Consider the following 44724-nt stretch of genomic DNA (forward strand, 5'->3'; position numbering starts at 1 on the left):
GGGTGGTCAGGCGGCGAAAAGCCGAAGGCAATCCTGTGCGCCTCGTCAGAGCAGATGTGCGGCCACATCAATCGGACTAGAAAACGCACTCTCACGAATAGGACGGGCTAGATGTCGCGGCCTTCGACCTTCTCGGTCAGCGCCTTGACCTGCTCGGGGATCTTCTCGAGGTGCGGATTGACGGCCAGCGCCTTGCGGTAGGCCTCAAGCGCACGTTTCTCGTCACCGACCTCCTGCATGATCATGCCGAGGCCTGCGAGCGCGCCGAAATGGCGAGGCTCCCGGATCAGCACCTCGCGGATGTCGGCAAGCGAGCGGCTGTAGTCATTCTGCATGTAGTAGAGCGTGGCGCGCCGGTTCCAGGCCTCGATGTAGTCGGGCCTGAGCTTGATGACCGAATCCAGCAGCTTGATCGCGATGTCGATCTTCTGCGCGTCGACCGCGGTCTTGGCCCGCGCCATCAACAGCGATGCGGTGTCGCTCGGGGTCTGGATCCAGATCGCCCAGATCCGCGCCTCGACATGCTTGGCGCTGGCCTCGTCGGGCGCGGCCTTCAGCGCGCCGAACAGGAAATCGAGATTCTTGCTGCGGTCGACCTTCGGCAGCTTGGCCGGCGCCTCCGGCAGCTTCTTCTGTTCCTTGCCGGGAGGGGCAGGCAGCTCTTTCTGCGCCAGGGCTGGCGTAAGGCCAGTGGCGCCCAGCACAAGGGCCAGACACAGGGTGCGCGCGAAAGGGAAGCTCACTGCCAGGAATCTCACTGCCATGGCCAAAGTCTAGACGCGCAAAGCCGCCCTTGCAAAGCAAAGGCGGCGTCAAACTCGTGTGAGCTGTGGTCTTGCGGGGCGCGCGTGAGGCGACCGCGAGGGCAATATCAGCCCTGGCGAGCCTTGAAGCGGCGCTGCACCTTGTTGATCACATAGACCCGGCCCTTGCGGCGGACCAGGCGGTTGGCGCGATGGCGACCACGCAGCGATTTCAGCGAGTTACGGACCTTCATGGCAGAATCCTGAACGTTCGAAAGGCCGTGTTCGGCACTACCGTTTCGGCACGCGCGAATGTGGCAAAATGAGATCTTTCCCGCTGGCGGACCGACCGCCCGGGACGGGGCGGTTCTTAAGGCATGGGAGGACCGGATGTCAATGTTAACTGCCCGGTTCCGGGCCAGCAAATTCTGGAAAACAACCCCATGCAAAGTAGAAAGCAAGTAGAAATGGCCGGATCGGCCCGATCTACGCATTGGTCGACTTGGGGCTTTGCTTCGACAACGCGCCTTGCCAAATTCGTTATATCATATAATCAATTCGGCAACCCGTCGGGAGGAAACCAATGCCAAAGCTGAAGCTGCCCAACATCGACGATGTCGTCGCCATCGACATCCACACCCACGCCGAGGAGCCCTGCGGCACCCATCCCGACGACGGCTATGACGATTTCCAGGCGCAGATGGCGGACTACTTCAAGTCGCCGCACAAGCATCCGCCGACCGTGCCGGAGACCGCGGCCTACTACCGCTCCAAGAACATCGCCGCGGTGATCTTCCCGGTCGACGCCGAGCGCGAGACCGGCTTCCGCCGCTACAAAAATGAGGAGATGCTGGAGATCGCCTCCGACCATCTCGACGTCCTCATCCCGTTCGTCTCGATTGACCCGCACAAGGGCAAGCTCGGCGTGCGCGAGGCGCGCAAGCTGATCGAGGAATACGGCGTACGCGGCTTCAAATTCCATCCGACCATGCAGGGCTTCTACGCCAACGACCGCATGGCCTATCCGCTCTATGAAGAGATCAACAATGGCGGCGCGATCGCGCTGTTCCACACCGGCCAGACCGGTGTCGGCTCGGGCATGCCCGGCGGCATGGGCATGCGGCTGAAATATTCCAACCCGATGTACATGGACGACGTGGCCGCGGATTTCCCCGACCTCAAGATCATCCTCGCCCATCCCTCCTTCCCCTGGCAGGAGGAAGCGCTGTCGGTCGCGACCCACAAGCCGAACGTCTATATCGACCTCTCGGGCTGGTCGCCAAAGTATTTCCCGCCGATCCTGGTGCGCTACATCAACTCGATCCTTCAGGACAAGATGCTGTTCGGCTCGGACTGGCCGGTGATCACGCCGGACCGCTGGCTGTCGGACTTCGCCAAGATCGAGATCCGCGACGAGATCCGGCCGAAGGTGCTGAAGGCCAACGCGCGTAGGCTGCTCGGGATCTAGCCGCGGACTCGTCGCCACGGCGCATTGAGGGCTTCGACCGGTTGCCGAAGCCCTCACGCTCAGGCGCTCAAGGCCTCGCTGAGGCGGGCAAGGCGGCCCTAAAACTCCAGCTTGTCGCGTATGGCGTCGATTCCGGCCCTGGCGCAGGCTTCGTCAGCATCACCGCCGGGCGCCCCAGACACACCGACGGCTCCGACCAGCGAACCGCCCGCTTCGACAATCAATCCGCCACCTATAATGACCGTGCCTGGGAGATTGCGGATACCGGCCTGCATCATGCCAGGTTGGCTGACGGCATTTAGTTCGGTGGTGCTGGTACGGAATGTTGCTGCGGTCCACGCCTTGCCCGAGGCCGTCGAAACGGTGTGAGCACCTGCGAACCTGTCACGAAGGATCACCTGTGTCCCCCCGAAGCGATCGACGACGGCGACGGCGACCTGGTACCCGCGTGATCGGCAATCGCCAAGCGATGCCCGGGCCAGATCAAGCGCCAGCTCGGGACTCAGGGATTTGTAGGTCGCGAGCGGCTCCTGCGCCATTGCCGGGTGCGCGAGCATCAACAGGACGGCGGCCGCAGCAGGGTTCGAGCGAGCATGGTTTCTCCGACGCGAGCGGGTCGACGCCGACTTTAACCTAGTTCAGCGCACCGTATGCCAGGTCGTCGAATACGGTGACACTGTCGGCCTTGGTCCACAAGCCGATCATGCCGGCGTCCCTGATCGATTCGTCCTCGACCTCGAACATCGGCTTGCCGTCATACGTTACCTTGAACAGCTTTCCCGCGAATTCGCAACGCAGGGAATGCCATTGACCTGATGGCACCGATACCTTGGCGCCATAGCCGCCTTTGCGGCCGACGATATCGAGCGCGCTGCGAACACCCTTGATCGTCTTGTAGAGCACAACATTGTCTTCAAGCGCGTTGGCCCGCACGACATAGTAATTGTCGGCATCCTTTGCGCGCCAGACAATTCCGGCCGCACGATCCTCGGAGCCTGCGATTGCTTTGAACTTGACCTCGACGAACCCGTCCAGGATGCTCGTGCCGTTCCTGAGCGCCACTGGAAACGTCGCCTGACCGGATTGTTTCAGGACGTTCGGCTTGCTTGGCGCCGTCGACTCCACCTCGACCGTCCATTTGGGCTGGCCACGACCCGTCATCGTCAGAGTCCAGCCTTCGGGCGCTGCGCCGGTTGCTGCGTTGTCAAAATTTACAGTTTCTGCCATCGCGTTTCCTCCCACCAACAATAGGAACAACGCCGCTCCCAAGCGCGCTACGCTCATTTTTTTTGCACAACGCCTAAGCTTCCCGCCTGTATTGATCGTACAGTGTTGCAGCGTTGTCCCATTTGATCGCTTCCATGTAGATGTCGACATACTTCGCGGCCGCGGCGCCATAATCCATGTGATAGGCGTGCTCATACATGTCGAGCACCAGCACGGGGCGTCCGCCGGCCAGCGTCGTCGTGTGGTCGGCGGCCCACTGATTGACCAGCCGCTTGTCGCGCGGCGAGTAGGAAAGAATCACCCAGCCGGAGCCGCCGCCTTCGGCCTTGCCCATGGCGGAGAACTCCGCGCGCCACCGCTCCATGCTGCCGAAATCTCGCGCGATCGCGTCGGCAAGTGGTGTGCTCGGCTTGCCGGCACCGCCGAGCCCGTCGAAATAGATTTCGTGGAGGATCATCGAGTTTGACGCGACGAGTTCCTCGCGCTTCAGGCCGTTGATGACGAAGTTCGGAGCTTTCGCGAAGTCGAGCTCGGCGAGTTGCGTTCCGATCGCGTTGAGTCGCTTTACGGCACCGACATAGTTGTTCTCGTAGTGGCTGACGAGCACCTTCTCCGAGATGCCGGCAATGGATTTCGGATCGAACGGCATCGGCTTGGGCTGGTATGTCATTGGCCTGGCTCCTGTTGGCTGATTGGCTTGCGCAAGGGCTTGCGTCCCCGCGAGTAATGCGGTCGATGCCGCGGCGGCCCCCACGCCCCTGATGAAGTCTCGGCGGTCGGTATTCGTCGTCATGGAGTCCTCCACTTCATCGTCGTCCCCAACGTGCCCCGTGTGCTCGCTAGCTCTTGGTGCTCGCCGTCTTGTCGCGTGCCCAAATAGACCGCGCGATCCCTGTCGATACGGACGTCGACGAGGGTCGGCGCGCTGGCGGCACCAATTGACCGGACAATTTCTCTGATGAGATCGAGATGAAAGAAGACATGCGGCGTCCTTGATGACCAGGACGCGATACTTGGGCATGTCGCCTCGCGGGGAGATCGCAAATCCCCGTGCCCTGAATTAAACGCCTGCCGGCGGCAGTGTCAATCTGCTGCGCGAGGTCGATGAGGTGACGATTGTTTGAAGAAGGTTCCGGCCTTGTCGAGTACCGGGCCGTTTCGGTATGGTCCGCGCCACCGCAAAGTCCCAAGGGAGCGAGCCATGAGCATCAAGGCCGTCGTCTTCGACGCTTACGGAACGCTGTACGACATCCAGTCGGTGGCGGAGATCACCGAGGATGCGTTTCCGGGCTATGGCGAGATCATCACGCAGGTCTGGCGGATCAAGCAGCTTGAATACACCTGGTTGCGCTCGCTGATGCGGCGCTACCAGGATTTTGCCGCCGTCACGCGCGACTCGCTCGCCTATACCCTGCGCCTGCTCGGCCTCGCCTATGAAGGCGAAGCGTTCGAGCGGGTGATCGAGAAATATCTGCATCTCGATCTCTATCCGGATGCAGCCGCCGCGCTTGCGGCGCTCAAGCCGCGCAAACTCGCCATCCTCTCGAATGGCAGTCCGGACATGCTGAATGCGCTCGTGCGCAATTCCGGGCTCGACAGTCTGCTCGATGCCACCATCAGCGTGGACGCGAAGAAGGTCTTCAAGCCATCTCCAGAGGCCTACACGCTGATCGGCGAGGTGTTCGGCACCAGGCCGGATGAGGTTCTGTTCGTCTCGTCCAACCCCTGGGATGTCGCGGGCGCGAAGTCGTTCGGGCTGAACGTCGCCTGGATCGAACGCGTGACGCCGGAGGCGATGGCGCTGGCTTGCGTCGAGAACGAACTCGTGGCACCGCTGACGATGTATAAGGCGATCCGGACCCAGATGGACGAGCTTGGGTTCGCGCCGGATCATCGTGTCCGCGCGCTCTCGGAACTGCCAACGATCGCTTAAGCATCGCCGTCCGCCCATAAGTCTGGAATGAGCTGTTTGGAATGAGCCTTCAATCCGTTCGCGCCTTCTTCGCCGAGAAAGCCCCCGACATCTCCGTCATCGAATCCCCGATCAGCTCGGCCACGGTGCCGCTGGCCGCCAAAGCCTATGGCGTCGAGCCCGGCCGGATCGCCAAGACCCTGTCGTTGCGCATCGGCGAGCGCGTGATCCTGATCGTCGCCGCCGGCACCTCGCGCATGGACAACAAGAAGGTCAAGGCTGCGTTCGGCGGCAAGCCGAAGATGCTGGGGCTGGAAGAGGTCGCCGAGATCACCGGCCACGAGGTCGGCGGCGTCTGCCCGTTCGGACTGAAGTCGCCGCTGCCGATTTATTGCGATGTGTCGCTGAAGGCGTTCGACGTGGTGGTGCCGGCCGCAGGCTCGACCCACAGCGCCGTGCGCATCACGCCCGAGCGGATGGCGGAGCTCACCGCGGCCGAATGGGTCGATGTCTGCGAGCACAGGCCTTAAGGCGGCTCCGGCCTGTCCTCGTGAACCGCGGCGCGAAGGGCGACCTCACGCCAGGTCGGTTTTGGCACCTGGCTGGCCGCAATTCGTTGCACGGTTATGACGGTTTCGGGACTGGACAACCGGTCGTTGAGCCGCGATGGGGCCAGATGCGATGCCTGATGCAATTGCCGGTCAGGAAGGCTAGCATATGGACCATGACCGACGACAAGGTGAAACGACGATTGACCACCGTCCTGTGCGCTGACGTGCAGGGCTATTCTCGCCTCATGGAAGCAGACGAGACCGGAACGTTGGAGACGCTGCGCCGCTACCGCACTGCCTTTGCGGGACTGGTGGAGCGCCATGACGGCCGGATCGTGAACACTTGGGGCGATGCTGTGATCGCCGAGTTCGCCAGCGTCGTCGAGGCCGTGCAATGCGCGGTCGAAATTCAGCAGGAAATTTCCAACCAGGATTCGGACCCGCCGCACGCGCACCCGATGCGGTTTCGTATCGGCATCAATCTCGGCGACGTGATGGTGGACGGGTCCGACATCTATGGCGACGGGGTCAATATCGCGTCGCGGCTGCAAGAGCTCGCCGAACCCGGCGGCGTCGTGATCTCAAGTTCAGTCTACGATCAGGTGCACAACAAATTGTCTGTTGGCTTCGACTGTCTCGGCCAGCGACCAATGAAGAACGTTGCTCCCATGACCAGCTATCGCGTGGCCATGAGCGGCCAAAGCGCTGGCGACGGAGCTTCCCGGTTGACGAAAGCTTCCCTCCCCAGGGGCGGGCAGTTGCAGATTCGGAAACTGGCGCTCGATGGATTGACAGCAGGCACGAGCCGTCCAATTGGATGGGCTTCGTCTCGGATTGGCTGGCGAAGCTGCCCCGCCCGGTTGCAGTGGCCCTCACGGTTTCGGGCTTTCTGATTCTAATCAACGTTTTCACCGGCATGCACAAGATCTGGTTCCATTGGCCGGTCGCAGCATTGCTCTTCGGTGCCCTGCTGCGGACAGCGCTCCGGCAGCGACCTGAGTCGAACAGTAAGCGCGAGCGCCAGACGAGTCGGGAGTGAGGCGGTTGCGACCGCATCGTCGCGCCCAAGGTGCGAAGAGGCCGCGATGAATCGTCATCGCGCTTCAGGTCATGACCTGAGCATGATCTTTTCGGAAAATCGCATCACACTTTTCCGGATCATGCTCTAGTCGTTGTCATCATCATAGGGACGTGGTGGCGCGACGACAGGCGGCGGCGCATTGTTGTAGCGCGGCGGCGGCATAGCCCGGCCGCGCGGGACCGGCTGCTGCGGCTGAGCCTGGTTGTTCGACTGGAACACCGCCCGGCATGCGCTCGAAAGCTGCGGCGTGTTCTGCTGCAGGCAGGCCACGATGCGGTTCGTATCCGGAATCTGGTCGCTGCAAAGGCGCCAGACATCCGGCGTGCACGCCATCTGCTGTTCCATTGTGCCGCGATATTCCTGGGCTGACGCCGCGCCCTGCGCGACGATGCCGCTGACTGCAAGCGCCAGACCCAGCGCAATTCGCTCTGTTCGCATGTCCCGATCCTTCTCGATTCCCTTGATTTGTCTTCAATCAATGAGACGCGGTCAGGTTCTGAACCAACAAAAAAATGTGAAAATGCGACGGGAACCTATTCCACCCGGCCGATCTTCTTCACCGCCGCGATCAGCCGCGCGCTGTCCGTCGCCACGAATTGCGAGAATGCCGGCGCGTCCTGATAGGCGACCAGACTGCCCGAGGCCTCGAAGCTCCTGAGCACATCCGGGCTCGTCATCACCTGCGCCATCGCTTCGCGCAGGCGGCTCGCGACCGGCGCAGGAAGAGCACTCTGTGCAAAGAGCCCGGCCCAGATGTACATCTCGACGTCCTTGTAGCCGAGCTCCTGGAAGGTCGGAACGTCGGGGAAGCTCGCGATGCGCTGCGCGCCGCAATTGCCGAGCACGCGCAGCTTGCCGTCGTCGACCAGCGGCTTCAGCGTGCCGGGCGCGGCTGCTATCGCCTGCACGGTGCCGCTGAGCAGCGCGGTCAGCGCCGGGCCCGCGCCGCGGAACGGAACATGCAGCAATTTGATGTCAGCGCTGCTCGCGAACATCTCCATCGCGACATGCAGCGTCCCGTAAGGACCGGACGAGCCGTAGGTGATCTGGCCCGGCCGCCTCTTCGCATCCTCGACGAAATCCTGAGCCGTCTTCCACGGCGCCGAAGCCGGCACCGCGAGCAGCGTGGGATCGGCCAGCACGCGCGCGATCGGCATGAACTGCGAGACCTCGTAGGCGACGGGTCGGTCGAACAGACGGTCGGCCTCGGGGAGCACCGCGAGCGAGGACAGCGTCATCAGCAGCGTGTAGCCGTCGGGCTCTGCACGCGCCGCCGCGGCATTGCCGACCGATCCGCCGCCGCCACCGGCGCGGTTGTCGACGATGACGGGCTTGCCGAGGATCCGCTCCAGCGCCATCGCTACCGGACGCGCGGCAAGGTCGGCCTGACCGCCCGCCGGAAACGGCACGATCATGGTAATGTTGCGCACCGGATAGGCTTGCGCGAAGGCCTTGTCAGGTAAAGCAGCCCGCAACAACGGCAATGCCGCAGCGGCACGCAAAAGATCGCGTCGATCCATCATGGTCCCCTACCCCCCGATTTTCTTTTGTTTCGCCAGCCTAGCGTGCCACGCGGCAAGAACAAGGCATTAACGAAGCATTGACCATGTCCGGCCCCGTCAGGAACGCATCCGTGAACCCGCTGTTGCCCTCTTGAGGGAGTGAATGATGCGGAATCTTGCGACCATCGACGTCGCCCTGGACGAGATGCTGGTGAATCTCGCAGCGATCGTCATACGGCTTTCAAAGCCCGAATTGACGCGAACACCGGAAGCGCGGCGCGCGCTGGCGCAATCCGTCCATCAATACGCCGCCTGCGCGGCACGCTCGAACGACCCGCGTGTTCATGAACTGAAGTCGCAGCTGGAGGAGACGCTGAAGCCAGCCTTGCGCATTGTCGCGATCGACGGCGTGAAGGTGTCATAGCGAGAAGTCGCGGGCAGGCTTCGCTTTGCCCACCCTACGATAGTCGCTTGCAGGATAGACTAGCGAGATCACGTAGGGTGGGCAAAGGCGCAACGCGCCGTGCCCACCAAGGGATCTACCCCGCTTTGTTGACACCTTTCTTCGGCCGCCGCTTGCATGTGCCCGGCAGCTTCGCCGCGAGAAAATCGCCGAGCGCCTCGACGCGTGCGGGGCGCGGGCCGCCGGGTGGCGTCACCAGATGCACGGCGCCTTCAGCCTGCTTCCAGTCTTTCAGGATCACCTCGACCTCGCCGGACGAAATCGCCTCGCCGACGATGAACTCGGGCAGCTCGGCGATGCCGAGGCCGGCGATCAGCGCCGGCATCACCGCTTCACCGTTGTTGACGCGAAGCTGTCCGCCCGGACGGACGCTGGCCTGCTCGCCCGCCGAATTGGTGTAGTTCCAGACATTGGGCGTGGAGAGATAGGCGTAGCTGAAGCATTTGTGTTCGGCGAGATGCATCGGATGCGTCGGCCGGCCATGTTTCTTGAGGTAGGACGGCGCGGCCACCGTGAAGCGCGGCATGGTGAAGAGCCGTCGCGCGATCAGCGAAGAGTCCGGCAGCCGCGCGATCCGCACCGCCATGTCAAAGCCCTCGCCGATCAGATCGATGGTCGCATCGCTCAGATGCAGATCGACCGAGACCTCCGGATAGGTCTCGAAAAACTCCGGCAGCAGCGGCGCCACCGCCTTGATCCCGAACGTCATGGGCACGGCGAGCCGGACCAGGCCGCGCGGCGCCACCGACTGCGCCAGTGCCTCGTTCTCGGCCGCCTCGCCGTCGACGAGCAGACGCGTGGCCCGTTCGGCGAGCTTGTGCCCGGCGTCGGTCAGCGCCAGCCGCCGCGAGGTGCGGTTGAACAGCCGGGCACCGAGCCGCTCCTCCAGCCGCGTGACCGCCTTGGACACCGTTGCCTTGGACATCGCGAGCTCGCTCGCGGCCCCTGCAAACGACCGTAATTCCACGACTTTTGCGAAAATCGCGAGCGCCTCGAAATCAGGGAGTTTTGCCATGTGCGCCGGTCCAATCGGTGTATTTCAGGAAACAATGCGTTTCAACAGTTTCTATTTCTATACCACAGGCGGAGGCTTATCCAAGGGTCATCAGACATTCAGGACCGGAGAAATCCAATGACCAAGAAGCTCTCAGGCAAGGTTGCCCTCGTCACCGGCCGCTCGCGCGGCATCGGCGCGGCCTCGGCCCGCGCTCTCGCCGATGAAGGCGCGGATGTCGCCATCAGCTATGTCGCCTCGCCCGAAAAGGCCGAGGCGGTCGTCACCGAACTGAAGGCCCGCGGCGTCAAGGCCCGCGCTTTCAAGGCCGATCAGGCCTCGGCCAAGGACGTGACGCAGCTCGTCAACGACGTCGCCAGGGAATTCGGCCATCTCGACATCCTCGTCAACAATGCCGGCGTTGCCGCGGGCGGCGCGATCGACGATGCGAAGGCTGACACGGCCGCGCTTGAGCGGCAGGATTCCATCAACGTGCACGGTGTGATCGCGGCGATCCGCGCCGCCTCGCAATTGATGGGCGAAGGCGGCCGCATCGTCACCGTCGGCTCCATGCTCGCCGACCGCGCCTCGTTCCCGGGGCTTGCCGACTACGTCGCCACCAAGGCGGCCGTCGTCGGCTACACCAAGGGCGCGGCGCGCGACCTCGGCCCGCGCGGCATCACCGTGAACGTGGTGCAGCCCGGCTCGATCGACACCGACATGAACCCGAAGGACGGCGGCGAGTTCGCCGAGACGCAGCGCAAGCAGCACGCGCTGCAGCGCTTCGGCCGCCCCGAGGAAGTCGCCGCCGGCGTCGTTTTCCTCGCAAGCCCGGAAGCCTCCTTCGTCACCGGCACGGTGCTCAATGTCGACGGCGGGTTCGGCGCCTGATCCAGGCGCCACCCGCTCAACCCAAGGGATTACACAAGGGAATTACGCAGATGATCGAACTCAGACCTTTCGCAAAGCTCGGCGGCGCCGATCACGGCTGGCTCAAGGCCAAGCACCATTTCTCCTTCGCGAGTCACTACGACCCGAACAACATGGGTCACGGCGCCTTGCGGGTGTGGAACGACGACGAGATCGCGCCGAACACCGGCTTTCCCGCCCATCCTCACGCCAACATGGAAATCATCACCTATGTGCGCGAGGGCGCGATCACCCATCAGGACAGCCTCGGCAACGAGGGCCGCACCGAAGCGGGCGACGTGCAGGTGATGAGCGCCGGCAGCGGCGTCCGCCACTCCGAATACAATCTGGAGCCGACCAAGACCCGCATCTTCCAGATCTGGATCGAGCCTGTGGCGCGCGGGGGCCAGCCGACCTGGGGCTCGAAGCCGTTTCCGAAGGCGGACCGCTCCGGCAAGCTCGTCACCATCGCGAGCGGCGACGAGAACGACAAGGACGCCTTGCCGATCCGCGCCGATGCGCGGGTGCTGGCGACCACACTGAAGGCCGGCGAAACGGCTGAGTATTCAGCTCAGAAGTCGCGCCACCTTTATCTCGTGCCGGCGGCAGGCGCGGTCGAAATCAACGGCGTGCGCGTCAACGCCCGCGACGGCGCCGCGATCCGCGACGAGGACAGGCTGAAGATCACGGCACTCGAAGACTCCGAGCTCGTGCTCGTCGACGCGGCTTAAGCGCTATCCGTCATGGCCGGGCTTGTCCCGGCCATCCACGCCTCTCCACGAAAAACAAACACGTGGATGCCCGGGACATCTAGCGCGAAGACGCGCTTCGCGCTTCTGCCCGGGCATGACGTCCCCAACCACTACTGCATCAAATCTGCATTCAACGGAGACCACCATGACCAAAGTTCTCGTCCTCTATTATTCCGCCTATGGCCACATCGAAGCGATGGCCAACGCCATCGCCGACGGTGCGCGCGAGGCCGGCGCCACCGTCGACATCAAGCGCGTGCCCGAGCTGGTGCCGGCCGAAGTCGCCAAGGCGTCTTATTACAAGGTCGATCAGGCAGCGCCCGTCGCCAAGATCGAGGACCTCGCCAATTACGACGCAATCATCGTCGGCACCGGCACCCGTTTCGGCCGCATGGCTTCGCAGATGGCGAACTTTTTGGACCAGGCCGGCGGGCTCTGGGCCAAGGGCGCGCTGCACGGCAAGGTCGGCGGCGCCTTCACCGCGAGCGCGACCCAGCATGGCGGCCAGGAGACGACGCTGTTCTCGATCATCACCAATTTGCTGCATTTCGGCATGGTCGTGGTCGGTCTGAACTATGGCTTCGCCGGCCAGATGAAGCTCGACGAGGTCACCGGCGGCGCCCCCTACGGCGCCACCACGATCACCGGCGGTGACGGCAGCCGCCAGCCCAGCGCCAACGAGCTCGCCGGCGCACGCTACCAGGGCCGCCAGATCGCGGAGACCGCCAAGAAACTTCATGGCTGAGCTTCATGGCTGAGCGCAGTTAGGCTTTACGTACGAACGACTGCATGGCTGATGCGACGGGGGCGGCGTTCTCATTCGGGAACGCCGCCCCATTTACGTGGTCAGGATATTTGACCAAAGCGATACGAATGGCTTTCGAACTCTTGTTGATCGCGCAGATGATCCGCAGGCCCGCGCAAGCATTGGCGCGGCGCTGGTATTGCCGCAGCCTGTTCCGCGCCTCACGCGGCCGGCTGCATTGCGCCGAGTGCACGAAATCGTAAGGCGTGAGCGATCCGTCACGCCTGCGTGAGGTCGGCGTGGGGCTTGATTGAATCGGTCTGGACGGGTGCCCCAGCCGTCGAAAGCCACCAGCCCTCACCAGCAAACCAGCACGTCTCGTCCGGAGCACCCTCTCGGCGCAACGACTGCACGCTCTCCCATCCTTTCGCGAACGCCTCGGCCAATCGCCGGCCGACATCCGCGTCCTGCAGTCCCGCGCAGCCGATGAATTGGGCTCGACTGAGGAATTTCGCCGGCCAGACCGCGCCCTCGTCCGGGCGCGTGATCATCAACATGCCACCGAGCATGCCCTCCGGCGCCAACGGAAACACCAGCCGGCCGCCGGGCCGCAGTGCATCGAGCCATTGCGTGGCCGGCTGCGCCGCGCCCGCACAGACATAGATCACATCCGCGCCCGGTAAATCGGACGCGATGCCCGAGCGATCTTCCAGCTCGACATGCGGGATGTCCTTCAGATTTTCGCGCGCCAGTGCCGCCAGGCGTTCGTCGATCTCATAGGCATGGACACGGCCCGAAGGTCCCGTGAGCTCGGCGAGAATGGCCGTGTAGTAGCCGCTGCCCGCACCGATCTGGATCACCGTCTCGCCTTCCCTCACGCCACAGCCGCTGAGCCAATAGGCGTGCGCGCCGGGCATCCCGATATTGAGCCCGCGCGCAGGGTCCAGCGCCAGAAGCGTGTTCTGATAGAGGAAGGCGGGATCATCGTCGGGCGTCACGACATAGGGATGGCCACCGACGGAGATCGACCATGGTCCGGGTCCGACGAAGGGTTCGCGCCTGACCGTGCGAAAGGCCTGTTCGATACGGGGATCCGTCGTCTTGGCTGCAGCGCAGATCAACTGCGCATAGAATGCGCGATATTTTGCCGAACGATCTTCCATGTCGCCTCCGGAAAGCGGAGACGACGATAGCACAACGCGCGCGATCATCGAAGCTCGGCGCAATCGAAGGCTTTGTGACAGCCCGGTGACGTGTCGATCGCGCGGGCCACGCCTCAACCGCGTTCGGTCTTCTTCCTGATGAGGTCTTTACCGATCGGTCGCGCCGGCTCGCTCCGCAGCACGAGCGAGGTCGTCACAGCGCCGAAGCCGGCGATACGATCCACGATCGTCTCCAGATCTTCCGGCGCCGGAACCAGCACCTTGAGCACGAAGCAGTCATCGCCGGTCACGCGATGGACTTCGACGATGTGCGGAATCTCGCTGAACCGTTTGAGGCAGGTCTTGATGTGCTCATGCGAGGTGCGCAGGCGGACCAGCGCCATCAGGCCGAGCCCTAGCGCGCGCGGATTGATGCGGGCGCCGTAGCCTTCGATAATCCCGGCTTCCTCGAGCCGCTTCACGCGCTCGGAGATGGCCGGCTGAGACAGCCCGACGGAACGGCCGAGCTCGGACAGCGGCACGCGCGCATTGGCCTGCAATGCCTCCAGGATCTTCAGATCCTTGGTGTCAATGCTTCCGAAGCGATCCAAGACAATTCTCCATTCCACCTTGAGATCATCGGCAGATGATCTCTTTCGCCGATGACTTGCCATGTGACGCAGCACCAAGACCGGCCACACTGCACGTGCATCTCAGATATCACGGGACGATCATGCACGACATCATCACCTTGCCCGGCCTCGGCGGCTCCGCAGAGACTCATTGGCAGACACTCTGGGAGCGCAACGATACACGTTTCACGCGGTTTCAGCCGGCGAGCTGGGACCGACCGGAGCTCGCCGATTGGGAGCAATCCCTGGAGCAGGCGGTCGGCCGCTGCGCGAAGCCACCGGTGCTGGTCGCACACAGCCTCGCTTGCCTGCTGGTGGCGCACTGGGCCACGCGCTTCCCATCCACGATCGCGGGTGCTTTTCTGGTCGCGGTGCCCGATCCCGATGGCGCCAATTTTCCCGCGGAGGCGGCTGCGTTCAAGCCGGTGCCGGACCGCACGTTGCGCTTCCCCTCGCTCATCATCGCCAGCACCGACGATCCCTATGGCAGGCTCGATAAGACGCAGCAGCGGGCGCGTGCCTGGAAGTCCAGTCTGATCGTGCTGGGCGCCCTTGGCCACATCAATGCGTCGAGCGGGCTCGGCGACTGGCCGCAGGGTCGCGCGCTGCTGGACGCCTTCAGTGCCGGCCTTTCGAGATGACGCGGGTACGGACGGCCTCCGTCACCGCATCTTGCGTATCGCCCGGCTGGCGAAGGCGGCGAGCCTGGGATAGCGACGCAGGTTCTGCGCGGCATGGTCGCGCCATGCATAGGGAGCGCCGCGCCAGGACAGCGCGATGCTGACATCGGTCAACGCGACCTTCTCGGCGCCGAAGCGGCGCTTGTAGTCCTGGTTGCCGATGCTGAGATCGAAACGGCGCACGCCCTCTGCATGCAGCGCCGCCATGGTCCGTTCGGTGACGAGCAGCCCCGGCGAGCAGCTCGACCATGAATCGCCGGCGTGGCTGATGCGCAGAAGGAAATAGCTCGCACCAAACCTGACGCCGAACGTGGTGGCGACGACGGCCTCGTCGCAGACCAGCGCCGAGATGACGGCATAGCCTTCCGCGATACCCTGGCGGGCGACCTCGCGATAGAATCGGGCATGAGCGTCGTCGTTGAGGACGAAGCGCGAGCCGAGCTTTCGCATGCGGGCCTGTTGCTGGACATCCATCACGTCCAGCAGCTCGCGCGCACGCGCGACATCCGTGGCGATCTCGAACCGCGCGCCGGCATGACGGCTGAAGACGCGCCAGCAGCGCGGCATCTGCATGCGCTTGATCGAGGCCCGATAGGCTTCATAGTCGTCGCCCGTCAGCACGAGGTTGCCGTTGAGCGAGCAGGATCCGATCCGTCCGAGCGACACCAGCGGGTTCGGCTTGCCACCGACATGGGCCGGCATCTTCTTCAGCCGCAGCAGATCGAAGCGGTCGGGCAAGGCGCGCACGGCGTCGACCAGCGCCTTGCCGATCGCATCCGTCGCTGCCGCGTCCAACGCGGCATCGAGCGCCAGGATCGGCGCGTTGTTGTCGGAGACGCCGAGATCGGCGAATTCGACGATGCGGATGCCGCGCCTGATGTGGCTGATCATCGGCACCACCGCGATGTCCTTGCCGGTCGCGGCATCGGAGATCAATGCGATCAGCGGTGCAAAGTCGTGAAACGCCTCGTACCATGCGCCAAGCCAGTAACCGTGCTGGAATGCGGTGCGATGCCCCGCGCTCAGGCGCGATGCGGCCTGCCGCCAGTCACGCACGAAATCGACAGCGATTCCCGACGTGCTGGACACAAAACCATTTGATTGCTCGACGCTGAGAAACGTCATCCGCGGGACATGCGATTACTGAATGTTTCCAGATAGATTATGTTTGTCGCAGGCCACAAGTGACGTAACGGCTTATCGTTAAGCCAACATCACTATCGCTCCGGCTGCGACAAGCTGTCAGCGCTCCGGTTCCGTCTGTTCGACGCATTGGAACCTGGCGAGGAAATGCAGGCCAGCCACTGCGAGCGCGAACATGAACCAGATCGGGTTCTGCCGTTCGAGCAGGAAGGTCTCGGTGGCGCCGTAATACAGGCCAAACAGCCATATGGTGAGGAACAGTTTTGCCAGCGCGCGGCTACGGTTGTGAGCCTGGGCCGACTGGAAATTGCCGAGCGGTGCGAACACGAAGACGAGGATCACCAGCACCAGCCCCGGCAAGCCGATAGTGACCGCGAGGTCGAGATAGCTGTTGTGGCTATGCGCCGCGGACGTCGCCCATTCGGATCCCTGAGCGGTCTGCCGCGCGGTCACGTCGTCCCAGAAGGCCGCATAGCCGTGACCGATGATCGGCTTCTCGGCGACGGCCGCGAGCGCAAACTCCCAGATGGCGGAACGGCCGGTGAAGGTGGGATCGAGCGGAAGCAGCCGCGTCAGCGCCCCGAGCGCCGGGCTCAAGACGCTGCCGACCGTCAGCAGGTTCATCACGATCAGCGGCACGAAGCAGATGAGCCGCTTCAGCCACAGGCCTGGCGTGACATAGACCAGCGAGGCGAGCGCGTAGATCGCAAGGCACAGCACCGTCGAGGTCTTGCCGCCGGTGAAGATCAGGAAGATGCCGGCCAGCGCGGCGATCGCGGGACCCATCACGAACGAGCCGACGCCGCAGAGGTAAATGCCGACATAGACCAGGATGGTCATCACGGGCGAAGCGATGTTCTTGTGGCCGAAGCTGCCGCGCCAGTCGCCGGCAAGCTGCGGCTCGGTGAGATCGAGCGCGGTGTGCATCGAATATTGCGGCGCGAGGAAGACGCCGAGATAGCACAGCACCAGCAGCGCGAGCGCGGCGCCGCCAAGGCACAGGTTGAAAGTCCGCTGTGTCGGCGGCAGCAATGGCAACAGCATGGCGAGCGACGTCACGCTGACCGCCAGCACGAAGCGCTGGATCGAAACGCCGCGGCTCTCGGAGAAGACGATGTTGATCAACAGCCAGCCGACCAGGCAAAGATGCAGCGGCGTCACCAGGCTCTTCAGCGCGGGCGCATCGGTGGCGGCGACGAACAGCATCGCGACCGCCGCCAGCAGACCCCAGGAGATATAGGTGAGCGCCATGCGCCCGCCGACGACCGTGGTCACATCCTCGTTGCGAAGGTCAGGAAACGGATCGAGCGTGATCAGCACCAGCAGCAGCGCCGCAACCGCGACGAGGCAGCGCGCCGCCTGCGCGGCATTCAGCCCCGCGAGCCCATCGTGCAGCATGTGGCCCAGCGTTCGGGTCTCGACGTCGGTCATGTCAGCGGCGCTACGATCCATGCTTCGATCCATGGCTCAAGGCAGGTGGTGAAGCCGGGAAAGCTTTGGGTCTACCCCATCCTTGTTAAGCATCCGTCAACCAATGGGACCGAGGCCCGCGTCGCCGCCTGCGGGCGTACGATGCTGCGCGCGATTTCGTAATATTGCAGTGCGCGCTGCTCCAGCGTGAGATTGTCGAGCACGAAGCCGCGCGGATCGAACGCATCAGCGGTGCACCCGGCCCAGAAACTGTCCCAGCCCACCTCGAACCCCGCGATGTCGATGAACTTGGCACCGCAGCGGTCGTCCCAATACGGCACCGACGACACCGGTGCGAACTGGACGCGATGCGGATAATAATCCGGGTCGCGCCACGGGCCGCCGGGATCCCAGGCGAACACCGGCACGCCGCAGGACAGAGCCTGCTGATAGGCGATGCCCTGGCTCTCGTTCTGGCACAGGAAGATCATCGCGCGCGAGCGCGCCAGCGCGGCCTGATAGTCTTCTTCCTTGTAGCTGCCGTAGCGCAATTCCGTGAACGAGCGGCCCTCCTTCAGAAGCCGGGCGCGGACGGGCTCGATCAGCTCCGGCGCATAGCGCTCGCGGTCCCAATGGACCTTGTCGTAGATCAGGACGTCGACGGTCCTTTGCGACGGCGCCGATGGCGCCCACAGATCCGTATCGATACCGATCGGCCAGGCCTCCGTGTCGGGCCAGTACGGCCGGTACATGTCGACGTACCAAGGGCCGGGCACCACGACCTTCTTCACCGGCAGGCGCTTGAACAGATCGGGGTCGTCGAGCGGATGATTGTGGGCGGCTACTCCAAGCAGGATCGGATTCTTCCACGCGAACTTGTCGAGCAGGAAGGTGCGGCCGATGATGCAGGCGAGTTCGTTGGGATGCTGCGCGATGTAGCCGTAGTCGTTGACGCGGTAGCGGATGCCGAGCCGGTCGAGCCCTGCGCAGAGATTGAGGAACACGCGAAGCTGCCCGCTCATGCGCGGCTCGCCGAGCAGCATCCGGCGGGCCATGCGCCGCAGATGCCGGTCGCCGGGAAACCAGCGATCGTCCTTGTCCTCGTAGAAGAGGTTGAGGACGATGGCATCGGGGTCGTGTTCGAACGTCTTTGCGGGCACTAGATCCATCCGCGGCAAACAGGTCGGCATTCTCGCATGGGACCGGCTGTCGCACTCTTCCAAATTTGCGACAGGCTTAATGCCCGCGGCTTAACGCTAATTGACGAAACCAACGGCACGCAGGCCTTCGCGACAACGATTTGGCCGTAATGCGAGTATCATTCGCGCCGGGCCAATGTTGCGATTGATCGCAATGCCAGTCGGCAGATGCGCCCTGGTTAACAGATCCTTAAAGGCGAGCCGTGGCTCTGATCACCGCCGAAGATGTTCTCGATTTACCGGCTACCTCGCGCGTCGTTCCGGCGCCGCGTCTCCCGCTGCCGGCCGGCTCAACCACATCGGTGTCCGTCGTCATTCCCGCCAAGAACGTTGCGGCCTATATCGGCGAAACCCTCGCCAGCGCACTGGCGCAAGGCGAGATCACCGAAGTGATCGTCGTCGACGACGGCTCGAGCGACACCACCACGGCCATCGTCCGCGCCATTCGTGACCCGCGGCTGCGCCTGATGACCAACGACTCCGCCGGCGTATCCGCCGCGCGCAATCTCGGCGCACGATATGCGAGCGGCGAATGGCTGCTCTTCCTCGATGCCGACGACCGCCTGCGCCCTGGCGCGGTGGCGGCACTGCTGGCGGCGGCGCGCGGTGCTCCGCGCGCGGTTCTCGTCTACGGCGACTACAACACGATCGACAGCGAGGGACGGCAGATTGGCCGGCGGGGCCTGCTGAAGGGACGCCGCAAGCCGTCCGGCGACGTACTGGCGCGGCTCGCGGCCGGCAATTTCATCGTCAATGGCGGCATCGCGCTCGCACGTGCGGAGGCCTTCCGCGCCATCGGCGGCTTCGACACTTCCCTCAGATATTGCGAGGACTGGCATTGCTGGTGCCGCCTCGCCGCTATCGGCGAGTTCGAGTTCGCGCCCAAGCTTCTGCTGGACTATCGCCTGCACACGGCCAACACCATGAATGCGGCGGTGCGGACGCCGAAGGACTTCTTCCCTGCGATCGCGCGGGTGTTCGACGATGGGCTGATCCTGGCGAGACTGCCCGAGGGCACGGCGGCCGGGCTGCGCCAGGCCGCCGAGGTACATCTCGTCACCTATTCGGCGATGCAGGCCGTCCGCTTCGGCAGATATCGCGACGCCTTGGCTTATCTCGGGATGGTCGGCCGGCGCTCGCTCAAATCGCTGCCCCGCGCCGCGGTCAGGGTCGCCCTCGCCCGTTTGGGCATCTGACCCGCGTCAAGATACGATTTTCGAGGCTTCATAAGGCTTCGGTGCGAAGCCGAACGCCGCGAGCATGGAGCCAAGCGCGACCAGCGCGGGATGCATGGCGACGACGGCCTTCGATGTCGCGAGCAAACGGGCGGAACGCACCAGCGACAGCGGCAGCCGTCCGAGCATCTGCGCGAACACTCGCGCCCGCGCGGGCGCGCTTGGTGCGGCCTTGTACTGCACGCGATAATTGATAGCGCCAATACGCAGGCTGCGCTTGGCGATCCAGCCTAGGCTGGTGCGGCTTTGCGGCACGGTCTCGGTGATGACCGCCTCTGCCGTCCAGTGGAAGATCATGCCGGCGTCGCGGCACCGCACGAAGAAATCGCAGTCGCCGCCGCCGAGGAAATTGAAGCGCAGGTCGAAGGCGGGACGATCGAACCGCTCGAACGCCGCACGCGTGATCAGGCAGTTGCCACAGCCATAGATCAGTGGCACCGCGCCGCTGTAATGATAGGCAGGGCAGAAGGCGGGATGACGTGCCAGCCAGGGCTTGCTGTCGTCGTCGAAGACCGGCAGCACCGGCCCGCCGACCACGTCGGCGCCGGTCGCCTCCGCGGTGCGAACCATCAGCTCGAGCCAGTCGGGCGAGGCGATCTCGTCGTCGTCGATCATCAGGAAGCGGGTCGCGGCCGGAAACAGCGCCTGCGCCGTCTCGAAGGCGGCGTTGATCGCCTGGCAATTGCCCTGCCGCTTTTCGACCAGGCAAACGCCCTGGAGCCGGCCGTCGGCCAGATACTCCGCGGCAACCGGCGTGCTTTCGCGCCCCACCGCGTCGTTCTCGACCATGACCACCGCGAAGGAGCGCGGCGTGCGCTGGTTCACGAGCGAGTCCAGCGTCAGCCGCAGATGGTGCGGGCGGCGGAAGCAGGGAATGCAGACGACGATGCCGACCGACAGGTCGATGACGCGCGAGCTCGCCGCGATCTCGCGGTTGGGATCGCGCACGGCATCCGAGATCCGGCTGGCGGAAAGGTCTGTCGGGATCAGCGTCATGGCATCCTAGATGTCCGATATGTATTGAAAAAGCCCTGCGTCAATCGTGCAGGAATCGGCGCTGTCCTGCGACGGCACATCGCCGCGGGGCAGATCAGTCCCAAAATGAACGGCGGGCCCGAGGCTCGCGACGGCGCAACACCGCCGATCTCCCGCCCTCCATACGCTTAACTGCTTTTGCGCGTTTCTCCCGCAAGTCCCTGCATACGTGATAGTGCAAGTCGCAGTCCATCACGCGGACAACAGCGCAACATGGACAATGCCGTAGTTAACACCTGCCAGCATTAACCCGCCCGTAAGCACCGCGACCGGTGAAGCAGCGCGGCACCAGATTTGCTCTTCGGTCATGCGAGATTTTTCCTGTAAATTTGAGTCGAACAAGCGCGGTCAGAAAAAATGAACAAGCCAGCCTCGATCGATTTCGCGACAGCCACCGCGATCCAAATCCCAGCGGCCGGTGCACGCACCCAGGCGCTGCACGATCTGGTCCCCGGCGAAGCCCGCGACAGCCTGCTCGCCGTCCACGATTTGTTGCGCCGCGAACTGCCGCAGGGCCAGCTCGCCACCTATGAGGCCGGCGGCGGCTCGTGCAGTGTTCTGCCACCGGAGTTGCTCAACCGCAGCAAGGTCACCGTCGTCGACATCGACGAGGACCAGGTCCGCAACAACACTTACGCCGACGAGGCGATCCTCGGCGACGTGCAGACTTACAGCTTTGGACGCGAAACCTTCGATCTGGTGATCTGTTACAACGTGATCGAGCATCTGCCCCATGTCGATGCCGCGCTACTGAATTTCCGCAACGCGCTCAAGCCCGGCGGAATGATCCTGATCGGCGCACCCAATCCGCGCTCGCTGTCGGGCGTCGTCACCAAATACTCGCCGCACTGGTTTCACGTCTGGTTCTACCGGAATATCCGCGGCATCAAGGATGCCGGCCTGCCCGGTGAGCCGCCGTTTCCGACCTTCTTCCATCCGCTGGTGACGCTGCCGCGGCTCGAAGCATTCGCCGCGTCCAACGGCCTCGAGATGATCTACCGCCGCGAGGTCGAGAGTCCGCGCTATCCCGAGATGCGCCGGCGCAAGCCGCTGTTCGCCGCTCTGGTCGATGCCGCCGCCGCCGTGATGAACGCCGTGCTGCCGGGCGGGATCGACGTTCGCCGCGGTGATTACCACGTCATTCTGCGGAAGAGCTGACGATCATGACACGCGCGCGGTCCATCGCAGGACGAGTGAAGCCTTGCGGCCTCGCTGCGCGCGGTAACGAACCGTTAATCCTTTGGGGACCTCAACGTCACCGCGACGCGTCGAAGAGTGGCATGCGCTTAAACGCTTTGTTTGCCATTTCGGTGAATAGTCCCTCAATGAGTATGGTTAATTTTCCCTGTTGCGTTGATTGGGCACCTATATCCCGGGTGCGTGGCGTAAAGCGAAGAGTAACCCCTCAGCCCGCGGTCGTTGGAATGAAAGCTGGGGACTATGCTTGACTACAACCAGCCGATAGATCGGGCCGGACCGGAGGCACCGCAGCAGAGGCCTCAGACCGGTTTCAACGTGCTGGAGCTCGTCAATCTGCTCTGGCGGCGGAAGATCGCGATTGCCGCTGCCGCGCTCCTCGGTGCGACGCTTGCCGTCACCGCGGGCAAGAGCGTGACACCCCGCTACACCGCCACCGCCCAGCTCTATGTCGACCCGCGCGAGCTACAGCTCGTCGATCGCGAGCTCACGCCGCGCGCGCAGGACGTCTCCGGCATGGCCATGGTGGTGGAGAGCCAGGCGCGCCTGATTACCTCGAACAGCGTGCTGCTCCAGGTGATCCAGCAGGCCAATCTGGACAAGGATCCCGAATTCGGCGGCGGCGGTGACGCCAGGAGCCTGATGTCGTCGCTGCTCGGCCTGATCGGCCTTCAGCCCCGCGCGCCCTCCGCCGCGGAGACGAAGGAAGTTCAGCTCGCAGCGCTCGATGCGCTGAACAGGCACATCACGGTCCGCAAGACCGAGAAGAGCTTCATCGTCGACATCGAGGTCTGGTCGACCGATCCGGCGAAGGCGGCGATGCTCGCCAACACGCTGACCAGCGCCTACCTCGCCGAATCCCGCAACTCGCAGGCCTCGGCTGCGCGACGCGCCACCAACGATCTCTCCGGCCGCCTCAAGGAGCTGCGCGAGCGGCTGCGCAGCGCCGAGACCGCGCTCGCCACCTACAAGGCCCAGAACAATTTCGTCGGCACCCAGGACGCGCTGATCAGCGACCAGCAGCTCTCCGCCAGCAACCAGCGGCTTTCCGCGGCCCGCGCGGCGACGATGGACGCACAGGCGCGGCTCGACCAGATCGAGGCGAGCCGGCGCACCGCTGCCGATGCCGGCGCGAATTCCGAAGCGCTGCAATCGCCGACCATCGCAAACCTGCGCGCCCAATATGCCGACGCCCGCAAGAAATATGCTGAGCAGGCCGGCGAGCTCGGCCCGCGGCATCCGGCGCTGCGCCAGACCGAGAAGCAGGTCGAGGATCTCAAGCGCACCATCAACGAAGAGATCGATCGCTTCGCGCAGTCCGCCAAGAACGATCTGACGCGCGCCCGCGACTTTGAAGCCTCGCTCAACCGGGCGCTCGAAGCGCAAAAGCGGCAGAGCGTCCAGCTCAGCCAGGCCGCCGTGCGCCTGCGCGAGCTCGAACGCGAGGCCGATGCCAGCCGCGACGTCTATCAATCCTTCCTCAAGCGCTCGCGCGAGACCGAGGAGCAGGAGACCCTGAACACCTCGGCGGCCCGCGTCATCGGCGAAGCCACCGTGCCGCAGCGGCGCTCGTTCCCACCGGCGATGAGCATGTTCGCCATGATCGGCTTCATCTTCGGCGCGCTCGCTGCCGCAAGCTGGTTCGTCGCGGCCGAGCTGCTGTCCGCCGGTGCGACCGCGCCGGCAGCGCCCACACCGGCCCGTCGTGAGCGCACGCCGGCACCGCGGGCTCCGCGAGCGCCGGAGGTTTCGCGGACACCGGAGGTAGCCCAGCCGCAGCCGGCTCCGCGAGCTCCGGAGATTGCGCAATCTCTACCGGAGCTGGCTGCGCCATCGCTGCAGCCTGAGATGGACGAAAACACGCTGATCGGAAAGCCGCTGATCGCGCGCCTCCAGGAGGCCGACGTCATTCACACGCTCGGTGCCATCCTCGCCACCGGCGGCGGCGTCGATCTGACCCGGCTGGGCTGGCCGACGCTCCGCCCCGGCTTTCCGCTGACGACGCTGCTCAACGCCTGGCGCGACATGCGCACTGCTGTGGCCCGGCGTGCCGGCGGCAAGACCATGCCGGTCATCGCGCTCGTCGGCGCGGGCGAGACCACCGGGCGCAGCGTGACCGCGCTGAATTTCGCGCTCGCGGCCGCGCGCGACGGCGCCCGCGTGCTGATGATCGATGCCGACCATCAGGCACACTCGCTCTCCAACAAGGTGAGCCGCCCCGGCAAGAGCGAGCCGAGCCGGCTCGGCTGGCTCTCGATCGGCAGCAAGACCTCGCGCGAGATCAAGACGGTCAACGGCATCTCGGTGCTGCCGGCCGCCGACGGCGATGCCGGCAAGGCGACTGAAGCCATGCGCAAGGCCATCGAGCAGGCGCGCGCCGCCGGCGGCTACGATCTCGTCATCCTTGACGGCCCCGTGACGCCGCTTGGTGCAGCCAGCCGCAAGCTGCTCGACGACACCGACGCGCTGGTGGCGGTGCTGCCGACCAGCCTCGACATCAACGACGGCCTGGAAGAAATCCTGAACACGCTCGGCCGCGCCGAGCGCAAGCTCGTCGGCGTCGTGCTCGACGAGCTCACCCCCGCAACTCAAGCGCGCCAGCGAGGCAGACAATATGCTTGAGCGCCGCGTCAATCTGGACGGCCGGGCCGCAACCGCCGACGTGCCACGGATCACTATCGGCGGCCTTCGCATGGCCGCGCTCGACCTGGAAGCAACTGCCGATTTCATGATCGAGGCGACCGATCCTGACAATCGCATCGGCCGTCCGCTGCACCTGACCTCGGCCAATGGCGAGGTGCTGGCGCGCTGCTCGACCGAACCGGAGACCGAACGCCTGTTCCGCGGCGCCGACCTCATCAACGCCGATGGCCAGCCCCTGGTCGCAGCGTCAAAGCTGCAATCCTGGTTTCCGCTGCCGGAGCGCGTCGCCACCACCGATTTGTTCCACGTGGTCGCGCGCAAGGCCGAAGCCGTCGGCCGCACCTTCTACATGTTCGGTGCCAGCGAGGAAGAGAACGCCGCGGCGGTCGCGAATGTCCTGCAGCAGTATCCAAACCTCAAGATCGTCGGGTACAGCCACGGCTATCTGCGCGGCGACGCCCTGCGCGCGAAAGTCGAGGAGATCAACGCGCTCGCGCCGGATTACCTCTGGGTCGCGCTTGGCGTGCCCAACGAGCAGGCATTCGTCGAGCAATACACGCCGCTGCTGACCAATGTTGGCGTTATCAAGACATCCGGCGGATTGTTCAACTTTTTATCGGGCAGCCGGTCCCGCGCGCCGCAATGGATGCAGAAGATCGGACTCGAATGGGCCTGGCGCACATGGCTCGAGCCGCGCCGCCTGCTCTGGCGCTATTTGACCACCAACCCTCGCGCGCTCTATCTTCTCTTCAGCCGCAAACGGCCTTCCAATCGTTGAGAGAAGAGTAGAAGACGACATGACCGACCGACCGACCGTCCTCGTCACCGGGGGCGCGGGCTATATTGGCTCGCATGCCTGCCGCGCACTGTCTGCCGCCGGCTATCAGCCCGTCGTTTATGACAATCTCTCGACAGGTCATCGCAGCTTCGTCGCCGGCCCGCTGGTGACAGGCGACCTGCTCGACGGCGCCGCGCTGGCGCGCGCCTTCGCCGACCACAAGGTCACGGCGGTGATGCATTTCGCGGCGGCAAGCCTCGTCGGCGAGTCCATGACCGACCCGCAGAAATACTACATCAACAACGTCCAGGGCACGCTGTCGCTGCTGCAGGCGATGCGCAACGCAGGCTGCCAGCGCATCGTGTTCTCCTCGACAGGCGCCGTCTACGGCAACGCCGATTCCAAGGAGCTGCCGGAGGACTTCCCCTGCGCACCGATCAATCCCTACGGCGCGTCGAAATGGATGATCGAGCGCATGCTCGCCGATTATCGCGCTGCCTATGGCTTCGGCGCGTTCTGCCTGCGCTATTTCAACGCCAGCGGCGCCGACCCGGCCGGCGGCATCGGCGAATTGCGTGACAACGAAACCCATCTCATTCCGCGCGCCATGATGGCGCTCCAGGGCCATGTCGACTTCGCCGTGTTCGGCGACGATTACGACACGCCCGACGGCACCGCGATCCGCGACTACATCCACGTCACCGACCTCGCTGCGGCGCATGTCGCTGCACTGAAGCTCCTGGAAACGGGACATGCCGGCGGCAGCTTCAATCTGGGCACCGGCTCCGGCTTTTCGGTCCGCGAGATCCTGAACGCCATCAGGCAGGAGACCGGGCGCGAGGTGCCGCGCACCATGAAGCCGCGTCGCGCCGGCGATCCCACTTATCTGGTCGCCGATGCCTCTGCCGCGCGAAAAGTGCTGAACTTCGTGCCGCGCCATTCCGACCTGCCGACGGTGATCCGGACTGCCTGGGCCTGGCACCAGACAGCGCACCCGCTCAGGACGCGCTAGACACCCGTATTACGGCTTGCCGGTCGGGCCCCCGAGCGGCTAAAGAGATGATCACAGCCGGCGGCGGCGCATGTCCCGACCGCCGCATGTTGCTCTTATGGCCGCCAATGGAAGCGGCATGTGAGGCTCCGCCAATAGCGCGAGCCTGTTCTTCACAGCGAAGGCCACGATCGAGTCCGGGCATCGGCCTGCTTTCAGGCGCGACCCAGGGAGCACGGAGCGAATGCATCAGGCCGCAAGCCTGCAATTCGAGCGCGTGATGGACGAGCTCGTCCTATGGCACGCCGTGCCGGAGGACGAACGCTCGCCGGCACCGGCCTGGTGGTGGGGACCGGCGATGGCGGTGGTCGACGCGCACGAGCCGATGCGACAGGTGTGGTGTTGTGAGCTGGGCCTCGGCGACGGCTCAAGCTTTGCCGAAGGGGCGCATGCCCTCCTTGAGCTGTTCGCCGACCAAACCTCGCAGCCCTGGCCGGATGATTTTCCGCGCAAAGCGGACATCAAGCAAGACAACGTCCGCGAGCTGCACCCGCAGCCGTCAGATGACAGCGCGTTTCAGCCGTAACGCCGCGGCCTCGGTCGCAGCGAGGTCCTGCTCCGGCTGGAGCGGCGGTGCGACAGGCAGCTCCATCGGCCGCAGCAGCTCGGCCATCTGCCGTGCCGGCACCGGCTTGGAGATGAGGAAGCCCTGCATCTCGTCGCAGCCATGGGCGCGCAGGAACGCCTCCTGCTCGGCGTTCTCAACACCTTCGGCGACCACGGTCATGCCGAGCGCCTTGCCCATGCTGATGATCGCCTGCGCGATCGCCTGGTCCTCCGAATCCTGCGGCAGGTCGCGCACGAAGGAGCGGTCGATCTTGATGGTGTCGATCGGAAAATGCTTCATCAGCGACATCGACGAATAGCCGGTGCCGAAATCGTCGATGGCGAGGCGGATGCCGCGGCTCTGGATGGCGTCGAGCACCTTCAGCGCGCGACCGACATTGCGCATCATCATGCTCTCGGTGACCTCGAGCTGGAGCAGCACCGGCGACATGCCGGAGGCCGCCAGCGCCTCGTCGACGTCCTGCAACAGATGTTCGTCGACAAACTGCCGCGGCGACAGGTTGACCGCCATCGACACCGGCAACAGGCCACGACGCTGCCAGGCCATGGCCTGCGCGCAGGCCTCTTTCACCACCCAGCGGCCGATCGGCACGATCAGCCCGGTCTCTTCCGCAAGCGGAATGAATTGGGCCGGCGAGATGCTGCCGAGATCCGGGTGCGTCCAGCGCAGCAGCGCTTCCACGCCGGTGATCTGGCCGGTCTCCATGTCCACCTTGGGCTGGTAGTTCAGCGAGAACTGCTCGCGCTCCAGCGCCCGGCGCAGCGCGCTCTCGAGCGACAGCCGCTCGATCGACTGCGTCTTCACCTCCTTGGAGAAGAAGCGATAGCCGTTCTTGCCGTCTTCCTTGGCGAGATACATCGCCATGTCGGCGTTCTTGGTCAGCGTCTGAACGTCGGAGCCGTTGGCCGGATACATCGCGATGCCGATCGAGGCCGTGGTGTGGCACTCGTGGCCGGCCAGCTCCATGGGCTCGGCGAGCGCCACGAGCAGCCCAGTCGTGATGCGCTGGACATCGTCGATCTCACCGCACTGGTCGAGGATCACCACGAACTCGTCGCCGCCGAGGCGTGCGACAACGTCGGTTTCCCGCAGCGCACCGCGCAGCCGGCTCCCAACTTCGAGCAGGAGCAGATCGCCAGCCTCATGGCCGAGCGAATCGTTGATGACCTTGAAGCGGTCGAGATCGATGAACAACACCGCGAAACGGTGATCGTGGCGCTGAGCTTCGTCGATCGCCTCCCGCAACAGCCCGTTGAAGGTCTCGCGGTTCGGCAGGTCGGTCAGGCTGTCATGCGAGGCGAGGTATTCGATCCGCTCGTCGGCCTCGTTCTTCTCGTCGGCGCGATCGAAATTCTCCATCGCGAAGGAGACGTTGTCGGCGAGGCGCTGCAACAGCTCGACGAACTCGGCCGTGAAGGTCTCCTGCTCGGTCGACATGTAGATCATGACGCCGACGGGCTGGTCGTGCGTGATCAGCGGGAACGCCGCGCCGGAGCGCGCGCCGTCGCCTTGCAGGACGGCATGGAAGGCGCTCACACGGCTGTCATTGACATAGTCGTTGCTGACACAGGGCTGCCGGGTGCGGAACGCGGTGCCGCTCATGCCGCGCCCCTCGGGCCGGTCGGCGTCGATGGAAAGACGAACGTTCCTCGTGGTCTCGGCGGACGGCCCTGCGGCCGCGACGATCGCGAGCTGGTCGCTGTCAGCCTTGGCGAGCGCAATGGTCGTCGAGGTAAACTTGCCGCCGGTGGACGCGGCCTGACACACCAGCTCGAACAGCTCGGTGCGCGACTTGGCCCGCACGATCGCCTCATTGGTGGCGCTCAGCGCGGCGAACATGCGCGTCAGGCGCTCCTTCTGCGCCTCGGCCCGTGACCGCTCCTCGGCCCGGGCGAAATTGTCGAGCGCAAAAGAGACGTTCTCCGCGAGGCGCCCCAGCAACTGGATGAGGTCAGGCGTGAAGGTGCCTTCGTCCGGCGAAAGGAACAGAAGGACGCCGACGGCATCGATGCCGTTCTTCAGCAACGGGAAGCAGCCGCCGGATTTCGTCCCTTGATCCCGCGCGATTCGACGCCAATGCGTTGCACGAACGTCCGTGAGGAGCTCGTTCGCGACGCAAGGGGCCTTGGTGCGAAATGCGGTGCCGGCGAGCCCCCGTCCTTCGGGCTCATCGGCGGACGTCGCGAAACGCCAGTTCTCGACGTGACTGCGGCACTCGCCCTTGGTGACGGCGATATCGAGATAGCGCGCCGTCGGATCGACCAAGGCGATGGTGGCAGATGAGAACGTTCCGCCGAGCACGGCGGCCTCGCACACGGCTTCGAACAACTCGGCGCGGGATTTCACGCGCATGATCGCTTCGTTGGTCGCGCTCAGCGCCTCCAACATGCCCCGAAGACGGTTGCGCTGCATCTCGGCCTTCGCCTTCTCGTCGGCGCGGTCGAAGTTCTCGAGCGCGAAGGCGACATTGGCCTGGAGCCGTTGCAGCAGCTCGACGAATTCGGGCGAGAACGTGCCGCGTTCCGGCGAGTTGAAGAGGAAGACGCCTTCGACCCTGTCACCATTGAACAGCGGTAGCGCCGCGGAGGATCCGATCCCGTTGCGGCGGGCGTTGGCCGCCCAAGGCGCGATCCGGTCGTCGGACTGCACATCATTGCTGATGCAAGGCCGGCGCGCGCGGAAAGCGGTTCCCGTCAGCCCTCGGCCTTCAGGCACCTGGTCGGACGTGGAGAATTTGAAATTTCGGACCATATCCGCGTTCGGCCCGTAGCAGGCAACGACGCGAAGCAGCTCGGCATCGTGATCGACGAGCGCGATGTTGGCCGAGGTAAACTTGGCGCCTTTCGCCGTCGCTTCGCAAACGAGGTCGAAGAGCTCGGCCCGCGAGCGTGCGCGCAGGACGCCTCATTGGTCGCGCTCAGCGCCGCGTACATGCGCGCCAGGCGGTCTTCCTCCTCGGCGATCCGCGCCTTCTCGGCCTCACGGTCGAAATTGTCGATCGCGAAGCAGACGTTCTCGGCGATGCGCAGCATGAGTGCGACGACCCCCTCGTCCTTCGCCCAGGACTTGCTGAGGAAGGACAGGATAACGCCGATGCTCTCGCCGTTCCGGATCAGGGGGGCCGCGATGCAGGCGGCAACACCCGTGTTGAGATTGCCCTGCTCCCACGGCGTTCCCCTGGTGCGACGCGCGAGATCGCGTTCGACATGGGGCTTCTGGGTTCGAAACACCTCGCCGGAAATGCCGCGACCATAGGGATTCTCGGGGTCGACGGAGTAGTGGGTCCGGGCCACGATCTCGAGATTCTCGCCGGTGCCGGCGACAGGCTTCAACCAATGGGAGTCCTGCTCCTTCAGGAGAACGAAGGTCGCCAGCGACTTGCCGCCGTGCACCGAGGCGTCGCACACGAGCTGATACAATTCCCGCTCGGTCTTCGCACGCAGGATGGCTTCGTTGGTCGCGCTGAGCGCGCCGAACATGCGGTTGAGCCGCCGCGTCGCGAGCTCGCTGGTCTGCCGCGCGGTCTCGCGCGCGAAATTTTCCAGTGCATAAGAGATGTTTGCCGACATCCGCTCGAACAGCGATACCATCTGCTCGTTCAGCGAGCCGGCTTCCCTGCGGGTCACATACAGCACGCCGACGCTCTTGCCGTTGCAGAGCAGCGGCAGCGCAGCCGCCGCGCCGATGTGGGCCTTGGCTGCGCCCTCGCGCCACGCCAGCGAGCGAGGATCATTCAGGTAGTCGTTGCTGATGCTCAGCTTCTGATTGCGAAAGGCTTCGCCGCCGACACCCGCTCCCTCGGGTGTGCCGGAGTCGGTCGTGATCTCGAGCGAACGCAGCCGCGCGACGTCATCGCCGCAACCGGCCGCAAAGCACAGCCGCCGGCCATCCGGCTCCACCAGAAACACGGCAACGGCCAAAAAGTCTCCGCTCGAAAACCCGGCGTCGCAGACCTTCTGGTACAGCTCGTCCGGTGATTTCGCGTAGAGGATCGCTTCGTGATGGCACTCAACGCTGCAAAGGTGCGCGCGAGGGTCGTCTGCACGGTCTCAGCTCCCGGGCATTTCTGCCTAATTCTCCCGGGTACTTTATGAACGGCGACGGCCTAAGTGGTCGTTATTGCGCGCTGCAAACCCGCGATCAAAGTGAACGAGCTGCGAACAGCCGGCGCCAAACTGTCGTGAATGCCGCCGCACGGGAGGATTCTCCGGCCAAAGGCGCGCTCTCGTTACGAATTTGCAGCCCTGTATTGGTTTACGGGAGATTGATATCGCTCCCACGCTTTGAGACGATGGCTCCCAACAAGCAGCCCGTTAAGGGCACAATGCCGAGGGAACGCCATGCCCATCGTCAAGACCGACCGCCTCACGCTCATCAGCGCCGCGCTGCTCCGGGCCGCCGGAGCTTCCGACGAAGAGGCCGATGCGGTGGCCACGGGCTGCGTCAACGCCAACCTCGCCGGTCACGACTCCCACGGCGTGATCGCGGTTCCGACCTACATCGACCGCATCAAGGCCGGCCACATCGTGCCCGGCGCCAAATGGACCATCGTCCAGGAATCGCCGACCACGACCGTGATCGACGGCCAGTGGGGGTTCGGCTTCCACGTCAACGCCAAGGCGATGGCGCTGACGATCGAGAAGGCGAAGACGGCGAACGTCGCCGCCTGCACCGTGTTCCGGCAAAGCCATGTCGGCCGCCTCGCCGCCTATCCGTTGATGGCGATGCGCGAAGGCATGATCGGGATTGCGACGGCGGATTCCGGCCGCTCGCCGAAGCACGTGGCGCCGTTCGGCGGCAAGGAAGCGCGGCTCGGCACCAACCCGATCTCGATCGCGGTGCCGTCCGATCTCGACGCGCCGTTCTATCTGGACATGGCAACCTCGGCGGTTGCGGCCGGCAAGATCCAACTCGCGGTCGCCCGCGGCGAGGAGATTCCGACGGGCTGGATCATCGATGCCGAGGGACGGCACACCACCGACCCCACGCAATATCGCAAGGGCGGCGCGCTGCTGCCGCTCGGCGGCACCGAAGGCTACAAGGGCAGCGGTCTCGCCGCCATGGTCGAGGTGCTGTGCGGCCTGCTCACCGGTTTGGGATTCGGCGTCGAGCCGACCGGGCGTCATAATGACGGTTGCTTCATGGCGGTGTTCAACGTCGCCGCTTTCCGCCCGCTGAAGGAATTCAAGCGCGAGGTCGCCGAATTCGCGCGCTATCTGAAATCAACGCCGCCCTCCGAAGGCAGCAAGGGCGTGTACTATCCCGGCGAGATCGAGGGCGTGCGCGAGCAGCAACGCCTGCGCGATGGCATCGAGATAGAGGATGCGACCTGGGAGAAGCTGCGCGCGCTGGCGCGCGACTACCGGCTCGACACGGTCCTCGGTCTGGCCTGACGGCATCAGGAGAACAGCATGACGCGGCAGATGGTACTGGTCGGCTTCCTCCAGGCGCAGAACTGCACGAATTTGCCGAGCTCGTGGCGGCATCCAGACTCGCGCGACGATTCGATGTCGGCGGACTATTATCAGGAGATCGCCAAGATCCTCGAAGCCGGCAAGTTCCACATGGCGTTCTTCGACGATCGGCTGGCGATGCCGGACCGCTACGGCAACGATCATGCCCACACCGTCGAATACGGCATCCGTTGCGTGAAGATGGATCCGCTGATCGTGCTGACCACGATGGGCATGGTCACCGACAAGCTCGGCCTCGGCGCCACTTGCTCGACGACCTATTACGAACCGTTCGACGTTGCGCGCCGCTTCGCGACCCTCGATTTGATGTCCGGCGGGCGCGCGGGCTGGAACGTCGTGACCTCGCTCAATGACGGCGAGGCCCTCAACATGGGCCGCGACTCCCATCCCGAACATGATTCGCGCTACGACCGCGCCGACGAATTCATGGAAGTCGTGCTCGGGCATTGGGACACCTGGGAAGACGGCGCGCTCATCATGGACAAGAAGAGCGGCCGTTTTGCCGATCCGGCCAAGGTGAAGCGGCTCGATCACAAGGGGGCGGCCTTCAAGTCCCGCGGACCCTTCACGGTACCGCGCTCGGACCAGGGCCATCCCGTCATCATCCAGGCCGGCGCATCCGGCCGCGGCCAGCGCTTTGCCGGCCACTGGGGCGAGGTGATCTTCACGGCCGCGCGCAATCTCGCTGGTGCCAAGGAAGGTTATGCCGCCGTTCGAAACGAGGCAGCCAAGGCTGGCCGCGATCCCGATCAGATGCGCCTTTGCAATTTGACGACGCCGGTCTGCGCCGCGACCAGGGCCGAGGCTGAGGACAAGATGGCGCTGATCAACAAGCTGCCGCTCGAGATCGACGCGCTGTCGCTGCTTGCTGAAGCGCTCAACTACGATTTCGCCTCCAAGGACCTCGACGAGCCGTTGACGACGGACGATCTGAAGAGCATGCAGGGCATTCTGGGCCTCCGCGACGGCGTGCTGAAGAATTCAGGCAAGAGCAATCCGAGCGCGCGCGACTTCGTCACCTTCTCCGGCCGCGGCCAGGTCCACGACGCCATGGTCGGCGGTCCCAAGGAGATCGCAGACAGGCTGGAAGAGATGTTCGTCGAGCGTGGCTGCGACGGCTTTGTCATCGCCGCGACCTATGTGCCCGGCTCCTATGCGGACTTCGTGCAACACGTCGTGCCGGAGCTACAACGGCGCGGCTTGTTCCAGAAGGAGTATCGGGGCAAGACACTCCGCGAAAATCTCGGGCTGAAGCGGCCCGCGGCCGGCGCCTGGAAGGTGCAGCCGCGCGATGCCGCGGAATAACAACGAGGACAGAGCATGCGCTGGCTGAAATTCACTGCCTCGGACAAGACCTCCTGGGGAATTGTCGAGGGCGACCAGGTGATCGCAGTTGACGGCGATCCCTTTGGCGAATGGCAGCGCACCTCGCGCACGCATCCGCTGGCGCAGGTTCGGATCGAGCTGCCGCTGATCCCGCGCACCTTCTATTGCGTCGGCTTGAACTATCTGAAGCACCTGAAGGAAGCCGCCGACAAGCGCGGCGAGGTGCCGGCCGTCCCTGATAGACCCGAGATCGGCTACCGCGCCCAGAACGCGCTGATCGCGCATGACGAAGACGTCGTGATCCCGTCCTTTGCGACGGACAAGATCCACTATGAAGGCGAGCTCGTCGTCGTGATCGGCAAGAAGGTGAAGCATCTCACCAGGCAAAATGCGATGGATTGCGTGTTCGGCTACACCATCGGCAACGACGTCAGCGAACGCAGCTGGCAGAAGGCCGACCGCAGCCTGTGGCGCTCGAAGAATGCCGACACGTTCAAGCCGATGGGCCCGTGGATCGAAACTGAGGCCAATCTGGCGAAAATGGAAACGGTCGTCCGGGTCAACGGCAAGGAGACCAACCGCTTCTACACCAACGACATGATCTTCGGCGTGGTGCCGTTCCTGGTCGAGCTGACCAAGTACTTCACGCTATGGCCCGGCGACGTGATCTGGATGGGCACGGACGGCGCCTCGCCTGACATCGGGCACGGCGACGTGGTGGAGATCGACATCACCGGCGTGGGGACGTTGCGGAACAGGTTTGTGCGGGAACAGCGGTAGTAGAGGTGCCGTAGGGTGGGCAAAGCGAAGCGTGCCCACCGCATTCGTAATCGAGGCGAGATGGTGGGCACGGCGGTATGCGCCTTTGCCCACCCTACGGCACTTCCCGCGCAATCAAAACGGCAGCGCCACACTCGTCTTGATCTCCTTCAGCACCACGTTGCTGCGGACGTAGCGGATGCCGGGAATGCGGAACATGAACTCGTCGAGGAATCTGTTGTAGGCCGCCATGTCCTGCACGACGACGCGCAAATGATAGTCGGCGTCGCCCGTGGTCGCGAAACACTCCAGCACTTCGCGCCGCGTGGTCACCCGCGCGACGAACTCGTCGACGAATTTGGCATCGTGCCGCTCCAGCGAGACATGCAGGATGGCCGACATCGCAAAGCCCGCCTGCTCGCGCGCGATCAGCGCGGCATAGCCCTGGATGACGCCGGCCTCCTCCAGCGCACGCACCCGGCGCCAGCACGCCGAGGTGGACATGCCGACCTCGTCGGCGAGCTGCTGGTTGGTGGCGCGGCCGTCCGTCTGGAGATGGGCGAGAATCCGCGCGTCCTGCTCTTCAATCATGGAAGCCCCCGATTCGGTAGCTTCTACCGAATTATGCCATCTTCCGCAAAATTTTACCGAATTATCGATCAAGACAGGGTGAATAGGCAAGACCTACCAGCCTCCCCGGCATACCCTTCCGTCATCAGGCAGGATACCGCACGAGGTCCGCCATGGACGCCGTTCCATCACTCGACAGCTACGAGCTCTCAGACCGCTACGACCGCGAGGAGGGCCGCGTCTTCCTCACGGGCACGCAGGCCATCGTCCGCATCGCGCTCGACCAGGCGCGGCGCGACCGCGCCGCCGGGCTGAACACCGCCGGCTTCATCTCCGGCTATCGTGGCTCGCCGCTCGGCGGCGTCGATCTCGAGCTCTGGCGCATCCAGGAGCGGCTGAAGCGGGATCGCATCGAATTTCTCCCTGCGGTGAACGAGGACCTTGCGGCAACCGCGGTGCTCGGCTCGCAGCAGGTCGAAACGCAGGCAGATCGCGAAGTCGATGGCGTGTTCGGGCTCTGGTACGGCAAGGGCCCCGGCGTCGATCGCTCCGGCGACGCCCTCAAGCACGGCAACGCCTACGGCTCTTCCCCGCATGGCGGCGTGCTGGTCGTCGCCGGCGACGACCATGGCTGCGTCTCCTCCTCGATGCCGCACCAATCCGATGTCGCCTTCATGAGCTGGTTCATGCCGACGCTGCACCCCGCAAGCGTCAGCGAATATCTCGAATTCGGCGAATATGGCTACGCGCTGAGCCGCTTCTCCGGCATGTGGGTCGGCTTCAAGGCGGTCTCGGAAATCGTGGAGTCAGGTGCATCCGTCGCGCTGCACCCGCCACGCGTCTTCAACACGCCCGACTTCACGCCGCCACCGGGTGGCCTGCACTATCGCTGGCCCGACCTGCCGGGCCCCCAGATCGAGGAGCGGCTGGAGGCGAAGAAGCACGCGGTTTACGCCTTTGCAAAAGCCAATCCGATCGATCGCCACATCTACGATATTCCCAATGCCACTTACGGCATCGTCACGACGGGCAAGGCGCATCTCGACCTGATGGAGGCCCTGCGGCTGATGGGCCTCGATGAAGCCGCCTGCCGCAACATCGGGATCGACGTCTACAAGGTCGGCATGGTCTGGCCGCTGGCGCTGCATGACGCGATGGACTTCGTGAAGGGCAAGCGCGAGATCCTCGTGGTCGAGGAAAAGCGCGGCATCATCGAGAGCCAGTTCAAGGAATATTTTTACGACTATCCAGGCTCAAAGCCCGAGCGCATGGTCGGCAAGCACGACGAGCGAGGGGCGCGGCTGATCTCCTGGATCGGCGAATTGTCGCCGCGTGCACTCGCTGGCGTGCTCGCACGCCGGCTCGATCCGATGTTCCCAGGCCTCAATCTCGCCGCACGCGCGGCCGGCTTGATGCCTGAGGCCGCGCGCACGATCAACGTCAGCGGTGCGACGCGCACGCCGTATTTCTGCTCCGGATGTCCGCACAACACGTCGACGAAGGTGCCGGAAGGCTCCAAGGCGTTAGCCGGCATCGGCTGCCATTTCATGGCGAGCTGGATGGGCCGCGAGACCTCCTCGCTGATCCAGATGGGCGGCGAAGGCGTCAACTGGGCGGCGTCGTCACGCTTCACCGGCCACAAGCACATATTCCAGAACCTCGGCGAAGGCACCTACTACCACTCCGGCTCGATGGCGATCCGGCAGGCGATCGCCGCCGGGGCCAACATCACCTACAAGATCCTGTTCAACGATGCCGTGGCGATGACCGGCGGCCAGCCGGTCGACGGTCCGGTCAGCGTGCATGCCATCGCCCACAGCGTTCGCGCCGAAGGCGTGGGTCGCATCGCGCTGGTGTCGGACGACCCCGCGCAGTTCTTGCCGGTAGACCTGCCGATCGGCGTGACCATCCATCCGCGCGAGGAGATGGACGCCGTGCAGCGCGAGCTGCGAGACATTTCCGGCGTCTCCGTCCTGATCTATCAGCAGACCTGCGCCACCGAGAAGCGTCGCCGGCGCAAACGCGGACAGATGGCCGACCCAAAGCGCTTTGCCTATATCAACGATCTCGTCTGCGAAGGCTGCGGCGACTGCTCGGTCGAATCCAACTGCCTCAGCATCGAGCCGAGGGAGACGCCGTTCGGTCGCAAGCGCCAGATCAATCTCTCGTCCTGCAACAAGGATTTTTCCTGCCTTAACGGCTTCTGCCCGAGCTTTGTCACCGTCGAAGGCGCGACGCGCCGGAAGAAGAGTGCGAGCGAGATCGACGTAGTCGGTCGCGCGGCTGCGCTTCCCCTGCCTGCTCCCGCAACGCTCGACCGTCCCTACGACCTGCTGGTAACAGGCGTCGGCGGCACCGGCGTGATCACGGTCGGCGCGCTGATCGGCATGGCCGCGCATCTGGAGCGGCGCGGCGTCTCCGTGCTGGATTTCACCGGCTTTGCACAGAAATTTGGTCCCGTGCTGAGCTTCATCCGCCTTGCGTCAAGTCCGGACGCGCTGCACCAGGTCCGCATCGACCAGGGCGCGGCCGACGCGCTGATCGGGTGCGATCTGGTCGTCAGTTCCTCACCGAAGGCGTCCGGCACCTATCACCGCGACACACGCGCCGCCATCAACACCGCGGAGATGCCGACCGGCGACGTCGTCCGCTTCCGCGACGCCGATCTCGCCTCGCCAGCCCGCCTGCGCGCGATCCGGCAGGTCGTCGGCGATGGCAATCTCGACACGATCAACGCGAATGCGCTGGCCGAGAGCCTGCTCGGCGATTCCGTCTATGCCAACATCATCATGCTCGGCTTTGCCTGGCAGCGGGGACTGGTGCCGGTGTCGCTGCAAGCGCTGCTGCGCGCGATCGAGCTCAACGGGGTCGCGGTCGAGCGCAACAAGCAGGCCTTCGCCTGGGGCCGGATCGCCGCAGCCGATCCGGAGTTTTTGCCGGGGGGCGACGAGGCGCCCGAAGCCGAGACGCTCGATCAGATCATCGATCGCCGCGCCGATTTCCTCGCCGCCTATCAGAACGCCGCCTATGCGGCGCGTTACCGGACGACCGTCGCGAGGATCCGCCGCGCCGAAGCCAACCTGAACAGCGAGGCGCTGACCGAGGCGATTGCGCGCGCCCTGTTCAAGTTGATGGCCTACAAGGACGAATACGAGGTGGCGCGTCTGCACATGCAGAGCGGTTTCCTCGGCGAGCTGAAGCGCGAGTTCGAGGACGATTTTCGCATCCAGTATCATCTCGCGCCGCCGTTCCTGCCCTCAAAACCTGACGCACGCGGCCGTCCGCGCAAGCGCGCTTTCGGCCAGTGGATCCAGATCCCGCTCGCCATGCTGGCGCGGCTGAAGGGTTTGCGCGGGACGCCGTTCGATCCGTTCGGCTACACGCATGAGCGGCGTACTGAACGGGAATTGATCGCCTGGTATGAAGGCCTGATCGAACGCATGCTCGGCCAGCTCGACGCCGGGCATCTACCCGACCTCGTTGCCGTCGCAAAGGCGCCGATGGAGATCCGCGGCTACGGACCAGTGAAGGACACCGCGATCGCCAAGGTGAAGCCTGAGGTCGAGCGGCTGCTCACGAATTTGGCGACATCGGTAACGCAAAAGATGCACGCCCACGGTTGACGCGGCACCAGTGAGGCCTCAGCCTCCGGGCATTAGGTGGCGCCCTGTTGGCGCCCCCGCAATCGGATGACGCATCATGGATTTCGACCAGTTGACCCTGAGTCAGGCCGTCGCCGCCCTGCGCGCCGGGAAAGTCACGAGCACCGCGCTCACGACGGAAGCACTGAGCCGCGCCAAAGCCCATGCCGAGCTCAATGCCTTCGTCACCCTGGACGAAGCAGGCGCCCTGAAAACTGCTGCCGCATTCGACGCGACGGGCGACAGGACAAAGCCGCTCGGCGGCGTGCCCATCGTGATCAAGGACAACATCGAGGTCGTGGGACTGCCCTGTAGCGCCGGCACACCGGCACTGAAGGACTACGTTCCGAAGGCCGACGCGCCCGTAGTCGCGAAGCTGCGGGCTGCAGGCGCCGTCATCATCGGCAAGACCAGCATGCACGAGCTCGCCTTCGGCATCTCCGGCTACAACACCGCGTTCAAGACCGGCGCGGAGTTCGGCGTGCGAAATGCCTATGACCGCACGCTGATCGCCGGCGGCTCCTCGTCCGGGACGGGCGCCGCGCTCGGCGCGCGGATCGTCGCGGGCGGGCTCGGAACCGACACCGGCGGATCGGTCCGGGTCCCCGCTGCGCTGAATGGATGCGCCGCGTTGCGCCCGACGATCGGGCGCTATCCGCAAGAGGGGATTGCGCCGATCTCGCACACCCGCGACACCGCGGGGCCCATGGCCGCGACGATGACGGATGTCGCGCTGCTCGATCGCGTGATCGCAGGCGGCGACGCGATTGCGCCGGCTGATCTGAAGCAGGTGCGGATCGGCATCGCGAAGGCGATGCTGACCAATCTCGATGCCGATACGGAAGCCGCGTTCCACGCGGCGATCGCAAAAATGAAGGCGCAGGGCGTCATGATCGTCGAGATCGAGATGCCTGAGCTCGCCGGGCTCAACGGTCAGGTCAGCTTTCCCGTCGCGCTATATGAGGCCTATGACGACATGGTCGCCTATCTCAAGCGCACCGGGACCGGCCTCAGCATCGAGGCGCTGGCTGAGAAGATCTCCAGCGCCGACGTGAAAGGCATCTATGATGGCATGGTGATCCCGCGAAAACTGCCCGGACCCGACAACGCGCTGTTCGATGCGAGGCCGATCTATGACGCCGCGATCCAGACTGCCCGCCCCGCGCTTCAGGCGCTCTACAGCAATACGTTTGCCAGCAACAAGCTCGACGCCGTCGCCTTCCCGACCACGCCGCGCGTTGCAATTGCCTCCAACCCGGACGCCAGCAGTCTCGAGAATTTCGGCCTGATCATCCAGAACACCGATCCCGGCAGCAATGCCGGCATTCCCGGCATCCAGATTCCGATCGCGCTTGGCGCCACCAGCAAATTGCCTGTCGGCCTAGAACTGGACGGCCCTGCCGGAAGCGATCGCCGCTTGCTTGCGATCGGCGTGGCGCTTGAGAGCGTCTTCGGGCGGCTCCCCGGGCCACACTGACGCTATCGTAGGGTTGGCAAAGCGACTTGTCCGCCGTAGCTCTTAGAGCGAAGGCGGAAGCGTGCCCACCTCTTCTGCCGAATTCATGGAGAGATGGTGGGCACGGCGCTTCGCGCCTTTGCCCACCCTACGGCACTGCCACCGCCGCACCACTCACGCATACGGATTGATCAGCTTCTGCTGCTCGGCGCTGTGCTGGACAAGCATGTCGATGAAGGTCCTGACCTTCGCCGACAGATGATGCCGATGCGGATAGACCGCGTTCATCGACATCTCTACCGGCCGGTACTCCGGCAGGAGGCGCACCAGCCGGCCCGCATCGAGGTCGTCACCCACCAGAAAGCCGGCCGCAAGACTGATGCCGGCGCCCTGCAACGCGGCCTCGCGCAGCGCTTCGCCGCTGTTGGTGATCAGGTTGCCGGAGACGCGCACCGAGGCCGGCGTGCCCTTGCGATCGAAGAAGCGCCACTCGTCGAAGGGATAGTTGATGTGGCGCACGCAATTGTGCCCGGCGAGTTCCTCGAGCGTCTGCACGCGCCCACGCGCCTCGATATAGCCGTGCGAGCAGCACAGCACGTGCCGCCAGGTCGCCAGGCTCCGCACGATCAGGCTGGAGTCCGGCGGCGCGACCATGCGCAGCGCGAGGTCAAAGCCCTCCTCGATCAGATCGACATTGGTCTCGCCCATGCGCAGATCGACCTTCACCTCCGGATAGGTCGCGAGGAATTCGGCCATCACGGGCGCGACGAACGGCACCATGTGGGTGGCGGTGTGAATGCGCAGCGTGCCGCGCGGCGTCGATTGCAGCGCGCCGGCGATGTCATCGGCCTGTTCGATATCGGCAAGGATCTGGACACAGCGGTCGTAATAGGCCTTGCCGATCTCAGTCAGGTTGACCTTGCGCGTGGTGCGCTGAAGCAGCCTCACCCCGAGCCGGTCCTCCAGCGCCTGGACATGGTTGCTCACCATGGTGGTCGACATGTTGAGCTTGCGGGCAGCCGCGGAGAAGCCGCCGGTCTCGACCACCCGGCTGAACACTTCGAGGCTGGTCAATCGATCCATGGCTGCCTGATTATCCGCTGTTGATCGATAATCGAAGGGAATTCAACTCGATTGTCTATCAGATCATACGCATGGTCTCATCCAGCTTTCGGCTGGGTGCGTGGCAGAACGCATAACCGCAATCGCGCGACAGGCGCGGCAATCGCTCTGGCGCAGTCAGGGACCTGATTCGATAGACCCTCTCAAGCCAAGGTGTGATGCAAGCCAAGGTGTGATGCCTTCGACTATCCACCCCTGATGGATAATCCTTCCCGAATTTCGCGAATTATCACCCACGCCTGAACGAACGATAGTCTCGCCGAGCCGATAGGAGACTGCCATGTCCGAGATGCCCCGAACCGAAAACTTCCAGCAAGCGACTGAAATCGCTCATGATTACCCGAGGAAGCCATCGGCTGCCCCGGCCCGGAATATGGTTCGGCGTGCGGCACTGGCGCTCGCACTCCTCGCAGGCACGGCAACGATTGTCTATTACGGCCACGACTACTGGACCAATGGCCGCTACCTTGAGAGCACCGACGACGCCTATGTGAAGGCGGATTCCACCATCGTCGCCCCCAAGGTTTCCGGCTACATCGCGAAGGTGCTGGTCGGCGACAACGAGAGGGTCCGGGCCGGCCAGCTCCTCGCGAAGATCGACGACCGCGACTTCAAGGCCGCGCTCGACCAGGCCCGCGCCGATGTCGCCGCCGGCGAAGCCTCGGTGCGCAACATCGACGCCCAGCTCGAGCTGCAGCGGCCGATCATCGAGCAGAGCACGGCCGACGTGGCCGCGGCCGACGCCAATCTGAAATTCGCGCAAGAAGAACGCGCCCGCTACGACGACCTGATGAAGTCGGGCTCCGGCACGATCCAACGTGCACAGCAGACCGACGCGGCGCTGCGCGCCAGCAACGCGCAATTGCAGCACGCCAAGTCAGGCCTGGTGGCCGCGCAGCGCAAGGTCGACGTGCTCACCACCCAGCGCGCCCAGGCCACGGCGCAGCTCGAACGGGCCCGCGCGGTCGCACAGCAGGCAGAGCTGAACCTGTCCTATACCGAGATCACCGCACCGGTGGACGGCACGGTCGGCGCACGCTCATTACGCGTCGGCCAGTATGTCCAGGCCGGCACGCAATTGATGGCGGTGGTGCCGCTCGATGCGGTCTATGTCGTCGCGAACTTCAAGGAGACGCAGCTCACGCATGTGCGTGCGGGCCAGCCGGTCGAGCTGCACGTCGACAGCTTTCGCAATCGCACGCTTCGCGGTCACGTCGACAGCCTTTCGCCGGCCAGCGGACTTGAATTCGCGCTGCTGCCGCCCGATAACGCCACCGGAAACTTCACCAAGATCGTGCAACGCGTGCCGGTGAAGATCGTGCTCGACGACCACAGCCTGACCGGCCTGCTCAGGCCCGGCATGTCGGCGGTGCCGACCATCGACACCAAGGCGACCGTGCTGGCCGAGCGCGAGACGGCCAAGCGACTCGCCGACAACGCCTCCCGCCCGAACGGCGGCTGAAGCCGGGAAGGCCGGCAGGATTATCAAGTCCTGCCGGATGATCCTTCTCACGCTTCCTCGATTATCGAAACCAGCCGCCCAATGCATCCTGTCTCCGTGACCGAGACGAGGCTTCCATGAGCACGCTCCAACCGACCGCCGCCTCCGCTGCCAGCATTCCCGCCCCTGCTGCGCCCGCCACGCCGGCCGTTTCCGCAAAAACCTGGATCGCGGTGATCGGCGCGACGCTCGGCGCCTTCATGGCCGTGCTGAACATCCAGATCGTCAACGCTTCGCTCGCCGACATCCAGGGGGCGATCGGCGCCGGCATCGACGATGGCGGCTGGATCTCGACCTCCTATCTGATCGCCGAGATCGTGGTGATCCCGCTCTCCGGCTGGCTTGCGCAGGTGTTCTCGATCCGCATCTATCTGCTCACCAACGCGGTCCTGTTCCTGCTGCTGTCGGCGGCCTGCGCGCTGGCGCAGGACCTGCCGCAAATGATCGTGCTGCGCGCGGTGCAGGGTTTCACCGGCGGCGTGCTGATCCCGATGGCCTTCACGCTCATCATCACGCTGTTGCCTCGCGCCAAGCAGCCCGTCGGCCTTGCGCTGTTTGCGCTGTCGGCGACGTTCGCACCGGCGATCGGCCCGACCATCGGCGGCTATCTCACCGAGAATTTCGGCTGGCAGTACATCTTCTACGTCAACCTCGTGCCCGGCGCGATCATGGTCGGCATGCTCTGGTACGCGCTCGACGCCAAGCCCATGAAGCTTGCGCTGCTGCGCGAGGGCGACTGGGCCGGCATCATCACCATGGCGATCGGCCTGTCGGCGCTTCAGACCGTGCTGGAAGAGGGCAACAAGGATGATTGGTTCGGCTCGCCTTTCATCGTCAAGCTGTCGGTCATCGCTGCCACCGCGCTGACCGCCTTCCTGATCATCGAGCTCACGGCGAGGAAGCCGCTGCTCAATTTGCGCCTGCTGGCGCGCCGCAATTTCGGCTTCGGCATGCTCGCGAACTTCCTGCTCGGTGTCGCGCTCTACGGCTCGGTGTTCATCCTGCCGCAATATCTGGCGCGCATCCAGGGCTACAATGCCGAGCAGATCGGCATGGTGCTGGCCTGGACCGGACTGCCGCAACTCATGCTGATCCCGCTGGTGCCGCGCCTGATGCAGAAGTTCGACGCGCGGATCATCATCGGCGTCGGCTTCGTCCTGTTCGCGGCCTCGAACTTCATGAACATCTACATGACCAACGATTACGCTGCTGACCAGCTGTTGTGGCCCAATGTCGTCCGTGCGATCGGCCAAGCGCTCGTGATGGCGCCGTTGTCGGCTGTGGCGACCGCCGGCATCGAAGCGGAGAATGCTGGCTCGGCCTCGGGCCTGTTCAACATGATGCGCAATCTCGGCGGCGCCGTCGGCATCGCGCTGCTTCAGACCTTGCTGACCAAGCGCGAGCAATATCACTCCAACGTGCTGATGCAGTCGGTCTCGGTGTTCGAGCAGGCGACGCGGACGCGGCTGGAGCAGCTCACGCAGTATTTCATCAATCACGGCGTGCTCGACCGCGCCGACGCCGCGCATCGTGCCTATGTCGCGATCGGCCATACCGTGCAGAAGCAGGCCTATATATTCGCCTTCAGCGACACCTTCTATCTGCTCGGCATGGCGCTGATCGTGGCCCTGATCGCCGTATTCTTCCTGAAGAAACCCGGCCAGACCTCGGCCGGTGGAGCTCACTGAGATCAACCCAAGAGACTAACCCGTCTTATTCGTAAGAGTGCGCCTGAGGGGTAAAGCGCTGATGCGGCGTAGGATTCGGTTGCGAAGCCAACCCCATCACCTCCAACCGCGAACGCCACGCCCGCCA

The 44724-nt window shown here is 64.4% G+C and carries 38 protein-coding genes and 2 pseudogenes; 23 read left to right on the forward strand and 17 right to left on the reverse strand.

Features of this window, described 5'->3' with window-relative positions; all coding sequences use genetic code 11:
* Positions 1 to 107: 107 nt before the first annotated feature.
* Positions 108 to 764 carry a tetratricopeptide repeat protein gene (locus QJT78_RS29005; RefSeq protein WP_038942501.1) on the reverse strand — a complete coding sequence of 219 codons (657 nt, stop codon included), beginning with the start codon at positions 762 to 764 and terminating at the stop codon, positions 108 to 110.
* A 107-nt stretch (positions 765 to 871) separates the two neighbouring features.
* Complete coding sequence (ykgO, locus tag QJT78_RS29010; protein ID WP_006611362.1) at positions 872 to 997, reverse strand: type B 50S ribosomal protein L36; 126 nt, start codon at positions 995 to 997, stop codon at positions 872 to 874.
* Between the two features lie 329 nt (positions 998 to 1326).
* Here ykgO and QJT78_RS29015 point away from each other — a divergent pair, with 329 nt between their 5' ends.
* On the forward strand, positions 1327 to 2211 hold the full coding sequence (locus QJT78_RS29015; RefSeq protein WP_028147972.1) for an amidohydrolase family protein: 885 nt from the start codon (positions 1327 to 1329) through the stop codon (positions 2209 to 2211).
* A gap of 98 nt (positions 2212 to 2309) precedes the next feature.
* Here the strand turns inward: QJT78_RS29015 and QJT78_RS29020 are convergent, their stop codons facing one another.
* The 3 genes from QJT78_RS29020 to QJT78_RS29030 all read right to left on the reverse strand — a co-directional run bounded on the left by QJT78_RS29020 (position 2310) and on the right by QJT78_RS29030 (position 4108).
* Positions 2310 to 2768, reverse strand: coding sequence for a heme-binding protein (locus QJT78_RS29020; RefSeq protein WP_049807497.1), 459 nt, complete (start codon positions 2766 to 2768; stop codon positions 2310 to 2312).
* Between the two features lie 76 nt (positions 2769 to 2844).
* Positions 2845 to 3438: a hypothetical protein gene (locus tag QJT78_RS29025; protein WP_038942505.1), complete on the reverse strand. Its 594-nt coding sequence runs from the start codon at positions 3436 to 3438 to the stop codon at positions 2845 to 2847.
* 73 nt (positions 3439 to 3511) lie between these two features.
* Complete coding sequence (locus QJT78_RS29030; protein ID WP_028147969.1) at positions 3512 to 4108, reverse strand: Fe-Mn family superoxide dismutase; 597 nt, start codon at positions 4106 to 4108, stop codon at positions 3512 to 3514.
* A 531-nt stretch (positions 4109 to 4639) separates the two neighbouring features.
* Here QJT78_RS29030 and QJT78_RS29035 point away from each other — a divergent pair.
* The 3 genes and pseudogenes from QJT78_RS29035 (at position 4640) to QJT78_RS29045 (ending at position 6940) form a co-directional block, all read left to right on the forward strand.
* Entirely contained in the window at positions 4640 to 5371 is a 732-nt protein-coding gene (locus tag QJT78_RS29035; RefSeq protein ID WP_028147968.1) for a haloacid dehalogenase type II, read from the forward strand.
* Between the two features lie 41 nt (positions 5372 to 5412).
* A complete protein-coding gene (locus QJT78_RS29040; protein ID WP_028147967.1) occupies positions 5413 to 5880 on the forward strand; it encodes a YbaK/EbsC family protein in 468 nt (155 codons plus the stop codon).
* A gap of 194 nt (positions 5881 to 6074) precedes the next feature.
* Positions 6075 to 6940 (forward strand): annotated as a pseudogene (locus QJT78_RS29045) (adenylate/guanylate cyclase domain-containing protein).
* Between the two features lie 126 nt (positions 6941 to 7066).
* Here QJT78_RS29045 and QJT78_RS29050 read toward each other — a convergent pair.
* Both QJT78_RS29050 and QJT78_RS29055 read right to left on the reverse strand, forming a co-directional pair.
* Positions 7067 to 7420 carry a hypothetical protein gene (locus QJT78_RS29050; RefSeq protein WP_028147965.1) on the reverse strand — a complete coding sequence of 118 codons (354 nt, stop codon included), beginning with the start codon at positions 7418 to 7420 and terminating at the stop codon, positions 7067 to 7069.
* Between the two features lie 95 nt (positions 7421 to 7515).
* A complete protein-coding gene (locus QJT78_RS29055; RefSeq protein WP_028147964.1) occupies positions 7516 to 8502 on the reverse strand; it encodes a tripartite tricarboxylate transporter substrate binding protein in 987 nt (328 codons plus the stop codon).
* A 148-nt stretch (positions 8503 to 8650) separates the two neighbouring features.
* Between QJT78_RS29055 and QJT78_RS29060 the strand changes: the two genes are divergently transcribed.
* Positions 8651 to 8908 carry a hypothetical protein gene (locus QJT78_RS29060; RefSeq protein ID WP_028147963.1) on the forward strand — a complete coding sequence of 86 codons (258 nt, stop codon included), beginning with the start codon at positions 8651 to 8653 and terminating at the stop codon, positions 8906 to 8908.
* A 115-nt stretch (positions 8909 to 9023) separates the two neighbouring features.
* On the opposite strand, the gene QJT78_RS29065 is transcribed toward QJT78_RS29060, so the two are convergent.
* Positions 9024 to 9962 carry a LysR family transcriptional regulator gene (locus QJT78_RS29065; protein ID WP_028147962.1) on the reverse strand — a complete coding sequence of 313 codons (939 nt, stop codon included), beginning with the start codon at positions 9960 to 9962 and terminating at the stop codon, positions 9024 to 9026.
* 117 nt (positions 9963 to 10079) lie between these two features.
* Between QJT78_RS29065 and QJT78_RS29070 the strand changes: the two genes are divergently transcribed.
* From QJT78_RS29070 to QJT78_RS29085, 4 genes are all read left to right on the forward strand, one after another.
* Positions 10080 to 10832, forward strand: a complete 753-nt coding sequence (locus tag QJT78_RS29070; RefSeq protein ID WP_038942509.1) for an SDR family oxidoreductase — start codon at positions 10080 to 10082, stop codon at positions 10830 to 10832.
* Positions 10833 to 10882: 50 nt separating this feature from the next.
* Complete coding sequence (locus tag QJT78_RS29075) at positions 10883 to 11581, forward strand: pirin family protein (protein ID WP_028147960.1); 699 nt, start codon at positions 10883 to 10885, stop codon at positions 11579 to 11581.
* 166 nt (positions 11582 to 11747) lie between these two features.
* Positions 11748 to 12347 carry an NAD(P)H:quinone oxidoreductase gene (wrbA, locus tag QJT78_RS29080; RefSeq protein WP_028147959.1) on the forward strand — a complete coding sequence of 200 codons (600 nt, stop codon included), beginning with the start codon at positions 11748 to 11750 and terminating at the stop codon, positions 12345 to 12347.
* A gap of 44 nt (positions 12348 to 12391) precedes the next feature.
* On the forward strand, positions 12392 to 12610 hold the full coding sequence (locus tag QJT78_RS29085; RefSeq protein WP_157790239.1) for a hypothetical protein: 219 nt from the start codon (positions 12392 to 12394) through the stop codon (positions 12608 to 12610).
* Positions 12611 to 12625: 15 nt separating this feature from the next.
* Here QJT78_RS29085 and QJT78_RS29090 read toward each other — a convergent pair whose 3' ends face one another.
* Positions 12626 to 13510, reverse strand: coding sequence for an rRNA adenine N-6-methyltransferase family protein (locus QJT78_RS29090; protein ID WP_038942511.1), 885 nt, complete (start codon positions 13508 to 13510; stop codon positions 12626 to 12628).
* Between the two features lie 113 nt (positions 13511 to 13623).
* Positions 13624 to 14100, reverse strand: a complete 477-nt coding sequence (locus QJT78_RS29095; protein ID WP_014491880.1) for an Lrp/AsnC family transcriptional regulator — start codon at positions 14098 to 14100, stop codon at positions 13624 to 13626.
* A gap of 122 nt (positions 14101 to 14222) precedes the next feature.
* Between QJT78_RS29095 and QJT78_RS29100 the strand changes: the two genes are divergently transcribed.
* The gene (locus QJT78_RS29100; RefSeq protein ID WP_028147957.1) at positions 14223 to 14762 is read left to right on the forward strand and encodes an alpha/beta fold hydrolase; all 540 of its coding nucleotides are present in this window, start codon (positions 14223 to 14225) and stop codon (positions 14760 to 14762) included.
* 21 nt (positions 14763 to 14783) lie between these two features.
* Here the strand turns inward: QJT78_RS29100 and QJT78_RS29105 are convergent, their stop codons facing one another.
* The 3 genes from QJT78_RS29105 to QJT78_RS29115 all read right to left on the reverse strand — a co-directional run bounded on the left by QJT78_RS29105 (position 14784) and on the right by QJT78_RS29115 (position 18514).
* Positions 14784 to 15926 (reverse strand): GNAT family N-acetyltransferase, encoded by a 1143-nt coding sequence (locus QJT78_RS29105; RefSeq protein WP_028147956.1) that lies wholly within the window; start codon positions 15924 to 15926, stop codon positions 14784 to 14786.
* Between the two features lie 117 nt (positions 15927 to 16043).
* Entirely contained in the window at positions 16044 to 17396 is a 1353-nt protein-coding gene (locus tag QJT78_RS29110; protein WP_038942512.1) for an O-antigen ligase, read from the reverse strand.
* Positions 17397 to 17446: 50 nt separating this feature from the next.
* A complete protein-coding gene (locus QJT78_RS29115) occupies positions 17447 to 18514 on the reverse strand; it encodes a glycosyltransferase (protein WP_049807499.1) in 1068 nt (355 codons plus the stop codon).
* A gap of 248 nt (positions 18515 to 18762) precedes the next feature.
* On the opposite strand from QJT78_RS29115, the gene QJT78_RS29120 reads away from it, so the two are divergent.
* Positions 18763 to 19749 (forward strand): glycosyltransferase, encoded by a 987-nt coding sequence (locus tag QJT78_RS29120; RefSeq protein ID WP_038942514.1) that lies wholly within the window; start codon positions 18763 to 18765, stop codon positions 19747 to 19749.
* A gap of 6 nt (positions 19750 to 19755) precedes the next feature.
* Here QJT78_RS29120 and QJT78_RS29125 read toward each other — a convergent pair whose 3' ends face one another.
* Positions 19756 to 20784 carry a glycosyltransferase family 2 protein gene (locus QJT78_RS29125; RefSeq protein WP_028147952.1) on the reverse strand — a complete coding sequence of 343 codons (1029 nt, stop codon included), beginning with the start codon at positions 20782 to 20784 and terminating at the stop codon, positions 19756 to 19758.
* 396 nt (positions 20785 to 21180) lie between these two features.
* Between QJT78_RS29125 and QJT78_RS29130 the strand changes: the two genes are divergently transcribed.
* The 5 genes from QJT78_RS29130 (at position 21181) to QJT78_RS29150 (ending at position 27018) form a co-directional block, all read left to right on the forward strand.
* On the forward strand, positions 21181 to 21981 hold the full coding sequence (locus QJT78_RS29130; protein WP_028147951.1) for a class I SAM-dependent methyltransferase: 801 nt from the start codon (positions 21181 to 21183) through the stop codon (positions 21979 to 21981).
* 282 nt (positions 21982 to 22263) lie between these two features.
* Positions 22264 to 24642 carry an exopolysaccharide transport family protein gene (locus tag QJT78_RS29135; RefSeq protein ID WP_028147950.1) on the forward strand — a complete coding sequence of 793 codons (2379 nt, stop codon included), beginning with the start codon at positions 22264 to 22266 and terminating at the stop codon, positions 24640 to 24642.
* Entirely contained in the window at positions 24635 to 25441 is an 807-nt protein-coding gene (locus QJT78_RS29140; protein WP_028147949.1) for a WecB/TagA/CpsF family glycosyltransferase, read from the forward strand. The genes QJT78_RS29135 and QJT78_RS29140 overlap by 8 nt, the downstream gene beginning before the upstream one ends.
* Positions 25442 to 25460: 19 nt before the next feature.
* Entirely contained in the window at positions 25461 to 26453 is a 993-nt protein-coding gene (gene galE / locus QJT78_RS29145; RefSeq protein WP_038942516.1) for a UDP-glucose 4-epimerase GalE, read from the forward strand.
* A gap of 223 nt (positions 26454 to 26676) precedes the next feature.
* Positions 26677 to 27018, forward strand: a complete 342-nt coding sequence (locus QJT78_RS29150) for a hypothetical protein (protein ID WP_028147947.1) — start codon at positions 26677 to 26679, stop codon at positions 27016 to 27018.
* Here QJT78_RS29150 and QJT78_RS29155 read toward each other — a convergent pair.
* Positions 26992 to 31105: pseudogene (locus QJT78_RS29155) on the reverse strand (GAF domain-containing protein). The gene QJT78_RS29150 and the pseudogene QJT78_RS29155 sit on opposite strands and share 27 nt — an antisense overlap.
* A gap of 295 nt (positions 31106 to 31400) precedes the next feature.
* On the opposite strand from QJT78_RS29155, the gene QJT78_RS29160 reads away from it, so the two are divergent.
* The 3 genes from QJT78_RS29160 to QJT78_RS29170 are packed head-to-tail and all read left to right on the forward strand — an operon-like array spanning position 31401 to position 34640.
* Entirely contained in the window at positions 31401 to 32453 is a 1053-nt protein-coding gene (locus QJT78_RS29160; protein ID WP_038942519.1) for an Ldh family oxidoreductase, read from the forward strand.
* 18 nt (positions 32454 to 32471) lie between these two features.
* The gene (locus QJT78_RS29165; RefSeq protein ID WP_028147946.1) at positions 32472 to 33839 is read left to right on the forward strand and encodes an LLM class flavin-dependent oxidoreductase; all 1368 of its coding nucleotides are present in this window, start codon (positions 32472 to 32474) and stop codon (positions 33837 to 33839) included.
* A gap of 15 nt (positions 33840 to 33854) precedes the next feature.
* Positions 33855 to 34640, forward strand: coding sequence for a fumarylacetoacetate hydrolase family protein (locus QJT78_RS29170; RefSeq protein ID WP_028147945.1), 786 nt, complete (start codon positions 33855 to 33857; stop codon positions 34638 to 34640).
* 114 nt (positions 34641 to 34754) lie between these two features.
* Here QJT78_RS29170 and QJT78_RS29175 read toward each other — a convergent pair whose 3' ends face one another.
* Positions 34755 to 35210 carry an Lrp/AsnC family transcriptional regulator gene (locus QJT78_RS29175; protein ID WP_014491864.1) on the reverse strand — a complete coding sequence of 152 codons (456 nt, stop codon included), beginning with the start codon at positions 35208 to 35210 and terminating at the stop codon, positions 34755 to 34757.
* 152 nt (positions 35211 to 35362) lie between these two features.
* On the opposite strand from QJT78_RS29175, the gene QJT78_RS29180 reads away from it, so the two are divergent.
* Together QJT78_RS29180 and iaaH are read left to right on the forward strand one after the other, a co-directional pair.
* Positions 35363 to 38812, forward strand: coding sequence for an indolepyruvate ferredoxin oxidoreductase family protein (locus tag QJT78_RS29180; protein WP_028147943.1), 3450 nt, complete (start codon positions 35363 to 35365; stop codon positions 38810 to 38812).
* 76 nt (positions 38813 to 38888) lie between these two features.
* On the forward strand, positions 38889 to 40307 hold the full coding sequence (gene iaaH, locus QJT78_RS29185; protein ID WP_038942520.1) for an indoleacetamide hydrolase: 1419 nt from the start codon (positions 38889 to 38891) through the stop codon (positions 40305 to 40307).
* Positions 40308 to 40460: 153 nt separating this feature from the next.
* Here iaaH and QJT78_RS29190 read toward each other — a convergent pair whose 3' ends face one another.
* Positions 40461 to 41369, reverse strand: a complete 909-nt coding sequence (locus QJT78_RS29190; protein ID WP_028147942.1) for a LysR family transcriptional regulator — start codon at positions 41367 to 41369, stop codon at positions 40461 to 40463.
* 319 nt (positions 41370 to 41688) lie between these two features.
* Between QJT78_RS29190 and QJT78_RS29195 the strand changes: the two genes are divergently transcribed.
* The gene (locus tag QJT78_RS29195; protein WP_028147941.1) at positions 41689 to 42870 is read left to right on the forward strand and encodes an HlyD family secretion protein; all 1182 of its coding nucleotides are present in this window, start codon (positions 41689 to 41691) and stop codon (positions 42868 to 42870) included.
* A gap of 116 nt (positions 42871 to 42986) precedes the next feature.
* Positions 42987 to 44597, forward strand: coding sequence for an MDR family MFS transporter (locus QJT78_RS29200; protein ID WP_038953218.1), 1611 nt, complete (start codon positions 42987 to 42989; stop codon positions 44595 to 44597).
* The last annotated feature ends 127 nt before the right edge of the window (positions 44598 to 44724 follow it).

The organism is Bradyrhizobium sp. Mp27 (assembly GCF_029953005.1).
Classification (GTDB): domain Bacteria; phylum Pseudomonadota; class Alphaproteobacteria; order Rhizobiales; family Xanthobacteraceae; genus Bradyrhizobium; species Bradyrhizobium barranii.

Excerpts from the sequence above, each read along its gene's own strand:
- QJT78_RS29030 (WP_028147969.1), bottom strand. The coding sequence starts at position 4,108 with ATGACATACCAGCCCAAGCCGATGCCGTTCGATCCGAAATCCATTGCC.
- QJT78_RS29090 (WP_038942511.1), bottom strand. The coding sequence starts at position 13,510 with ATGGAAGATCGTTCGGCAAAATATCGCGCATTCTATGCGCAGTTGATC.
- QJT78_RS29035 (WP_028147968.1), top strand. The coding sequence starts at position 4,640 with ATGAGCATCAAGGCCGTCGTCTTCGACGCTTACGGAACGCTGTACGAC.
- QJT78_RS29040 (WP_028147967.1), top strand. The coding sequence starts at position 5,413 with ATGAGCCTTCAATCCGTTCGCGCCTTCTTCGCCGAGAAAGCCCCCGAC.
- QJT78_RS29180 (WP_028147943.1), top strand. The coding sequence starts at position 35,363 with ATGGACGCCGTTCCATCACTCGACAGCTACGAGCTCTCAGACCGCTAC.
- QJT78_RS29070 (WP_038942509.1), top strand. The coding sequence starts at position 10,080 with ATGACCAAGAAGCTCTCAGGCAAGGTTGCCCTCGTCACCGGCCGCTCG.
- QJT78_RS29085 (WP_157790239.1), top strand. The coding sequence starts at position 12,392 with ATGGCTGATGCGACGGGGGCGGCGTTCTCATTCGGGAACGCCGCCCCA.
- QJT78_RS29060 (WP_028147963.1), top strand. The coding sequence starts at position 8,651 with ATGCGGAATCTTGCGACCATCGACGTCGCCCTGGACGAGATGCTGGTG.
- QJT78_RS29105 (WP_028147956.1), bottom strand. The coding sequence starts at position 15,926 with ATGACGTTTCTCAGCGTCGAGCAATCAAATGGTTTTGTGTCCAGCACG.
- QJT78_RS29025 (WP_038942505.1), bottom strand. The coding sequence starts at position 3,438 with ATGGCAGAAACTGTAAATTTTGACAACGCAGCAACCGGCGCAGCGCCC.
- QJT78_RS29170 (WP_028147945.1), top strand. The coding sequence starts at position 33,855 with ATGCGCTGGCTGAAATTCACTGCCTCGGACAAGACCTCCTGGGGAATT.
- wrbA (WP_028147959.1), top strand. The coding sequence starts at position 11,748 with ATGACCAAAGTTCTCGTCCTCTATTATTCCGCCTATGGCCACATCGAA.
- QJT78_RS29130 (WP_028147951.1), top strand. The coding sequence starts at position 21,181 with ATGAACAAGCCAGCCTCGATCGATTTCGCGACAGCCACCGCGATCCAA.
- QJT78_RS29015 (WP_028147972.1), top strand. The coding sequence starts at position 1,327 with ATGCCAAAGCTGAAGCTGCCCAACATCGACGATGTCGTCGCCATCGAC.
- QJT78_RS29020 (WP_049807497.1), bottom strand. The coding sequence starts at position 2,768 with ATGCTCGCGCACCCGGCAATGGCGCAGGAGCCGCTCGCGACCTACAAA.
- QJT78_RS29165 (WP_028147946.1), top strand. The coding sequence starts at position 32,472 with ATGACGCGGCAGATGGTACTGGTCGGCTTCCTCCAGGCGCAGAACTGC.
- QJT78_RS29190 (WP_028147942.1), bottom strand. The coding sequence starts at position 41,369 with ATGGATCGATTGACCAGCCTCGAAGTGTTCAGCCGGGTGGTCGAGACC.
- iaaH (WP_038942520.1), top strand. The coding sequence starts at position 38,889 with ATGGATTTCGACCAGTTGACCCTGAGTCAGGCCGTCGCCGCCCTGCGC.
- QJT78_RS29140 (WP_028147949.1), top strand. The coding sequence starts at position 24,635 with ATGCTTGAGCGCCGCGTCAATCTGGACGGCCGGGCCGCAACCGCCGAC.
- QJT78_RS29195 (WP_028147941.1), top strand. The coding sequence starts at position 41,689 with ATGTCCGAGATGCCCCGAACCGAAAACTTCCAGCAAGCGACTGAAATC.
- QJT78_RS29100 (WP_028147957.1), top strand. The coding sequence starts at position 14,223 with ATGCACGACATCATCACCTTGCCCGGCCTCGGCGGCTCCGCAGAGACT.
- QJT78_RS29150 (WP_028147947.1), top strand. The coding sequence starts at position 26,677 with ATGCATCAGGCCGCAAGCCTGCAATTCGAGCGCGTGATGGACGAGCTC.
- QJT78_RS29200 (WP_038953218.1), top strand. The coding sequence starts at position 42,987 with ATGAGCACGCTCCAACCGACCGCCGCCTCCGCTGCCAGCATTCCCGCC.
- QJT78_RS29135 (WP_028147950.1), top strand. The coding sequence starts at position 22,264 with ATGCTTGACTACAACCAGCCGATAGATCGGGCCGGACCGGAGGCACCG.
- QJT78_RS29075 (WP_028147960.1), top strand. The coding sequence starts at position 10,883 with ATGATCGAACTCAGACCTTTCGCAAAGCTCGGCGGCGCCGATCACGGC.
- QJT78_RS29065 (WP_028147962.1), bottom strand. The coding sequence starts at position 9,962 with ATGGCAAAACTCCCTGATTTCGAGGCGCTCGCGATTTTCGCAAAAGTC.
- QJT78_RS29050 (WP_028147965.1), bottom strand. The coding sequence starts at position 7,420 with ATGCGAACAGAGCGAATTGCGCTGGGTCTGGCGCTTGCAGTCAGCGGC.
- QJT78_RS29110 (WP_038942512.1), bottom strand. The coding sequence starts at position 17,396 with ATGGATCGTAGCGCCGCTGACATGACCGACGTCGAGACCCGAACGCTG.
- QJT78_RS29055 (WP_028147964.1), bottom strand. The coding sequence starts at position 8,502 with ATGGATCGACGCGATCTTTTGCGTGCCGCTGCGGCATTGCCGTTGTTG.
- QJT78_RS29005 (WP_038942501.1), bottom strand. The coding sequence starts at position 764 with ATGGCAGTGAGATTCCTGGCAGTGAGCTTCCCTTTCGCGCGCACCCTG.
- galE (WP_038942516.1), top strand. The coding sequence starts at position 25,461 with ATGACCGACCGACCGACCGTCCTCGTCACCGGGGGCGCGGGCTATATT.
- QJT78_RS29160 (WP_038942519.1), top strand. The coding sequence starts at position 31,401 with ATGCCCATCGTCAAGACCGACCGCCTCACGCTCATCAGCGCCGCGCTG.
- QJT78_RS29125 (WP_028147952.1), bottom strand. The coding sequence starts at position 20,784 with ATGACGCTGATCCCGACAGACCTTTCCGCCAGCCGGATCTCGGATGCC.
- ykgO (WP_006611362.1), bottom strand. The coding sequence starts at position 997 with ATGAAGGTCCGTAACTCGCTGAAATCGCTGCGTGGTCGCCATCGCGCC.
- QJT78_RS29175 (WP_014491864.1), bottom strand. The coding sequence starts at position 35,210 with ATGATTGAAGAGCAGGACGCGCGGATTCTCGCCCATCTCCAGACGGAC.